The 55206-nt window shown below is 61.4% G+C and carries 54 protein-coding genes and 1 tRNA gene (1 of these 55 only partly in view); 20 read left to right on the forward strand and 35 right to left on the reverse strand.

Features of this window, described 5'->3' with window-relative positions; translation table 11 throughout:
* The first annotated feature begins 194 nt into the window (after positions 1–194).
* Both AC559A_RS04790 and AC559A_RS04795 read left to right on the forward strand, forming a co-directional pair.
* On the forward strand, positions 195–923 hold the full coding sequence (locus AC559A_RS04790) for an HIRAN domain-containing protein (RefSeq protein ID WP_498816539.1): 729 nt from the start codon (positions 195–197) through the stop codon (positions 921–923).
* 191 nt (positions 924–1114) lie between these two features.
* The gene (locus AC559A_RS04795) at positions 1115–1438 is read left to right on the forward strand and encodes a nucleotidyltransferase domain-containing protein (RefSeq protein ID WP_498816541.1); all 324 of its coding nucleotides are present in this window, start codon (positions 1115–1117) and stop codon (positions 1436–1438) included.
* A 108-nt stretch (positions 1439–1546) separates the two neighbouring features.
* Here AC559A_RS04795 and AC559A_RS04800 read toward each other — a convergent pair whose 3' ends face one another.
* The 8 genes from AC559A_RS04800 to AC559A_RS04835 form a co-directional block, all read right to left on the reverse strand.
* Positions 1547–2404: an NAD(P)H-hydrate dehydratase gene (locus AC559A_RS04800; RefSeq protein ID WP_498816542.1), complete on the reverse strand. Its 858-nt coding sequence runs from the start codon at positions 2402–2404 to the stop codon at positions 1547–1549.
* Positions 2392–2940, reverse strand: coding sequence for a putative Se/S carrier protein (locus tag AC559A_RS04805; protein WP_028573465.1), 549 nt, complete (start codon positions 2938–2940; stop codon positions 2392–2394). Before AC559A_RS04805 ends, AC559A_RS04800 begins: the two co-directional genes overlap by 13 nt.
* Entirely contained in the window at positions 2937–3155 is a 219-nt protein-coding gene (locus AC559A_RS04810) for a sulfurtransferase TusA family protein (protein ID WP_028573466.1), read from the reverse strand. The genes AC559A_RS04805 and AC559A_RS04810 overlap by 4 nt, the downstream gene beginning before the upstream one ends.
* 16 nt (positions 3156–3171) lie before the next feature.
* Positions 3172–4266 carry a YedE family putative selenium transporter gene (gene yedE, locus AC559A_RS04815; RefSeq protein ID WP_498816544.1) on the reverse strand — a complete coding sequence of 365 codons (1095 nt, stop codon included), beginning with the start codon at positions 4264–4266 and terminating at the stop codon, positions 3172–3174.
* Between the two features lie 213 nt (positions 4267–4479).
* On the reverse strand, positions 4480–4716 hold the full coding sequence (locus tag AC559A_RS04820) for a hypothetical protein (protein ID WP_028573468.1): 237 nt from the start codon (positions 4714–4716) through the stop codon (positions 4480–4482).
* 209 nt (positions 4717–4925) lie between these two features.
* Positions 4926–5471, reverse strand: coding sequence for a dTDP-4-dehydrorhamnose 3,5-epimerase (gene rfbC, locus AC559A_RS04825; protein WP_028573469.1), 546 nt, complete (start codon positions 5469–5471; stop codon positions 4926–4928).
* The gene (gene rfbA / locus AC559A_RS04830; protein ID WP_498816546.1) at positions 5468–6388 is read right to left on the reverse strand and encodes a glucose-1-phosphate thymidylyltransferase RfbA; all 921 of its coding nucleotides are present in this window, start codon (positions 6386–6388) and stop codon (positions 5468–5470) included. Before rfbA ends, rfbC begins: the two co-directional genes overlap by 4 nt.
* A gap of 127 nt (positions 6389–6515) precedes the next feature.
* Positions 6516–7289, reverse strand: a complete 774-nt coding sequence (locus tag AC559A_RS04835; RefSeq protein WP_028573471.1) for a hypothetical protein — start codon at positions 7287–7289, stop codon at positions 6516–6518.
* Between the two features lie 514 nt (positions 7290–7803).
* Between AC559A_RS04835 and AC559A_RS04840 the strand changes: the two genes are divergently transcribed.
* Both AC559A_RS04840 and AC559A_RS04845 read left to right on the forward strand, forming a co-directional pair.
* Positions 7804–8367: a class I SAM-dependent methyltransferase gene (locus tag AC559A_RS04840; protein WP_051434814.1), complete on the forward strand. Its 564-nt coding sequence runs from the start codon at positions 7804–7806 to the stop codon at positions 8365–8367.
* Between the two features lie 24 nt (positions 8368–8391).
* On the forward strand, positions 8392–9546 hold the full coding sequence (locus tag AC559A_RS04845; RefSeq protein WP_498816547.1) for a hypothetical protein: 1155 nt from the start codon (positions 8392–8394) through the stop codon (positions 9544–9546).
* A gap of 14 nt (positions 9547–9560) precedes the next feature.
* Here the strand turns inward: AC559A_RS04845 and AC559A_RS04850 are convergent, their stop codons facing one another.
* The 13 genes from AC559A_RS04850 to AC559A_RS04910 all read right to left on the reverse strand — a co-directional run bounded on the left by AC559A_RS04850 (position 9561) and on the right by AC559A_RS04910 (position 22888).
* On the reverse strand, positions 9561–10784 hold the full coding sequence (locus tag AC559A_RS04850) for a beta-ketoacyl-[acyl-carrier-protein] synthase family protein (protein ID WP_498816549.1): 1224 nt from the start codon (positions 10782–10784) through the stop codon (positions 9561–9563).
* Positions 10781–11035, reverse strand: a complete 255-nt coding sequence (locus tag AC559A_RS04855; protein WP_028573474.1) for a phosphopantetheine-binding protein — start codon at positions 11033–11035, stop codon at positions 10781–10783. The genes AC559A_RS04850 and AC559A_RS04855 overlap by 4 nt, the downstream gene beginning before the upstream one ends.
* A gap of 39 nt (positions 11036–11074) precedes the next feature.
* Positions 11075–11992: a lysophospholipid acyltransferase family protein gene (locus AC559A_RS04860; RefSeq protein WP_498816551.1), complete on the reverse strand. Its 918-nt coding sequence runs from the start codon at positions 11990–11992 to the stop codon at positions 11075–11077.
* Positions 11993–12175: 183 nt separating this feature from the next.
* A complete protein-coding gene (locus AC559A_RS04865) occupies positions 12176–13390 on the reverse strand; it encodes a DUF2062 domain-containing protein (RefSeq protein WP_498816553.1) in 1215 nt (404 codons plus the stop codon).
* On the reverse strand, positions 13380–14831 hold the full coding sequence (locus AC559A_RS04870) for a B12-binding domain-containing radical SAM protein (protein ID WP_498816555.1): 1452 nt from the start codon (positions 14829–14831) through the stop codon (positions 13380–13382). The genes AC559A_RS04865 and AC559A_RS04870 overlap by 11 nt, the downstream gene beginning before the upstream one ends.
* A 19-nt stretch (positions 14832–14850) precedes the next feature.
* Positions 14851–16383, reverse strand: a complete 1533-nt coding sequence (locus tag AC559A_RS04875) for a lipid biosynthesis B12-binding/radical SAM protein (protein ID WP_498816754.1) — start codon at positions 16381–16383, stop codon at positions 14851–14853.
* Positions 16384–16404: 21 nt separating this feature from the next.
* Entirely contained in the window at positions 16405–17688 is a 1284-nt protein-coding gene (locus AC559A_RS04880; RefSeq protein ID WP_498816557.1) for a B12-binding domain-containing radical SAM protein, read from the reverse strand.
* Positions 17673–18149: an acyl-CoA thioesterase gene (locus AC559A_RS04885; protein WP_498816558.1), complete on the reverse strand. Its 477-nt coding sequence runs from the start codon at positions 18147–18149 to the stop codon at positions 17673–17675. The genes AC559A_RS04880 and AC559A_RS04885 overlap by 16 nt, the downstream gene beginning before the upstream one ends.
* On the reverse strand, positions 18146–18568 hold the full coding sequence (locus AC559A_RS04890) for an ApeI family dehydratase (protein WP_498816560.1): 423 nt from the start codon (positions 18566–18568) through the stop codon (positions 18146–18148). Before AC559A_RS04890 ends, AC559A_RS04885 begins: the two co-directional genes overlap by 4 nt.
* Positions 18565–19239 (reverse strand): DUF3261 domain-containing protein, encoded by a 675-nt coding sequence (locus AC559A_RS04895; protein ID WP_498816562.1) that lies wholly within the window; start codon positions 19237–19239, stop codon positions 18565–18567. Before AC559A_RS04895 ends, AC559A_RS04890 begins: the two co-directional genes overlap by 4 nt.
* Before the next feature lie 4 nt (positions 19240–19243).
* A complete protein-coding gene (locus AC559A_RS04900; RefSeq protein WP_498816563.1) occupies positions 19244–21751 on the reverse strand; it encodes an MMPL family transporter in 2508 nt (835 codons plus the stop codon).
* A 4-nt stretch (positions 21752–21755) separates the two neighbouring features.
* On the reverse strand, positions 21756–22421 hold the full coding sequence (locus tag AC559A_RS04905; RefSeq protein ID WP_028573482.1) for an outer membrane lipoprotein carrier protein LolA: 666 nt from the start codon (positions 22419–22421) through the stop codon (positions 21756–21758).
* Positions 22418–22888 (reverse strand): hotdog family protein, encoded by a 471-nt coding sequence (locus tag AC559A_RS04910; RefSeq protein ID WP_498816565.1) that lies wholly within the window; start codon positions 22886–22888, stop codon positions 22418–22420. The genes AC559A_RS04905 and AC559A_RS04910 overlap by 4 nt, the downstream gene beginning before the upstream one ends.
* 102 nt (positions 22889–22990) lie before the next feature.
* Between AC559A_RS04910 and AC559A_RS04915 the strand changes: the two genes are divergently transcribed.
* Both AC559A_RS04915 and AC559A_RS04920 read left to right on the forward strand, forming a co-directional pair.
* Positions 22991–23233, forward strand: coding sequence for a DUF6364 family protein (locus tag AC559A_RS04915; protein WP_028573483.1), 243 nt, complete (start codon positions 22991–22993; stop codon positions 23231–23233).
* Entirely contained in the window at positions 23230–23646 is a 417-nt protein-coding gene (locus AC559A_RS04920; protein WP_498816568.1) for a PIN domain-containing protein, read from the forward strand. Before AC559A_RS04915 ends, AC559A_RS04920 begins: the two co-directional genes overlap by 4 nt.
* On the opposite strand, the gene AC559A_RS04925 is transcribed toward AC559A_RS04920, so the two are convergent.
* Positions 23641–24684: a radical SAM protein gene (locus AC559A_RS04925; protein ID WP_498816570.1), complete on the reverse strand. Its 1044-nt coding sequence runs from the start codon at positions 24682–24684 to the stop codon at positions 23641–23643. The two genes, AC559A_RS04920 and AC559A_RS04925, sit on opposite strands and share 6 nt — an antisense overlap.
* A gap of 38 nt (positions 24685–24722) precedes the next feature.
* Between AC559A_RS04925 and AC559A_RS04930 the strand changes: the two genes are divergently transcribed.
* Positions 24723–25967, forward strand: coding sequence for an AMP-binding enzyme (locus AC559A_RS04930; RefSeq protein WP_498816572.1), 1245 nt, complete (start codon positions 24723–24725; stop codon positions 25965–25967).
* Between the two features lie 45 nt (positions 25968–26012).
* Here AC559A_RS04930 and AC559A_RS04935 read toward each other — a convergent pair whose 3' ends face one another.
* From AC559A_RS04935 to AC559A_RS04965, 7 genes are all read right to left on the reverse strand, one after another.
* Positions 26013–26804 carry a lysophospholipid acyltransferase family protein gene (locus AC559A_RS04935; protein ID WP_498816574.1) on the reverse strand — a complete coding sequence of 264 codons (792 nt, stop codon included), beginning with the start codon at positions 26802–26804 and terminating at the stop codon, positions 26013–26015.
* Positions 26801–27064 (reverse strand): acyl carrier protein, encoded by a 264-nt coding sequence (locus AC559A_RS04940; protein WP_028573487.1) that lies wholly within the window; start codon positions 27062–27064, stop codon positions 26801–26803. The genes AC559A_RS04935 and AC559A_RS04940 overlap by 4 nt, the downstream gene beginning before the upstream one ends.
* Positions 27033–28295 carry a beta-ketoacyl-[acyl-carrier-protein] synthase family protein gene (locus tag AC559A_RS04945; RefSeq protein WP_498816575.1) on the reverse strand — a complete coding sequence of 421 codons (1263 nt, stop codon included), beginning with the start codon at positions 28293–28295 and terminating at the stop codon, positions 27033–27035. Before AC559A_RS04945 ends, AC559A_RS04940 begins: the two co-directional genes overlap by 32 nt.
* Positions 28286–29770, reverse strand: coding sequence for a phytoene desaturase family protein (locus tag AC559A_RS04950; protein WP_498816577.1), 1485 nt, complete (start codon positions 29768–29770; stop codon positions 28286–28288). The genes AC559A_RS04945 and AC559A_RS04950 overlap by 10 nt, the downstream gene beginning before the upstream one ends.
* On the reverse strand, positions 29767–30987 hold the full coding sequence (locus AC559A_RS04955; RefSeq protein WP_498816578.1) for a beta-ketoacyl-[acyl-carrier-protein] synthase family protein: 1221 nt from the start codon (positions 30985–30987) through the stop codon (positions 29767–29769). Before AC559A_RS04955 ends, AC559A_RS04950 begins: the two co-directional genes overlap by 4 nt.
* A gap of 146 nt (positions 30988–31133) precedes the next feature.
* Complete coding sequence (gene fabG / locus AC559A_RS04960) at positions 31134–31865, reverse strand: 3-oxoacyl-ACP reductase FabG (RefSeq protein WP_498816579.1); 732 nt, start codon at positions 31863–31865, stop codon at positions 31134–31136.
* Positions 31866–31891: 26 nt separating this feature from the next.
* Positions 31892–32527, reverse strand: a complete 636-nt coding sequence (locus AC559A_RS04965; RefSeq protein WP_498816581.1) for a hypothetical protein — start codon at positions 32525–32527, stop codon at positions 31892–31894.
* A 225-nt stretch (positions 32528–32752) separates the two neighbouring features.
* Here AC559A_RS04965 and AC559A_RS04970 point away from each other — a divergent pair, with 225 nt between their 5' ends.
* The 9 genes from AC559A_RS04970 to AC559A_RS05010 all read left to right on the forward strand — a co-directional run bounded on the left by AC559A_RS04970 (position 32753) and on the right by AC559A_RS05010 (position 44583).
* Positions 32753–33940, forward strand: a complete 1188-nt coding sequence (locus AC559A_RS04970; protein WP_498816582.1) for a beta-ketoacyl synthase N-terminal-like domain-containing protein — start codon at positions 32753–32755, stop codon at positions 33938–33940.
* A complete protein-coding gene (locus AC559A_RS04975; RefSeq protein WP_498816583.1) occupies positions 33912–34556 on the forward strand; it encodes an acyloxyacyl hydrolase in 645 nt (214 codons plus the stop codon). Before AC559A_RS04970 ends, AC559A_RS04975 begins: the two co-directional genes overlap by 29 nt.
* 253 nt (positions 34557–34809) lie before the next feature.
* On the forward strand, positions 34810–35772 hold the full coding sequence (locus AC559A_RS04980) for a PstS family phosphate ABC transporter substrate-binding protein (RefSeq protein WP_084032161.1): 963 nt from the start codon (positions 34810–34812) through the stop codon (positions 35770–35772).
* Between the two features lie 124 nt (positions 35773–35896).
* The gene (locus tag AC559A_RS04985; protein WP_498816585.1) at positions 35897–38200 is read left to right on the forward strand and encodes an ABC transporter permease subunit; all 2304 of its coding nucleotides are present in this window, start codon (positions 35897–35899) and stop codon (positions 38198–38200) included.
* Positions 38201–38374: 174 nt separating this feature from the next.
* Positions 38375–40045, forward strand: a complete 1671-nt coding sequence (gene pstA, locus AC559A_RS04990; protein ID WP_498816587.1) for a phosphate ABC transporter permease PstA — start codon at positions 38375–38377, stop codon at positions 40043–40045.
* Between the two features lie 303 nt (positions 40046–40348).
* Entirely contained in the window at positions 40349–41119 is a 771-nt protein-coding gene (gene pstB / locus AC559A_RS04995) for a phosphate ABC transporter ATP-binding protein PstB (protein ID WP_245590115.1), read from the forward strand.
* Positions 41120–41303: 184 nt separating this feature from the next.
* Positions 41304–42608, forward strand: a complete 1305-nt coding sequence (locus AC559A_RS05000; RefSeq protein ID WP_498816588.1) for a nucleotide sugar dehydrogenase — start codon at positions 41304–41306, stop codon at positions 42606–42608.
* 535 nt (positions 42609–43143) lie between these two features.
* The gene (locus tag AC559A_RS05005) at positions 43144–43605 is read left to right on the forward strand and encodes an NfeD family protein (protein ID WP_498816590.1); all 462 of its coding nucleotides are present in this window, start codon (positions 43144–43146) and stop codon (positions 43603–43605) included.
* A gap of 12 nt (positions 43606–43617) precedes the next feature.
* Positions 43618–44583, forward strand: a complete 966-nt coding sequence (locus AC559A_RS05010) for an SPFH domain-containing protein (RefSeq protein ID WP_498816592.1) — start codon at positions 43618–43620, stop codon at positions 44581–44583.
* 164 nt (positions 44584–44747) lie between these two features.
* On the opposite strand, the gene AC559A_RS05015 is transcribed toward AC559A_RS05010, so the two are convergent.
* The 4 genes from AC559A_RS05015 to thiM all read right to left on the reverse strand — a co-directional run bounded on the left by AC559A_RS05015 (position 44748) and on the right by thiM (position 49155).
* A tRNA-Phe gene (locus AC559A_RS05015) sits at positions 44748–44823 on the reverse strand.
* A 91-nt stretch (positions 44824–44914) separates the two neighbouring features.
* Positions 44915–45991 carry an A/G-specific adenine glycosylase gene (gene mutY / locus AC559A_RS05020; protein WP_498816594.1) on the reverse strand — a complete coding sequence of 359 codons (1077 nt, stop codon included), beginning with the start codon at positions 45989–45991 and terminating at the stop codon, positions 44915–44917.
* Complete coding sequence (gene rnr / locus AC559A_RS05025; protein ID WP_498816596.1) at positions 45984–48314, reverse strand: ribonuclease R; 2331 nt, start codon at positions 48312–48314, stop codon at positions 45984–45986. Before rnr ends, mutY begins: the two co-directional genes overlap by 8 nt.
* Before the next feature lie 25 nt (positions 48315–48339).
* Positions 48340–49155 carry a hydroxyethylthiazole kinase gene (gene thiM / locus AC559A_RS05030; RefSeq protein WP_498816598.1) on the reverse strand — a complete coding sequence of 272 codons (816 nt, stop codon included), beginning with the start codon at positions 49153–49155 and terminating at the stop codon, positions 48340–48342.
* Positions 49156–49307: 152 nt separating this feature from the next.
* On the opposite strand from thiM, the gene AC559A_RS05035 reads away from it, so the two are divergent.
* From AC559A_RS05035 to AC559A_RS05045, 3 genes are all read left to right on the forward strand, one after another.
* Positions 49308–49898 (forward strand): DUF2318 domain-containing protein, encoded by a 591-nt coding sequence (locus tag AC559A_RS05035; RefSeq protein ID WP_051434822.1) that lies wholly within the window; start codon positions 49308–49310, stop codon positions 49896–49898.
* The gene (locus AC559A_RS05040) at positions 49895–51085 is read left to right on the forward strand and encodes an ABC transporter permease (protein WP_498816600.1); all 1191 of its coding nucleotides are present in this window, start codon (positions 49895–49897) and stop codon (positions 51083–51085) included. Before AC559A_RS05035 ends, AC559A_RS05040 begins: the two co-directional genes overlap by 4 nt.
* A gap of 186 nt (positions 51086–51271) precedes the next feature.
* The gene (locus AC559A_RS05045) at positions 51272–51949 is read left to right on the forward strand and encodes an ABC transporter ATP-binding protein (RefSeq protein WP_498816602.1); all 678 of its coding nucleotides are present in this window, start codon (positions 51272–51274) and stop codon (positions 51947–51949) included.
* A 10-nt stretch (positions 51950–51959) separates the two neighbouring features.
* On the opposite strand, the gene metW is transcribed toward AC559A_RS05045, so the two are convergent.
* Both metW and metX read right to left on the reverse strand, forming a co-directional pair.
* Positions 51960–52619, reverse strand: coding sequence for a methionine biosynthesis protein MetW (metW, locus tag AC559A_RS05050; protein ID WP_498816604.1), 660 nt, complete (start codon positions 52617–52619; stop codon positions 51960–51962).
* Positions 52616–53809, reverse strand: a complete 1194-nt coding sequence (metX, locus tag AC559A_RS05055; RefSeq protein ID WP_498816605.1) for a homoserine O-acetyltransferase MetX — start codon at positions 53807–53809, stop codon at positions 52616–52618. The genes metW and metX overlap by 4 nt, the downstream gene beginning before the upstream one ends.
* Before the next feature lie 617 nt (positions 53810–54426).
* Here metX and AC559A_RS05060 point away from each other — a divergent pair.
* Positions 54427–55206: the 5' portion of a pseudouridine synthase gene (locus AC559A_RS05060; RefSeq protein ID WP_498816607.1), read on the forward strand. 300 nt of this gene lie beyond the right edge of the window; the window shows 780 of its 1080 coding nt (coding positions 1–780); its start codon is at positions 54427–54429; its stop codon lies beyond the right edge, outside the window.

A 55206-nucleotide genomic window follows, 5' to 3' on the forward strand; every position in this document is an offset into this window, starting at 1 on the left:
AGCCTTTCAAGTCGTTACATGGCAAAAACTCCTATTAATCCATTAATTTCAAACAAATACATGTCTTGGCAATGACAATGTTGGGACACTAGTGGGAATGTGAGGCAAGTTAGTAGGGGGTAAAGGCTGAAATTTGAGGGTCAGAGTTTAGCGAATTCCGAATATGACTCCTGTTAAACACGGGGAGGGGAACCATGGCCAAGAGTAAGTATCATTTGCAGGTTCAAGAGATCCCGGAGGGATTTCAGATCTTTGAAGATCGACTTGAGGTTGCAGGTGTTTCATTTCGGAAGAGCGATGCAGCAGCTTTTGCAGCATCAAAGAATGGTTGGTTGAAGTTGGAGCGGGAGGCCGACAACAAGCACGATAAGAACGCGATAAAAGTCATTGGTTGCAGCAAAGGCTTTTTCGGTACGAAACGTCGTTTCATCGGCTACGTTCCAAAGGACGCATCAAAGAAGGTTATGGAGCGTGGCTTTTGGGGAAAAGTAAAACCACGTTTATTGAAGACATATGTCGGAGATAGTGGCTTCGTCGAAATTCTTTTTCAGATACTAGGCCCGAAGGGTCAGAAATATCAATTTGATCCACCAAAGTCTCATGAAGGCGGACACTACACCGAATACGTTGAACGTGTGAAACAACTGAAGGCCGAGAATAGACTTGATGAGGCGATTGAGCTTCTTTTGAAGCTCGTCGACCAAACAGAGAAAGAGGCCAGAGGACACGGCAAGGCTATGGGAGTGGCACCTTGGTACTATGAGCAACTAGCAATCATCTATCGGAAGGACAAGAGATACAGCGACGAAGTCCAAATCCTTGAGAGATACGAAAACCAACCTAAGGCTCCAGGTGCTGGTCCCGAGAAATTGGCGGAGCGTCTAGTTAAAGCAAGGAAAGTCAAAGATAATCAGCGTGCCTAACAACAGCTTCAACGCGGACCGGCTTTTCCGCTGGCGCTCCAAAGCCAGCCGGTTAAGCTGAGCGTTCCCGCGACTCACAAGCCGGGTCGTGAATCAAGCCTGGGTTCCCGGCCCTACAAGCAGCATTTCGCCCGCAAAGCCACCCGTGACTTCACCCAGGCCAAGGCGGAACAAATAATGGAGATGCGCCAATGGCTCAGGCAATAGTTGCCGCAAGCATAGAAAACGTGATCCGGGAATACATGAGGATGCTGCGGGAAAACAACATTCCGGTTTTCGGCCTGTACCTCTTCGGCTCCCATGCCAAGGGCGCGGCCCACGGGCAAAGTGACATCGATCTGGCCGTGTTCTGGGACAAGGACGAGATCGACGGATATGACGAGGATGTGCGTTTGATGCAGCTCACCCGGTCCATGGACGCATGTATTGAGCCGCATTCCTTTTCCCGCAAGGACTTTGAAGATCCCGACCCGTTTGTTCAGGAAATTATTTCTACTGGTGCGCGGTTGGCATAGGAGTTGTTCGCGTTTTTCGTCAGACAGCCTCCGGTACATAAAACGCCCCCTTCCCGCAAGAATCGCGGGAAGGGGGCGTTGCTGTTTTCAGGATTGACGATCCGTAGTCTATGCCAGCGCCCGTTCCAACGCCCGCCGCACAAACGGCAACAAATCCGCCACGCCGAAGGCCGGGGTGGGGTTGGCGAGGTGGCCGAGGTGGCGGTTGGCCAGGGCCGCGACGCGGCAGGCCTGGGTTATTTCCATGCCCGAGGCCAGCAGGGCCGTGACCAGGCCGGTCAGGCTGTCTCCGGTGCCGCCGATGGGTTCCATGGCCGGGACGTCCGGGGCGGTGATTTCGGCCACTGTCGTGCCTTTGGCGACCACGTAGTCCGTCTTGCCTTTGACCAGCAGGTGCCGGGCCGCGTTTTCCTCGGCGTAGGCCCGCTCAATCAGCTTGGGGACGCGATCCTCTTCCTGGAGCAGAAAGCCCCGGGTGTAGAACGGGTGCGGGGCGACCTCGTCGGCCAGGAAGGCGATTTCCCCGGCGTCCGGGGTGAAGAGGTCGTAGTGGGCGGCGTAGCCGCTCATTTTGGCCGCGTACATGAACCCGGCGTCCGCGACCAGGAGCGGGGCCGGGTTTCGGGCTTCCAGGGTCCAGAGCACCTGATTGTGCCAGGCGATATCCGGCAGCAGGTAGTGAAAGGTCAGGCCGGCATGATCGATGTGGGCGATGTTTTCCACCAGATGGGCGTAGACCGCCCGGCTGCCCTCCCCGGTGCCGATGTCTCCGGCCACCAGGGCCTGGGGCGCGGGGACGGCCAGCACCTCGGCGGCCGCGGCGGCCACGGCCATCAGGGCCGGGGTGCCGCGGGCCACGCGGATGCGTTGTCCGTCCAGAAAAAGCGTGTCGTCCTGGAGCCGGTAGTCGCCTTGAGCCAGGGGGAAGTCCGCCCTGGGCACGCTGCCCACGATTAGCCAGGACATCGGCGGCGTAACTCCTCGAACGCCAGTTGCAGGGAATAGCCGCACAGGGTTCGGCCCAGGGAGCGCGGTTCCGGCGCGTCGTCCAGGACCTTGCCGACAAGCGTTTCGGCTAGAAAGGGCACGTCCGGACAGCCTCCGCCGGAGACGTTGACGATCCGGCGATCCCGTTTGTCCATGGTGATCTTCATGTTCGCGGCCCGGACCATCAGGTAGTCCCCGAAGTCCTTGACGTGGTACAGGGACACGGGTTCCAGGAGGTGATCCTGGGCCGCGGCCACACGCATGGGGGCGAGGCCCGCCTGCTCCAGCAGGCCCCGAATGCGCATCTCCTCCAGCAGCGGAAACTCGATCACCATGTCGCAGCCCTGGCGCAGATCCGGTGGCGGCCCTTTCACCGCCACCTCCACCCCGGCTTCCTTGAGCAGGGTCTCGGCCCGGATGACCTCGCCGGTGCTGTGGTAGAGCAGCAGGCCCTTTTCGGAGACGCCGCGCTTGGCGTCATCCTTGCGGAACAGGTTGCGGAGGAAGTCGATCATTTCGTCAGCACCAGGCGGAAATCTTGGCCCGCTTCCTCAGTGGCCGCCACGGTCCATCCCTTGCTCTGGGCGGCCCGCCCGACATTTTCCCGGCTGGCTTCGTTGTCAATGAGGATTTCCAGTTCGCCGCCGCCCGCCGCGTCCATGGCCCGGGTGGCCAGGAGCACGGGTTGGGGGCAGGATAAGCCGCGCGCGTCGATGTGTTGTCGTGCCATGATCGTGTCTCCGTGTTCAGGATTTTTTGCAGTTGACCACGCCGATGAACAGCAGCACCGCAAGGCCGATGATCACCGCGGCCATGCCGTTGGGGCCGATGCCCGCCGGCGAGCTGGCCAGGCCGAAGTTGTGCGCCAGGGCCGCTCCGGCCAGCAGGCCCAGGGCGAAGATGCCGGCGTCCGTGTTGCCTTCGCCGGACATGAAGAGTTGGCGGCCCGGGCACCCGCCGGCCAGGGCAAAGGCCAGGCCGGCCACCACCATGCCCATGAAATTCCAAAGTCCCATGGTATGGGCCACGGGTTGGCCTTCAAATCCGGGATTGAACTGGCCCAGAACCAGGTTGGTGATGAACGCCGCGACCAGCAGGGCGATGAAGCCGTACATCAGGTACATCTGCCGGAACAGGATCACGTCCCGGATCGCGCCCATGGTGCAGAACCGGCTGCGTTGGGCCAGAAAGCCGATGCCCAGGCCCGCGGCCAGGGCAAAGCCCAACGGAGCGTAGGCCGCGCCCGGTCCGCTCACGGAGTACCAGAGCACGCCGCTTTGGGCTTCGCCGGGCAGGGGAGGAAAGAGCAACCGCAAGGCCAGCAGACCGAGCATGAGCAGGGGGATCATCAGCCCCGCGCTCCAGCTTTGGACCTGGCCGCGGCCGAGGTTGAAGCCGTTTTTGAAAAACAGCGTACCGATCCAAACTCCGGCCGCCAACCCGGCCAGCCCGAACAGGGCGTTGCCGTCCCCACCGGCCAGGCGCAGGATCACCCGCCAGGGGCAACCCAGAAAGACCAGAGCCCCGATCATGGCGATCATTCCCAGCACGAACCGGGTCACCGGCGCGGAGCCGCCGATGGGTTTGAACTCCTTGAAGGCCAGGGCCGCGGCAAAGGAGCCCAGGACAAAGCCCAGAATCTCCGGTCGGAGATACTGGACCACGGCGGCGCGGTGAATGCCGATGGCCCCGGCGATGTCCCGGCCGAAACAGGCCACGCAGATGCCCATATTCGCCGGGTTGCCGGATTGTTGCAGGAAACCGGCCACCACGCCGATGATCGAGCCCACGGCAATGATGCCCAGGGTGGTGGCAAAGATGTTTTTGACGGCCCGAGACATGGATGTTGTCCTCCTTGTTGGGGGTGGGGGAAGTCGGGAGTTATGCCAATTTCAATTCGATAATGTGGTATTTGTTTGAAAAAATGCAGTTGTCGGCGTCGGGGTCGCTATCGACATCGGTATCGATATTGATTGTTCGCCGTAAATTTTGATTCGATCCCGATCCCGATCCCGATACCGACACCGAAAGAGATGCTTTGAATCGGAAATGGTTCAGGCGGTTAGAGTGTTGGGCGCTCGATTGGTTTTCGGGGCCTGAAGTGGGCATGCCAGTTCGTCCGGGGCATAGACGTGAAGTTCGCTGCAAAGCGGACAGAGAACGCGGACCCCGCCGCGCAGGTGCTTGCGCCCGTCCGGGTCGGTGACGGCCTTCAGGTCCGGATCCACGGTCCATTGCGCGGATCGGAATTCCTTGCCTTGCTTTGGACAGGTGAAGTGAAGCTCGAGCATGACGCCTCCAGGGAAGAGGGGCTGTAGTAGGCCCTTTTCATGATCTGGCGCTGCATACACGGTTTTTGGAGTTTTCGTCCAATCGGATTCACGAATGACGTTTGGAATGTTTGATTTGTTTTTTCGATGGATCGACGAAAGGGGAGTGGAAAAGGAAACGGCCGGGATGCGCTGTGCATTCCGGCCGTGGAGAGCAGGGGGGGACGGGATCAGAAGAGGTCAGCGGGAGGGACGTCTTTCAGGCGCGGGGCCTGGGCGTCCTTGGCCGAAAGGCTGGGGGCTTCCAGAGGCCAGGAGATGGCGATGTCCGGGTCGTTCCAGATGATGGAGCGTTCCAGGTCCGGGGCGTAGGTTTCGGTGCATTTATAGAGAAAGTCGGCCTGCTCCGAGAGGACGCAGAACCCGTGGGCGAAGCCCGGCGGAACGTAAAGTTGATGGTGGTTGTCGTCGTTGAGTTCGGCTCCGAACCACTGGCCGAAGGTCGGCGAGTTCCGGCGGATGTCCACGGCCACGTCGAACACCGCGCCCTTGGTGACCATGACCAGTTTTCCCTGGGGCCGCTCAATCTGGTAGTGCAGCCCGCGCAGTACGCCCCGGGCGGACCGAGAGTGGTTGTCCTGGACAAAGGGATCGGGGATTCCGGCTTCGGCGTAGCGTCGGGCCCGGAAGGTTTCCAGGAAAAAGCCGCGGGCGTCGCCGAAGACCTTGGGAGCGATCAGCAGGACGCCGTCGAGGGGCGTGACCTGGACATTCATGGCCGGCCTCCCTGGTCGGGGAAAAGCGGGTCGCGCCGGACCAGGGCTTCCAGATAGCGTCCGTACCCGCTTTTGCGCAGCGGTTTGGCCAGCTCCAGGACGTCCTCGGCCCTGATCCAGCCATTGGTGTAGGCGATCTCTTCCGGGCAGGCGATCTTCAAGCCCTGGCGCTCTTCCATGGTCTGCACGAAATTGCCGGCCTGGAGCAGAGAGGCGTGGGTGCCCGTGTCCAGCCAGGCAAAGCCGCGGCCCAGGCATTCTACGTGCAACTGCTTGCGCTGGAGGTAGACCATGTTCACGTCGGTGATTTCCAGTTCACCGCGCGGGGAAGGTTGCAGCTCGGAGGCGATCTCCGTGACCTGCCGGTCGTAGACATACAGGCCGGTGACGGCCCAGTTGGATTTGGGAACCTCGGGCTTTTCCTCAATGCTTCGCGCCGTTCCCCGGTCGTCGAAGTCCACCACGCCGTAACGTTCCGGGTCGCTGACCCAGTAGCCGAACACCGTGGCCCCGCTGTGGGTGGTCATGGCCCGGCGCAGTTTTTCGGTCAATCCGTGACCGTAAAAAATATTGTCTCCGAGGATCAGGGCGCAGCCCCGGTCGGCCAGGAAGTCCCGGCCGATCAGAAAGGCCTGGGCAATGCCGCCGGGTTTGGGTTGGGCCGCGTATTCCAACTGGACACCCCACTGGCTTCCGTCACCGAGCAGGTTCCGGAAGGCCGGGCCGTCCTCGGGGGTGGTGATGACCAGGATTTCCCGGATACCGGCCAGCATCAACACGCTGAGCGGGTAGTAGATCATCGGCTTGTCGTACACGGCCATCAGCTGCTTGCTCGTGGCCCTGGTCAGAGGATACAGCCGGGTGCCCGAGCCTCCGGCCAGAATGATTCCCTTGCGTTTGTTCTCGACGGACGTCACGATTCCTCCCAGGGGAATGGGTTGAATGGGTTGAATGGGTTGAATGGGTTGAATGGGTTGAATGGGTTGAATGGGTTGAATGGGTTGAATGGGTTGAATGGGTTGAATGGGTGATGGTGGTTGTCCGCTAAGCGCCTGTGTTTTTCAGGTCCCGCAACAATTCGCGAACGTCCGACTCGCGACGGGCGCAGGTTGTCTTGGCGAATTGCCGGATGGTTTTTTGCACGGTGTCCGGGGGCGGGTACTCCGGAAAAACGGGCAGGCACAGCGAGGCGAAATCAATGCACGTGAACAGCATGCCCCGGTCCCTGCCGATCTCACACGACGCCCCGGCGGCCTTTTCCATGGAGCAGGACCGGGCATCCAGCCTTTTCACGAACTGCAGTACCTCTCCAGCTGATTGTTCCGTGTTCAGCTTGGTGATGGTGTGGTTCAATTTTTCCGCCCACTCCACCATCTTCAGGTATCCGCTGAAGGCGATCTTGCGTTTGGGGTTCGTGGGGTCGTCCCGGTATCCGCCGTGCAGATAGACGTCCACTTCGGCATGGGTGCGGGAGTACGCGGAAAAGAGCAATTTAGAATATCTGCCGTGCAGCGTCCAGGCGGTGGGCTTGGAAAGACGGCGCGCGATTTCCTCCCGAGGAGCCGGGGAGGGGTGTTCCGGAGCGGGGTGGCCGAGGACGGCGTAAAAGGCCTGAATGGTTTCCGCGTCCAGCAAGACACCGTGGAGGACGTTTTGCTCGTCCATGACCCGTTTGCCCAGTTCCAGCACCTGCCGGGACCGGGCCGTGAACCGATCCATTTCTTCTTCAAGGGCCTTGCGCTGCCCGAAAAACGTCTGCGCGGCTTCGGAAATGACTTCGGTCGCCAGTTCGTCGGCCATTTGCTCGAGATGGCTCATCAGTTTGCTCCTGACTGTTTTCGTGTCGATCGGAATGGATTTCAGGCGCCGCATGGGCGCAAAATGGATCTCGCTCTTCACCTGCGATCTGAATCGGTATCGAAATCGAAATCGTGATCGAAATCGAACGTCATGTCCAAGAAGATCGTAATCACAGGGTGGTGCACAGTATTTTCAAATTTCGATTTCGATTTCGATTTCGATCTCGACTTGGATTATGATGCGAACAGATTTGCTCTGGACGCCGGATATGCGCGCATTGACATTTGAAAAAAACAGCATGTATGGCATACAGGCCGAACATGTGTGATGCCGTCTTCGGCGAGCGGAACCATGCTTTTTTCCGCCACGAAATCGATGGTGAAATCCGGTTTTGGGTCGGCTGAAGGCCAAGCCCTTGGAAAGAAAGCATCCTTTGCCCCGGTTGTCAAAATGCCCAAGCGATGCGTGCTTGCCATTTTGGTCCTGGGAGCCCACAATAATTCAAACAACCCAACACGGAAGCAGCAGCGTCATGAGCACAGTCAATTATGTGAAATGTTTTTTGCGGGACAAAAACGTCGCCTCCATCACCCCGACATCCCCCTTTGGGGTGAAGCGGGTGTGCAAGAAGATCGATTTTTCCCAGGCCAACGTGATCGTCGAATACGGCCCCGGGGCCGGGGTGTTCACGGAGTATCTGCTCAAAAAGATGCGACCCGGCGCCCATCTCGTCCTGATCGAGCGCAACAAGGACATGTTCAAATGTCTGACCAAGGCGTTTCGCAGCGAGCGGGTGCACATCTTCAACGACAGCGTGGAAAACGTCGGCGCCCTGGTCAACGGGCAGTTGCCGGGCAAGCCGGACTATATCATTTCCGGCATTCCCTTTTCCTATCTCGACCAGCAAACCCGGCAGGAAATCATCCATCAAACCCACCAGATACTGGCCGAGAACGGCAAGTTCCTGGCCTACCAGACGTTCTACCAGAAGGACGACCACCTGTTCGTGCATCTGGAGCATTTTTTCCGGAACGTCAAATCCGAGTTCGAGCTGCTGAACATTCCCCCGATGCGGATTTATGAAGCCGTGAAATAACCCTGTCGAGCAAGGAGGGGCGTCGTGCGCAAGGTCCTGATGGTTGCAATCGGCGCGGTGGTCCTGGCCGCGGCGCTCTTGATCCTCTTCTGGCGTCCCGGAGATGAGCAAGCGCTCGTGGATGTTCCCCCCGCGCGGACGGCTTCTCCCGAGCCGCAAGCTCCCGTGGGCTCGCGGTACGTCGCGCCTCTTGTCGCTCCCGACTCTCCACCTGGTCCCGCAATACATCCGTCCGACGAGGCAACGGATGCTCCCGGCTTGCCGAAAACCCAGCCGGACGCCCAGTCAGAAGCCCAGCCAGACTCCCTGGAAGACTCCCTGGACGCCGGCCCTGACGAGCCCGAGCCGTCCGGCGTGTCGAACATCAGCGGCACTTTTTTCGATGACTTGGCCGGGCAGATCGTGGCTGGATACCATCCGCCCCGGTCCGAGTTCAATTCCGGGTCCCGGGGGCGGTTGCAATTCCATTTTTCGTCCCTGAACCGGCGCTACGGCATGGACTTGGTCGGCCTGGAGCACCAAAGTTCGTCGCTGATCCAGGGCAGGGAGGAGATTTTCCGGAACCTGCTTCAGCCCGAGGCTTTGGAAACCATATGGGCGCTGTTCATGCCGGTCTTCGAGCAGGCCTTGGATGAAGCGCTTCAGACGGGCCGGTGGTCCTTTCCGGCGGCGGGATCGTCGCCCGATGAGCGCGGCCTGACCATCCAGGAGCAGCAGGAGTTCTACCGCTTGTTGTCCGGTTCCGCCGCGGCCCTGGCCCAGGCTGTGCAAAGCTACGCGGACCATGAAGACGCTCCGGCCCTGACGGAGCGGTGGCTCCAAACCCAGACCAAGGCCGATGCCGCCCACTCCCGGTACCAGCAGGCCGATGCCGAACTCTTGGTCGCCCAGGAGGAAACCCCCGACGATGAGGTGCGGATTCTGGCCGAACGACTGGAACGGGACGCCGCGGCCCAGGGAATCATGCAGGCCATCGCCGCCAGGGAACAGGCCCGGCAAGACCTGCTGACCATTTACGTCACCGGGGCCTCCCGCCCCGAACTGAGTGAATCCGAACTGGTCTACCTCGCCGAATGGCTCTTCCGCCGCGTTCAAGCCCACCCCGAGCGCATCCAGGCCATCCGCTTCATGGCCGATAAATTCCGCGAACTTTCCCTGCGTCTGAGTCCGGGTTCCTGATTTCCGTCTTCCTCTCACCGGGAAAGGGCCAGGACGCTGTTGGTCCCGCCGAAGGCCAGGGATTGGGTCAGGGCGTGGGGTTGGTCGCGGTTGGTCGTTATGGTGAGGGGAGACAGGGCGATGTCCTCGCCCGGTTCGGAGAATCCGGGACTCGCGGGAACCTTGCCCAGGCGCAGAAACGCCAGGCTGAGCACGGCTTCGATGGCCCCGGCGGCGCCGAGGGTATGCCCCGTGGCGCCTTTGGTGGACAGGAGCGGGACGGCGGGCAAGGCCTCGGCCAAGACTTTGCTTTCCACGGCGTCGTTGTCCTTGGTTCCCGTGCCGTGGGCATTGACGAAGGCGATGTCGTCCGCGCAAAGACCGGAGAGGCGCAGTGCCTCGGCCAGGGCGGTTTTCAGCCCCACCCCTTCGGGGTGCGGCGCGGTCAGGTGATGGGCGTCGCAGGCCGTCCCGTATCCGAGAATTCTCCCAAGTATTTCCCTCAGCACTCCCTTCCCCGCCTCTTTCCCCGACGGCTGGGCCTCCAGAATCATGATCCCCGCGCCCTCGCCCAGATTCAGCCCTCGGCGAGCCCGGTCAAAGGGGCGGCACGGCTCCGGGTCCATGATCTTCAGGGAAGCGAAGCCGTTGTAGGTTACCCGGCACAGCTCATCCGCGCCTCCGGCCACCACCACGTCACACAACCCCGCCCGGATCCACCCGGCCCCGATCCCGATGGCGTCCGTACCCGAGGAACAGGCGTTGGTCACGGTCTGACACGGCCCCCGGAATCCGAATTCCCGAGCGATGGCCGACGCGGGGTTGCCGCGCAGATAGCGCCGCACGGGCTCCATGTCCGGATGCAGGGACTGGAGATATTCGCGGTAAAATTCCTCACTGTTCAGCGTCCCGCCCACGGTGGTGCCGATGCAGACCCCGATGCGCAAATCTTGGCGACGATCCGTCGAGAGACCAGCCTGCTCAAGGGCCTCGCGGGCCGCGTGCAGGGCGAAGCGCACGGTCAGGGTCCGGCGGGTGTTCTGATCCTTCGCGAAGAACGCCTCGGGGACCTCAAAGACGGGGTAGGCCGTGGGATGGCTGCTCTGAAACCGTCGGGCCGGGGCCGGAGCGCGGCGGCCCGAAAAGATGGTTTCCAGGCTCTGCTCCAGGTTCAAACCGGCCGCGCAGATGCATCCCATTCCGGTTACGGCTACCGGCGCGGGGCTGTTCGCGGCATGGTTCGGACAAGATCCGCTCACTGGGGATTGCGCTCCTGGATGAAGTCGCACAGCGCGTTGACGGATTGAAAGGCCGTGCGCCCTTGCTCCATGTCCGCGATGACCACGCCGAAATGCTTCTGGATGATCACCACCAACTCCACCGCATCCAGGGAGTCCAGCCCCAGTCCCTCCCCGAAGAGCGGCGCGTCGTCGTCAATATCCTCGGGGGAGACATCCTCCAGATTCAGTTCCTCGACCAGGGTTTGTTTGACTTTATCCTTGAAGGTCATTGTGTCGTCCTTTGTTCGTCTTGAACGGCGTCTTATTCGTTATCGGGGTGTGTTCCACATGTCGTGAAAGTTGTAAAACTGGTAGGGATTGGCTTGAACATAGGTTTCCAGGGATTCCACGAATTCCAGGGCGAACGGTCGCAGGGCCTCCAGCCGACGATCCCGGATTCGGGGGACCCGGATCACCCGGGCCAGGTCCAGGGCATAGGCGTCGGGAGCGGTCTTGCGCGAGAAGAGCACGGCCACCGGGGCTCCGGTGGTGGCGGCGATTTTGTAGGCCCCTACCGGAAAGGCGGCTGGTTCGCCCAGAAACGGCAGCTCCAGATGGTTCTGGTCGTGGCCGAAGATCCGGTCGCCCATGACGCTGACGATTTCCCCGCGCCCCAAGGCCTGGACGATTTCCACGGCCCCGCCCAGAAATCCGTTGGGGTCGATGATCCGGTATGGTGATTCCAGACCCTTATGTTCATGATAGTGCTGGTCCACGTCGCCCTGGTCCCGCTGCATGAGCAGGTGCGTCGGAACCTGAAGTCTGTTCAGGCCGGACATGGCCGCCTGCCAGCAGCCCACGTGGGCGCCCATCAGGATCAGTCCCTTTCCGTGGTCCAGCAGCTCCCGGAGTGTCTGGAACCCGTTGAAACGGACGGCCAGGCTTTCCGGGCCGAGGATGCCCGCCCGGGCCCTGTCCACCAGGGCCTGGGCAAAGCAGAGGCTGAGCCGGAAACTGTCCGTAAAGGCCCGGAAGCCGGTGCGGGTCGGGAATCGGCGGCGGAGATAATGCCGGGTTCTGGCCCGAAGCCGAGGCCGAAAGAGCAGGTAATACGCAACCACCGGGTAGGTCCAGGCATAGGCCAGGCGACGCCCGCCCAGGCGAACGGCCAGATAGAAGAACTGGTGCTGCCATCTGGCGGCGATGCTCCGGCTGGACCAGGATGAGGAGGCGGAACTATTCAGCATAGAGTAATACCGTTGCCGGGGTCGGAGTCGGGATCGGTATCGGGATCGAAAACGCTGGGAAGCGTTCATAATTTTTCCTGTTCCGATTCCGATTCCGATTCCGATAGCGACCCCGACTCCGATTGCCGGAGCAAGGGCGGACACAAAATGTGCTGAGAAGATACGAAGAGCCAGCGGGGCGGGTCATGACGGATCGTGTTCTTTGGCGTTTCGCCGGATGGACGGCAGCAGCAGGTGGGCCGCGACAAAGGTTGCCGCGGCCACGACGGCGGCCAGGACCGGGGCCAGGACCAGGGAGCCGAGCACCCATTCCCAGAGCCGGGCCGGGGCCTGATGGCCCAGGGTCTGGACGGTGAATTCCGTCAGCCATGAGCCGTGGCGCAGATAATGGCCGACCTCGATGCACAGCGCCGGTACCAGCGGCGGCATGCACAACTGGCTGGCGGTCAGGGCCACCACCCGGTTCTGGCCCAGATACCCGGCCGTGAGCAGGATGACCATGGTATGGATGCCCACCAGGGGCAAGGTGCCCAAGAACACGCCCAGGAAAGCGGCCCTGGCCAGACCGCCCGGCGTGACCGTGTCGCGCAGCAGTATCTTCAGGGACTGGATTGGCCGGATGACGCTTATGGCCGCACTGTCGACCGCACTCCCTTGTGTCCGCTGGATGATCCGGCGATGGGGCCAGGGCAGCATGGAGCGCAGGGTCAGCCGGGTGTTCAGCCAGGATATCCGGACATTGTCCATGATCGCCCGAAAGTGGGAAACCCGCTGCGCGGCCGGGGGATAGTGGACCCTTATAGGCACGTCCAGCAGGTCCAGCCCGGCCCAGGCCGAGCGGACCAGCACCTCCACCTCGAAGGCGTAGCGGGTTTCGGTGAACTTCAGATGTTCGAACAGGGCCACGGGGTAGGCCCGGAAACCGCTTTGCGTGTCCAGGAGTTTGCGGCCGGTCTGGACGCGCAGCCAGAAATTGGAGAACCAGCGCCCGAACCTGGACGCCCGGGGTACGTTGGCCGTGGCGAAATCCCGCGCTCCCACGATCACGGCCAGGGGGTGGTTTCGCACGGCGTCGAAAAAGCGGGGCAAATCGCCGGGATCGTGCTGGCCGTCCGCGTCGATGGTCACGATGTGCGTCGCGCCGAACGCGGCCGCTGCCTCGGCCGCCGTGCGAATGGCCGCGCCCTTGCCCTGGTTCGTTTGGTGCGTCCGGACCTGCACGGGCAGGTCGGCGATCTGCTCCAGCCCTGAATCCGTGCTGCCGTCGTCCACCACCAGCACCTCCGGATGCACCGCCAAAACGCCTTCCACCACCTGCCTGAGGGTGGCGCCGTGGTTGTAAACGGGCACGACCACGAGGATGCGGGGTTCCTGATTACGCTCCGTGTCACGCACCATCGAACCGGTCCCGTCCCCGCGCAAAGCGGATGAATGATCCGAGATTGAGGAGGAACCGACGCCAACTGTCCGGGGAACGCCAGAGCATGGCCGCGTAGTCCAGGAGAACCCGCGGGCGCTGGTAATGCTGGCGGTAGAAGGAAACATGCAGATCTTCCAGACGTTGGCGGGTAAAGCCGCGGGGCACGAACAGGAAGTGCATGCAGTCCATGCGGCTCCAATCCTCGTCGAACTCTCCGTGGTCGCGGATGGTCGCGTAGGCCGGAGCGCCGGGGAAGGGGGTGAACTTGGTCAGGTTGAAGTCGTTCACGGGCAGGGAGAAGAGGAATCGGCGGGTTTTTTCCACGCTTTCCTCGGTCTCTCCGGGCAGGCCGATCATCAACAGCCCCTTGACGCGAATGCCGGCTTTCTTGATCAGCCGGACCCGCCCGGCCAGTTGTTCCAGGTCCACCTTGCGGTTCATGGCGTGCAGCAGGTCCTGGTCCCCGGTTTCGATGCCCAGGCTGACCATCCAGCACCCGGCGGCCTTGAGGCGGCCAAGCAGGGGCTCGGTGACGTGTTCGGCGCGCACCGCGCAGTTGAAGGTCATGTCCAGGGGCGCATCCGCGAGCAGGTCCGTGAGTTCTTCGATGCGCTGGAGATGAAACGTGAACTGGTCGTCGTAGAAATTGACGTGCCGGATGCCGAAGCGCTCCTTGAGGTAGCGCATGTGGTCGTACAGATAGGCGGCGGAGTTGAAGCGGTAGCTGCGCTCGAACACGGACCGGTCGCAATAGGCGCAGGCGTATGGACATCCGCGACTGGACAAGGCGCTGGCGTTGGGCGTCGTGGGGTAGTTGAACACGGGCAGCGTGTAGCGGCCGGGGTAGCCCGGCAGGCGCTCATAAGCCGGATACGGCAGGTCGTCCAGATTCGGGATTCGGGGCCGGGGGCCTGCAAAGACGATTTCCTCCGCGTCGGCGCCTCGGGAGATAATTCCAAGGACGTCAGGGCTCCGACCTTCGGTTTGGATCAGCTCCGCCAGGCTCTCTTCGCCCTCGCCGACGACGATGTGGTCGATCACCGGATGGTCGCGCAGCATTTTCTCCCGCAAGGCCGAGACATGTACTCCGCCGAAGACCACGCGCACGTCGGGGAGCACCGCCTTGGCCAGTTTCGCCAGCCGGACCCCGTCCAGGAAGGCGGAGGTGGTGCAGGAGAAACCGATGAACCCAGGCCTCTTTTCCAGCAGCAGGTCGCGCATCCGTCGTTCCGAGTCCGGCCAGGCGTAAAAATCCACGATGTCCGACTCGATGCCCAGCTTTTTCAGGTACGCGGCCATTGTGGCCAATCCCAGGGGCGGCATGATGTTGGCCACGCGGGAAATGTCCCCTCCGGCCCGGCCGACGGCGTACCCCAGGGGATGGACCAGAAGAACGCGATTGTGGTCAAGAGTGGGCATGGTTGCGTGCAGTCGGGCGTCAGGCTTCGGAAGTTGAAATACTCGCGGGGTATTGCGTGGCGAGATCGGTCGCGGGCGGGAAGGGGATGGACCGGCCGCCTTCTGGGGAGCGATGTGCCGGTGCAGAGGGAAAAGCTTCTTTTGACGAGCCGCCGTTCGCCTTCCCGTTCGTCCGGCCGTTCGCCCGGCCGTTCCCATTTTTCCCCCGACGCTGCTTCTCCGCGCTGATCAACTGGTCCCAGACCAGGCCGCGGTACCCGAAGCGGCGCATCACGTTCATGCGGTCCTGGGCGTTTCGCGGCGGGAAAAAACGGTCGCGACGACCGCGCAGGGCCCGGCTCACGGTTGCGTGCATGGTTTCGCGGTCCAGCAGCGGACTGTGGTAATAGGCGGGATGAAGTAGGGAGGTTTGCCGGTCGATCAGGCCTTCGGCCACGGCGCGGCGGTGCAGCCTGGTTCGCGGAAGGATGCGCAAACCGGAATACAGGAAGGCCACGCAGTGTTCCATCTTCTCCAGGTTGGCCAGGGTTTCCTTGATGGTCGCCTCGGTTTCCTCCGGTCCGCCGATGATCAGGTAATGGGCCAGGGGAATGTTTCGGGCCGCGCAGGCGGCATTGAACCGCAATACGTCCGAGCAGCAAAAGCCTTTGCCGAGTCCGGCCAGGGTCGATTCGGCCAGGGCGTCCGAACCGACCTCCATGCCCAGGAGGCCGGAGCGGAGCAACAGGTCCAGCTCCTCCTCCCGAATGCGTCCGGGACGAAAAAACGCGCTCCAGCGCACGGGCAGGTTACGCCTGAGCAATGCCTCGGCCACGGCCAGATAGTGGCCTTGATCGTCGTTGAACACGGAGTCGGTGAAAAAAACGTGGTCCACTCCGTGATTCCGGGCCAGTTCGGCCATGTCGTCCGCCACGTGTTCCGGGTCCCGCGGACGGATGGTGCGGCCCTCGATGGCCGGATAGCTGCAATACACGCAGTCGTGCGGACATCCTCGCTTGGTGTGCACGCCGGGCAGGCCGCTTTCCCGCTGATAATACTCCAGGATCACGGGGTCCATCCGGGGCGAATGCATCCCCGTCGCGTCCAGCGGACAGCTTTTAACGATGAGCGGCCCGGTCTCTCCCCGCTCGATGCGGGAGAGCAGGTCCAGGATGGCACGCTCACCTTCCCCGGCCACGCCGAAATCCGCGCCCAGGTACTCCAGGATGGCCTCGGGCATGATGGAAAACGCCGGACCCCCGACAATGATCGGGACGTCGTGGGCCGCGCGGAGCAGTTCCACGATCCGCCTGCTCCGATCCAGAAACCACTGCTCCGGACCGCCGCAGGAGTCCACGTCGTCGATGTTGCGCAGCGACAGGCCGACAACCCGGGGCTGAAACTCCAGCAAGGCCGTGCGCAGCGCATCGTCGGACTCGCCCATGGCCAGATAGTCGACTTGGCGGACTTCATGGCCCGCGGCGCACAGTGCCTGGGCGACCACGGCCATGCCCAGGGGATAGACCGGATAGGGCTCGCGGTCCGTGTTCGTGGCAAGCAGGAGTATTTTCATCGGCACGAGGAAGGTACAAGATCAATCATGGCGGGAATGCTCCGTGTCAGGATTTTTTTTGGGAAAGGCCCGTTTGCGTTTCAGGTCGTAGCGGCGATAGGTGCCGTCGTCCATTTCCCTGCTGATCACTTTGCGAAACAAATTGCCCATTCGCAGTTGCGGGCCGCCTTCGGCGTAAAAGGTGTCCCAGGCATAGTGAAAGAGTTCCTGCAGGGTGTCCGGAGGCATTTGCTTGGGCTGAAAAACCACTTTGTCGCAGGTGTAGTCCAGCCAGTTGTTGTTGAAGATGCGGTGCTGTTTTTCGAGCATCTCCCGGATGGGGGTGTGCGGGAACGGGGTCAGGATCGTGAACTCGGCCATGTCCAATTCCACCTCCAGAAGGAAGTCCACCATCCGCTTGATGTAGGATTCGTCGTGTTCGTCCAGACCCAGGAGGATGGTGCCTTCGATGCCGATGTCGTGGTCCTTGAGCATTCTGATCCGTTCCCGAATGGTTTTCGAATCGTCGATCACCGCCTGGTACACGTACCAGCAGCCGGCCTGGGCCGCGAGGTCCAGGATTTCCGGGTCGTACATGATCGGGTGGGAAATCCACTTGCGCTTCAAGGGAATCATGGCCGTGAACAGCTCCTTCAGCCACTCCCGGTCCTGGGCCAGGGAATTGTCCACGAAGAACAGCCGGTTGTTGGCGATGGATTCCATCTCCGCGATGACCTTGTGAATGGGACGCGGCCGGAAGGACTTGCCGCCCAGATAGGCCACGCAGCAGGGCATGCAGTTGAATTTGCAGCCCCGGGAGGCGTGGAGCAGATCCACCATCTGGACGCCGCGATAGTTGTACAGGTCGCGCTTCAGAATGCCGCGCCGCGCCGTTCCCGCCAGGGAGATGTCCGGTGGAGCGCCAAGATAGTCATAGACGGGGCGCAGGCGGTTTTCCTTCAGATCCTGGATCACCGCGGCGAAGCGGCCTTCCACTTCGCCCAGAAAGAGCGAGTCCGCGTGTCGGGCCGCTTCCTCGGCGTGAAGCATGGTCCCGATGCCGCCCATGATCACCGGCACGCCCAGTTCCCGGTAATGGTCCGCGATGGCCAGTGCCCTGGGCAGTTGGCAGGTGAGCATCACCGACAGGGCCGCCAGATCCGTGGAGGCGTCGAAGTTCAGGGGCTCCAGGTTCTCGTCCGTGAACGTGATCTCCACGTCCTCGGGGACTTCCGCCGCGAACACCACCGGCCCGTGAGGCGGCAGGTGGAATTCGGTCTGGCGTTCGAGCTTGGGCCATTTGGGGTAGATCAGGTGCATGCGCATGGTTTGTCTCGTTTCCATCGGTCGCAGAAGGCTTCGAAAAAAGGAGGCAGGGCGATGAGCACGTTCATCTTCAGGTCCAGGAGCATTTGCACGGTATAGCCGGTGGTGGCGATTGCCCCCGCGACGTTGCGGACCACGTATTCGGTGTTGATCCGCGCGGACTCGGAAAAATGCTGGATCCCCTCCACGGTGAACTCTTCGTCGAAGCGCAGGGGCTGGTGGTAGTCCACGTGCATCATTTTAATGGGCGTGACCACGCCGTGCTCGTAGAAGGCCATGTAGCCGATGCCGTATTTGTCGCCCAGGGCCATGCGCGCGTCCTCGAAAAAGCTTGGGTATCGGCCATGCCAGACAATGCCCAGCGGGTCCACCTCCTCGAAGCGCACCCGTCGCGCACAGACGGCTCGCAAGGGCTCGGGGTGGCCATCCTGTTTTGGGAAATACGGTTTGCGCATGTTCATCCGTCAGCGGGGGCGCCTGGTTCAGAGGTGGAGGCCAAGGTGAATGTAAGGGTGTACGCCGCGGCCTGTTGCTGGTCCACGGTCAGCACAACGTTGCAAGCCCCGCCGCCGGGGCCGCATCGGGCGCAACGGGAGCATCGGGCCGTAATGGTTTCTCCGGGCTTCAGTTTCCGCAAGAATTTGGCCCGGGTTACGGTTTCCAGCCGCTGGTGACCGGTTTTCTCCGCAAGGAGGGCCTGGGACAAAACAACGCCGAGCCCGATCTGGACCACGGCCGGCAGAATCGCTTCTTCCGGAAAGTGTCCGGCGAATCCGACGAACTCGGGCGGGAAGGAGAAGTCCTGGCGGATGGTTTGACCGTCCTCCCGGATGGCCGGACCCAACCGGGCGGCCAGGATGCCGTCGCTGATCGTGTTCATGGCTCAAAGACCTCATGCAGGACAATGGTCAATGCGTATCCGGCCCGGTGGTCCTGGTAGACGATTCGTCCGGGACCCGTAAAGCCGTTCATGGGTTGGTAGGCGTCGAAGTCAACGCTCCAGCGCCGCTTTGGATCGTAGACACGGCGAACCTGCCCCTTGCGCGGGTCGCAGGTCTGAACCACCGGCGACCCTTGAGACCGGTCGATCAGCAGCAGATCTTCCGGCCCGAGATGGGCCTCGGCGTCGGCCATGTCCCGGTGGGACAAAAAAATCCGGCGCGTACTCAACGCGATCTGGTCGGCCAGCCGCTCTCCGTTGGCTCCCAGGGTGGGGGCCAGAGCAAGGATATCGTGACCTTCCGAGGTGACCTTCAGATCGAACAGCTTCATTCCCAGTTCGGAAAGGCCGACAATTCGCACCTCAGCCCGATCCACGTCAAGAATCATGAACCCCTGGAGCACATGGGTTTGTCCTTGGGTCTCCAAAAATACGGTTTGACGCAGATGGTACGGAGTTTCGCCCGCGGGCCACGGTGTCAGGCAGGAGTCGGTGGGAGGGATCACGTGTGGCAGGTAGCCGTCCGGTGGAAGGTACGGGCGGGAACAACCCGTCAGGAGGATGGCGAGAAAGATGCCCTGAATGATGCCGTGAATGATGCGTTGTGACATGGGCTTACCGATGGGATTTTTTGCGCGGCTCCAGGCACGGCACCACGAACAAGGCCGCCGGGATTGCGGCGGCGATGCCGATGAGGACGGTCAGACCGATGGAGTGCAGGGCTGGATGGTCGGCCAGGATCAGGGCTCCGAAGCCGAGCAGGGTGGTCAGGCCGGAGACCAGCACGGCCTTTTCGGTGTCCAGGGCAGTGCCCAACCCTGAGGCCAAGCTGTTTCGCTCCCGGTCGAGGCGCATGGTCATGAAGATGCCGTAGTCCACGCCCAGCCCCAGTATCAGAAACGTGGCCGCGATGGAGTAGAGATTAAAGGGAATGTTCAGAAGTGTCACGACAACGATCAGGGCGGACAACCCGGCCAGGGCCGGAGTCAGGGCCTGGAGCATACGTCGCGGGTTGCGGAACAACACGGCGGTCATCAGGGTCACGAAGACTGCAGCGGCCAGGAGAAAACGGGTCATGTCCCGGTGCAGGGCCGTGGCGATGTTCTGGCCCAGGAGGGTCTGGGAAATCAGTCGGGCGTCCGGGAACGCGGCCTGGACAGCCTGGTCGGTCTTGGCTCCGGAGGGAAAGAGGGCGTGCAAACCCGGTTCGTCCGGGACCAGGGTGAGGATGGTGACGCCCGCGTTGTCCGGAACAACGAGCATGTCGATCAGCTCTCCCATTCCGAGACGACGGAGATGGTCAATGCGGACATGTTCAGGCTCGGCCTGGAGGAAGTCAGAAAACGGGATAAATGCCTGGGGCGCGAAGCCCAGACGCGCGCCTTCCCCGGCCATGATATCCCGAAGCCCGGCTCTTCGTTGCGTCCAGAAATCCGTCCATCGGCGGATGGATTCCTCTTGAACCGACGCGGGGGGCAACAGCGGGGCCAGGCTGACGATGGGCGTGTCCGGGGCTGCCTTTTTCAGGAAGGCGTTCTGGGCATGCGCCGTTAGCAATGCATTTTCCAAGGTATCGCCCTGGGCAACGAGCATGGCCAGGCTGCGCACCCCGCCCCAGGACTGCGCGACGACCCGCTCGGCCTGAGCCAGTTCTTCGGGGACCATGCTCAGGGCCTGAAGGCGTCCGTCGAAATGAATCGAGGGCCAGCAGAGCACGGCGGTCGCCAGCAGGGCGACGAACGCCGAGATCGCCGGCCTGCGGCGAGTCGGCCATGAGGCCAAATGCGCCAATGGTCGCTCTGGCGGATGAACTGGCGTGGACGGACGCCGCTTGTTTCGGCGCAGCAGCAAAACCGGCAGGACCGTCAGGGACAGAAGCATGGCCGCGCTCAGGCCGGAAACCGTGAACAGGGCCAATTGCCGCTGTCCCGGCAGGCTGGAGAACAGGAGCAGGCTGAACACCCCGGCGGAGGTCAGCCAGCAGAACAGGATCGGCTTGGCCAGCAGGGCCAGAGTCTGTGCCGGATCAGCGCCGCGTCGCAGCCCGTACCAGACATGCAGCCCGTAATCCACGGCCAGCCCCATGAGTACGGCCCCGAAGCCCAGCGTGATGCCGGAGAGAGGACTGCCGGTGGCGGCTACGGCCGCGACGCTGGCCAGTATGGCGACCAGGGGCGCGGCGTAGGCGAATGCAGCCCGCCAGGAACGCAGAAACAGAACGAACAGGGCCAGAATGCCCAGGGCCGAGACGGGAAGCACCAGGGCCAGATCCCGCTGGATGGCCTGGGCGTTGGCCGCGGTATAGGCGTGGCCGCTGATCACGAAGGCCCGTATCGGGCTCGAAAGATCATTCGAAAGGTCATCCGAAGACGCATCCGCCAGCGCCGCGGCCAGAATGTCATCCAGGGCCGCCAGCATGTCCCGGGAGCCCCGGGCGTCGGTCATGGCCACGGGAGTGTCCAGGACGAGCAGGGCTCCGGGATGATCCGGGTTCAGGAAAATGCCTTCACCGGGATTCGACATGGCGAGGCCGTCACCGATAATGTCAAGGGAAGACAGCTTACCCCAGATCAGATTCCGCAATCCCAGCGGGTCCGAGCTGATCAGTCCCTTCATCCCGATACCCTGCAATCCCAGGAGCGTCTCGCGGGCACCTTCCAGGGCGCGACGGACGGATTCCGGATGGAGCAGCGTCTCGATGCGCTCCAGGTCGGATGGCGTGGAAAGCGCCGGAAGCAGGGAAAGAAACTGATCCGCCATATCCTGAGCTTCCGGCTGGTCGGGGGTTGTGCTTGGTTCGGCGAACCAGGGCGGGCCGGCCGCTTCTCGAATATCTTGAGCCGCTTGCCTCAGAACTTCCAGATCGACAAGCCCGGACTGCCCAGGCACCGGTTCCAGGATCACGAGCACCTTGGACAGGAACGGGGCATGGCCCAGCAGACGGACATCCCCGGCCAGGCCGGAACCGTCGTCGGGGAGCATGGCCTCGATGTCCTCCGCCAGGGTTGCCTGGCGCAGAAAAAGAAGTCCCATGGCCAGGCAGCCCGCGAGAAGCAGGAGAACTGTGGCTTTATGGGACAATAAAACGGTGAAAAGGCGCACCGTGGATGGAGTTCGGGCCATGATTCTAGAACAGTCCCGGTGAAACGTCCTCATTGACGCGGACGTTGAAGAAGCGGATGCGGGTGGTGTCGCCGTCGGGTTCGAAGAGCACGATCTCCTGAAGGTGGGTTTCGTCCCGGTCAAAGGAGACCTGGACGCGCTGGAGGACCGCCGCGAGTTGACGGGTTCTGGGCAGGAGTTCCAGGGTAAGCGGGGCTGTTTCCGGGGTCGATTCTGGGGTCGTCTTTGGCACGGCAAGGGTGAAAGAGGCTTCCAGTTTTTCGGCGTCCATGGTGGACCAGGCCAGCATCTGGTCCACGATCACCGAGAGGATTGGATCCCGGGCCAGCGGGGAGGGGGCGGACATCCCGGAATGTTCATTCCAGCGCCGGACCTGTTCCCCGTCCGAGGCGAATCCAAAAGCGGAGGGCTCCTGATAGGCCCAGTGAATTTTGCCGGGTTGCTTCACGGCGAAGACGCCCATGGAAACAAAGGTTCGGTCGAACATGCTCAGGCGCTTTTCCTGCTCAAAATCCCCTTGGACCGATCGGGTGCCTTGGTGAATGACCGCCAGGCGTTCCCGTAAGGCCGGCGTCAATTCCTTGAATTCGTCAGTCACGGCGGTTGGGGGAAGTCCGAGAGACAGGAAGAGGAGGAGAAAACAGGACAAGGCCAGGCGGTGAATCGTCATGCCGGGCCTCCTTGCTCATCGCCGTCCGAAGCGATCCAGATTTTCAGTTCTCCCTGGGCCAAAAGATCGTCGTGACGGCGGACCTCCGCGTCGATGATCACGAATCCTGCGAACTCTCCGGTGGGCCGGACTCCGACGGTCAGCCGGTCGCCGACCGAGACGCTCGGCTGGTTGGCTTCCGGTGTGGGAAACGAGACTTTTTTCACCCCCACCAGATACCCCGTCCGCCCCGGACGCCCGGCCTGGAGATCACTATAGCCGCTGACCGCGGCAAAGGCCTGGGCCATAAGTTCCACCATGGCCTCGGGGAGCAACGCGTCGTCCCGGTCCAGAAAAATATTGTCCGCCCGGATAACGGTCTCCGCCGTGCCCGAACCGTCCGGCTCCACGGACAGGACCGTGTCGATCAAACGCATGGGGCGCTGGTGGGGCATCAGGTCGGCGGCGGAGTGGGGGAGTTGGATCATGGGTGCGTTCCTTTCAGATTTGCCGTGAATATATCCGGATTTGACATGCTCTCAAGCGCGACGTACTTCTTTGGGAAGAGTGTACGTCAAAGAGGAGGAAGCATGAACACGAAACTGACCTTGCGCCTGGATGACGAGCTGATCGATTCGGCCAAGCAACACGCCGCCCGGACGGGCAAATCCGTTTCACGCATTGTCGCGGATCTGTTTGAAATGATCCGAAATGAAAAGCAAGGCAGGGAGCTTCCACTGCCTCCGGTCGTGAAAAGCCTCAAAGGGGCCCTGAAAGGCAGACCGGTGGAGGAAAACGAGTACCGGAAACATCTGGAAGAAAAGTACCTGTGAACGTTCTTTTCGATACCAACGTGATCCTGGACGTCCTGCTGGACAGAGAGCCTTTTGCCGACGATGCCGCCCTGCTCCTGGCAATGGTGGAACGCTCCGAAATTACGGGCTCCATTTGCGCCACGACGGTGACCACCATCCATTACCTCGCGGCCAAGGTGCTCGGCACCCAGGCTGCCATGGGCCATGTCCGTTCCCTGCTCTCCCTGTTTGTCGTTGCTCCCGTGAATCGCGTGGTGCTGGAGAGCGCTCTGGCTTCTGGTTTCGCCGACTTCGAAGACGCGGTCGTGCATGCGTCCGCCCGTCATGTCGGCGCGGAGTACATCGTGACCAGGAACGTTCCAGACTTCAAGAATGCCGCGCTCCCCGTGCTGACACCATCGGAATTGATCATGCATATGGCTTGTTTATGAGTTGATCCCCTCCGGATTTCTCCAGCAAAGAGGGTCCGCGGCCAGGTAGTCGCCGGTGTGCTGGTAGGCCATGCCTCGGCAGCCGTAGCAGGAATGGTGGAACTCGCAGGTTTTGCAGGCCCCTTTGATGGTTTCGCGGATGTTGCGCAGGTCGCGGATGACCGGGCTTTGGTGGAGGATCTCAGCGAGCCTGGCCGTGCGGATGTTGCCCACGGCGATGTCCACGCCCGGACAGGGGACGACGTCGCCGTGCACGGTTATCGTGCAGGTGTAGAAATGGCGGTTGCAGGTCAGGCCGGCCACCGGGGGGCGTGGGTCCCAGTCCAGACCGAAGCGGGTCTTGTCCAGGTCGGCCAGGGTTTGAAACAAGGACCGGATTTCCTCGGGGCTGACGAGCAGTTCCGGGTAGTGGCGGGCTCGGCCCTGAAGGGTGATGGTCTCGAAGTACGGGACCATGCCCTGGTCGCGAATCCAGGCCCACATGGTCGGCAGTTCCGAGAGATTTTGGCGGCAGATCACGGTCTGCACGCCCAGCGGAAGCTCTGGCGCGGGGTATCCCGCGTCGCGCAGATGGTGCAGCCCCTGGCGGATTTTCGCGAAGGTCCCGGGCTTGTCCGCCAGCACGTCCTGCACCTCCTCGCGCATGCTGTTCATCTTGATCACCGGACTGACTCCCAGGGCCATGAATTCCTTGGCCAGCTCGGCGGTGATCCGCGTCCCGTTGGTGAACAGATCAATGGCCGCTCCGCGCCGGTGAATATGTCGCAGGATGGCCAGGATGTCTGGATAAACCAACGGCTCCCCGCCGCCCAGGACGATGATCCGCCTGGCCCCCAGTTCCACGGCCTGGTCCACGGCATCCAGAATCTCCGACAGGGACAACTCCGCGTCCAGGGCCGTCCCGGAATCCGCATAGCAGTAAATGCACCGCAGATTGCACGCCCTGGACAATTCCAGTTCCATGGACAATAAGCGTCCCGTTTGCTTGGCGTCTTCGATGTCTTCCGGCGAAAATTTGCAAGAAAGGTTGTTTTTCATGACAAAATTTGTTCCACGCATCCATTGCGAGGCTCAGCGTGCGGCGGATTGCGCTTGATCGTTCCGATTATTTCATTTTGACCCGGGCTGTCGCGTTTGCCAAGCTCAAGGCGGTTCGCAACATTTCCGACGTGTTCGGTGATGAACTGCTCATCAGTCCGGACAGCGATTTTCAGGTGGAGCCGCTGAAGGCAACGCCGGATGAACTGGCCCAGGCCTCCGAACAGGTGGCCGGGTATTTCGGCCTGTCGGCGGAAAAGGCCGCGGTTTTGGCCGGGTTGCCGACTCTGGGGCAATGGGCCGGATATCTTATGGAACGGGTCGGTCCGCGACCGGACCGCATCGCCTTTTCCACTTCCGGCAGCACCGGCGAACCGAAAACCGTTGTTCGCGACGTCTTTTTCCTGGAACAGGACGCCGTGCATCTGGCCGACTTGTTTCCCCACGTCAACCGTTTTTTGGCCCTGGTCCCGCCGCACCACATTTACGGGTTCATCCACGCGGTCCTGATTCCCAAGTTGCTGGACGTCCCCTGCCAGGACCGGCGCTTCATAAATCCTTCCGCCCTGATCAACGAGCTGCGTCCGGGCGACGCGGTTCTTGGCTTTCCGCATGCCTGGCGGCTCTGCGTTGAAACCGGTGAAACGTTTCCCCCTGGAGTGCTTGGGGTCACCTCCACGGGGCCCTGTCCGACGGAAACCATCCGGGATCTCAAGCGCCGGGGATTGGAAACACTGCTTGAAATATACGGCTCATCGGAAAACGGAGCCATCGGTTATCGGACCGGACTGAACGATCCCTTGACCCTGCTGCCCACCTGGAAGCGGGTCGGCGAGGATCAATTGGCGCGTGTCTTGGAGCAGGGCGGATCGTCCGAGCCGTTCACCATCCAGGATATGTTGGACTGGGTGGATCACACCCGTTTTTTCGTCAAAAAGCGCCTGGACCATGCCGTCCAGGTCGCCGGGATCAATGTCTATCCTTCCCGGGTCCGCAATGTGTTGCTGGCCCATGAAGCCGTGGTCGACTGCGCCGTGCGGCTGATGCGCCCGGAAGAGGGCCATCGCCTGAAGGCCTTCGTGGTGCTCCAACCGGACCGGGAGGCCGATCCCGGCATCCGGGACGCCCTGCGCGTCCATTTGGCCCGCCACCTGTCCCACCTCGAACAACCCGCCTCCATCACCTTCGGTCCGGAACTGCCCAAAAACGAGTTGGGCAAAGCGGCGGATTGGACTATTCATTCCGGCCCGGCCCTTTTTCTGGGGCAAGCGACGCGGGGATAGCGACAAACCTCCGTCGCCTCGATCCGGGCTCAGCGACCCGTTTTCTCACCGCTGTTTTTCAAGTGCCTCGGCCATGGCCGCCTTGACCGTCTTGCGCAGGGCCACGTGTCCGGATTCGTCGGCGAAGGCGGACGGATCAACTGCCGGTAGTGCCTGGAGGCGGATGGTAGTCGGGGCCATGAGCAGGGCGCCCGGCGGCAGGAGGTGGTCCGTGCCGGAAATGCAGACGGGCACGATGGGCGTGTTGGTCTCCACGGCCAGTTTGAACGCCCCGGAATAGAACCTGCCGAGTTGGCCGTCCCGGCTCCGGTGGCCTTCCGGGAAAAACATCAACGAAATACCTTCCGCCAGGAGTTCACGGCAGCGGAGCAAGCCTTCCTCCCGGCCCAGGGATTCCATGTCCACGTAACGGGCTAGGCGCATGAACGGGGCGTACCAGAACATCCGGAACGGCCAGGACCGCAGGGCGAACCCGCCGTTGCTGAAGGGCAGGGCCCCCATGCAGAAAATATCGAAAAGAGAGCGGTGGTTCAGGACGATGATACAGGGTTGGGGAAAGCGGTCCAGGGCCAAGTCGATTTTTTCAAAGCGCGTGAAAGGGGCGATGAGGACTATCCAGACCTGGCCGTAGAACCGGATGAAATACCGTACGATCCGGTCCAAGGGACGGCCGGTGGCGAGGCGGGCCAGGGGGAGGACTATCGGGGCCAGGAGAACGAAGGCCAGGGTTTGCAGGATCAGCAGAGGATAAACCACCGCGCTCATCACCAGCGCTGACGGCCCCAGGCGCCGTGAAGCCGCGGGCGGCGCGGCCTCCGGCGGGGGAACCTCGGTCATTCCAGTTCCTTGCGCTTGGTCTCAATGAAGGCGTACAGGTCGCCCAGGGTGCGGATTTCCCGGATGGCCTGCTCGTCCCGGAGCTTGCAGCCAAAGGCCTTCTCCAGGACGATGACCATGTCCACGGCATCCAGGCTGTCCAGCCCCAGTTCGTTGAACAGGTGCGCCTCGGGCTTCATGGCCTCCGCGTCCAGTTCGAATTCCTCGGCCAGGGCGGTGTTTACGGTATCAATAATGTCTTTCTGGATGTCTTGCTGCATGTTCGGCGAATTTCCTTACGATCAATGAGGCATTGACTCCGCCCAGGGCGAAGTTGTTTTTGACGGCGATATCCATAATGCGGGGTTCCGGTTCCCGGACATGGCGGACCATGGCGCATTCAGGGTCGGGTTGGTCCAGGTTCAAGGTCGGTAGGCACAGACCGTCCTGGAGCATGCGCACCACGGCGATCAATTCCAGGGCTCCGCTGGCGGCCAAGGTGTGCCCCAGGTGGCCCTTGAAACCGCTGACGGGCACGGCGTCGCCGAAGAGCCGGGCAATGGCCCGGCATTCCGCCGGGTCGCCCAGTTCCGTGGCCGTGGCGTGGGCGTTGACGTAGTCGACCTGACCGGGTTCCAGCCCGGCGTCGGCCAGGGCCAGGCGCATGCATTGCTCGATCCGACCGGGGTCCGGGGTGGAGATGTTCGTGGTGTCGGAGTTGGAGGCGAACCCGATGATTTCGGCCAGGATCGGGACACCTCGCTCCAGCGCGGAATCCAGGGATTCCAGAACGAGAACCCCGCCGCCCTCGGAACAAACCGTGCCGTCTCGCCGGGCGTCGAATGGTCGGGGCGATCTGCCCGGATCGGTATTGTATCCGGTGGAGGCCGCGTTGATAATATCGAAAATGCCCACGGTCAACGGATGCAGTTCCTCGGCACCGCCGCAGAGCATGATCCCTTGTCGGCCCAGGGCGATGGCTTCGTAGCCCAGGCCGATGGCCTGCACTCCGGTGGCGCAGGCGGCGGAGGGGGCCATGACCCGGCCGCCGATGCCCAGGGCCTGGGCCACGTTGGCCGCGCAGGTGTGGCCCATGATCTTGAAGAACAGGGACGACTTGACCTGCTCGATGGAAAATTCCCGCAAATACTCCGCGAAGAAATCCTGCAGGGTCTGAGGGCTGCCCACGGTGGTCCCGATGATCACGCCGGTCTGTTCGGAGCGGCGCAACGACTCGTCGATCCGGGCCGATTTCAGGGCCTCCATGGCGGCCAGCATGGCGAAGACGGACATCCGGGACATGGTGCGGCGGTGTTTTCTGGGAATCTCCCTGGCATCCAGCTCCGGAACGAGCCCGGCGATGTGACAGCGCAAGCCCTTGATCGCTTTGAGGTCCGGATGCTCGGTTATCGCGCTTTGGCCGCGGGCCATGGCCGCGTACAGCGTCTCCACGCCCACGCCGTAGGGCGAGACCGCGCCCAGGCCCGTGATGACCACCCGGTTCAACGACATTGCTGGACCTCCTTGCGCAGTGTTTCCGGCCCCAGGATGAATCCGCAGGTCAGAAAGGCGGAAATCGTCGCGCCCAGAACCCCTGGGCCGGTCAGGGCTTGGCCGGTCAGCAACAGGCCCTTGATCTTGGTCAGGGGAGACGGAGCGATCTGGCCGTGCTTCTGTTTGATCCCGTAGAGGCTGCCCGAGGGAATGTTGACCCAATCCCTGAACGTCAGGGGGGTGGCGCAGTCCAGCATGGTCATGGAGCCGATTTCCGGGACCATCCTCAATACATGGGCCTGAACCCGGTTCATCAGTTCCTGTTTCATCGTCCGGTAGGATTCCGGACGATCTCGTGGGCCGGAGTTCAGCCAGGGCCGCATTTCCTCCATGGACGCCGGACAGAGCAGGATCATTCCTCGTGCGGAGGAGCCGTCGGCCGCTCCGGCGGCGGCCAGAAAAAACGGACGCTTCTCAATAGGCCGGTCGGGCTGGCAATATCCGTCCAGACCCAGATCCGGGCAGAGAAACAGATTCTTGCGATCCAGGATATTGGGAAATGTATCCACCGCGGCGGAAAACATGAAGCCCGACGAAGTTTCCTCGTAGGCCTGAAAGCGACGTCTGGTGGCGGGGCGAAAGGCCGCTTCATCAACCATGGACAGCAGGGAGCACGGGTGGATGGCGGCGATGCAGGCATCCGCCCGGACAACCTCGCCGTCTTCCAACGCCACGCCACGACAATGCCCGGAAGCAACTTCAATTCGCTTGACGTTGCGTCCGGTCAGCAGAACCACGCCCAACTCTTCCAGACGGCGGGTCAAGGCCGCGACCAGGCTTTTGCCGCCACCCTTGATCCCATGCACGGACTGATACAGGGAGCCGCAGACTTGGGCGTGCAGGGCCATGGAGGCCTGGCCCGGCTCCACGCCGTACAGCAGAAAGTGCAGGGACAGCAGGGCCCGCAGCCGTTCGTCCCGGAACAGCCCACCCAGACAACTCGCGACGCTTTGCTCGTGCAGGGGATTGAACGCGCCGACGGCGTCAAAGGGCAGGTCCAGGTTCAGGTGCGGGGAACGGTCAAATTCCTCGGCCACGATCCGCAGATAGGCGTCAATTCCGGCCTTTTCCCCAGGATAATCCGCGTGCAGCCGCTGACGGAGCCGGTCATACCCCTGGGGAAAACCGAAGGAAAAATCGTCCAGAGGAAAGCGCGCCGCGTCAAAGCAGTCGGTGTCGTAGGGGACCTTGGTCAGCCCGTCCTCGATCCCCAGGCAGCGAAAATAGACGTCCAGAACCTCGCCCCGGCCATACGCGCCGGTGTAATGAAACCCGGTATCGAAATGCAGGCCCTTGCGCTCAAACCCCTTGAGCAGCGGGGCGGCCTGACCGGTCTTCTCCACCACGACCACCCGGCGCCCCCTCTGAGCCAGGATGACGGCGCAGGCCAGCCCGGAAATACCCGAGCCGATAACGATATGGTCGAACTTCATTCCGGAAAACCCAAAGCCAGACAGGCATTGGTCCCGCCGAAGCCGGCGGAGTTGCAAAGTACGTGGCGCAGCCGGGCGGGGCGGGTTTCGGTGACGATGTCCAGTTTGGCCGAGGCGGGGTCCGGGCGTTCGAAGTTGATGTTCGGGGCGATGAAGCCTTCCCGGGCCATGAGTACGCAGTAGACGGCCTGGGCCGCGCCGGACATCCAGAGTTCATGGCCGGTCATGGATTTCAGCGAGGAGACGGGAGGGGTGGGTGTTCCGAAAAGCCGGGCGATGCTTTCGGCTTCCACGGAGTCCCCGGCGGGCGTGGACGTGGCGTGAGCGCAGATATAGTCGACTTCCGGCGGGTTCCAGCCCGCCTCGCTCAGGGCCATGCGCATGGCCCGTTCCAGGCCGTCGCCGCTGGGCACGGAGATATGCTCCCCGTCCGAGGAAAAGCCGTATCCGCGGACCAGACCGAGCACCTGAGCGCCGCGTTTGCGGGCCATATCCAGCCGTTCCAGCAGCAGGGTCGCCGCGCCGCCCCCGGGTACCAGACCGTCCCGGTCCGCGTCGAATGGGCGGCTGGCAGTTTGGGGTCGGTCCATGCGGGTGGAGAAGGCTCCCAGGCCGTCGAAGCTGCACACCGATTGCCAGTTGATTTCCTGAGCTCCGCCGCAGAGCACCCGGTCCTGACGGCCCGAGGCAATCAGGTCCGCGGCCTGGCCCACGGCGTGCCCGCCGCTGGAGCAGGCCGAGCTGATGGTCCAGCAGGCGCCCCGAGTGCCCAGCAGGGTGTTCAGGTTCATGGTGATGGTGGAGGTCATGGAGCGAAAGATATGCCCGCTGCCGATGGACCGCGTGTCCAGGCGTTCACGGAGCATGTCCACTTGTTCCACGCCGGCCAGGCAACTGGAGTCGCATCCGAACACCAATCCGGTGCGGTCGTTGCGCAGATCATCCGGGTCCAGCCCGGCCATGGCCAGGGCTTCCATGGTCGCGGCATGGGCCTGGACCGCGAACTCGGGCATGGTCTTGCGCTGTTTGCGACTGAGGTGTCTGGCGGGGTCGAACCCGCGAATCAGGCCGGTCAAGGCGCTTCTGAAGCCCAACTTTATCCGTTCCAGATCTACGCTGATTCCGGACCTGCCCTCATACAGGGCCCGGGCCGCGGAATCCGCGTCGTTGCCCAAGGAAGAGACGATCCCTACGCCGGTGATGGCCGCTTGATGCATGCTTAGATTCAAGAGGAAATACAGGTTGAAGGCTGAAGGTTCAAGGTTGAAAGGGAAGTCAGGTGTTGCCTCATGCCGCGCTTTCCAAACCTTCAACCTTGTCCTTTTTCAACCAAAAAAAATCATGGATTTTGGCCGAATGGCGTTTACATGTATATCCCGCCATTGACCGCGATGGTCTGGCCGGTGATGTATGTGGCCTTGGCGGAACAGAGAAAGGAGACGACTTCGGCGACTTCCTCGGGCCGGCCGACTCGGCCCAGGGGAATCTTCGGCAGGATGGCGTCCCAGGGCAGGTCGGTGGTCATGTCGGTCTGGATGAAGCCCGGGGCCACGGCATTGACCAAAATGTTCCGTTTGCCCATCTCCTGGGCCAGGGCCTTGGTCGCGCCGATGAGTCCGGCCTTGGCCGCGGAATAGTTGACCTGGCCGGCCATACCGGCCTGGCCGGACGTGGAGACGATGTTCACAACCCGGCCCCGGCGCTTGCGCAGCATTTTGGCCAGGAGCAGTTTGGTGACCAGGAAAAAACCGTCCAGGTGCACGTTCAGCACCCGTTTCCACTCCCGCTCGAAGTCCATGGTCAGCATCAGGGTGTCCGCCGTGAATCCGGCGTTGTTAATCACGGCAAAAGGCGTGGCCTCGTCCAAAAGCGGTTCCAGGGCGGCGGTCGTCGCGTTTGCATCGGCCACGTCAAAGGGCAACAGCCGACAGTTCCGGCCCAGGGCGACGACGGCCTCGCGCACCGTCGCCGCCGCGTGATGGTCTCCGCGATAATTCAGCCAGATGTCGAACCCGTCACGGGCCAGGACCAGGGCCGTGGCCGCGCCGATGCCCTTGCTCGCGCCGGTGATCAGGGCGATGGGAGTGATGTCCATAATATGAAGAGCCGAACGGATATCGACTAATCGGTTATGGAGACGACCCGTCCGTTGCCGTCAAACACCACGCCCATGGTCATGAAGCGGTTGCGCCAATAGATCCAGGTATTGCTTTCCAGAGAGGGCGTTCTGTGTTTGGCCGGATAGCCGAGGGCAGTGAGAACTCCCTCTTTGGTCATGCCGGTGTATACTTTACCGGTCTTGATTCCTTTCCTGTCCTGCTCCGAAAAGCGGTCCAGGGAGACGGGTGAACCGGACGTGATCAGTTCGATGTACTCGTGTTCGCCCATGCCCATCCGGCCTCGGTGAAATTCGAAAAACACCTTTTGTCCGGTGTCGGCCACGGTGAACCAGAAACCGTTCCTCCACCGCTGCCCCTTGCCGGGAAACATCACTTTCGACCCCGCGGGGATAACAAAATGTCCGTCCCCGGAGTCGACATAGCCGGCATAACTGGCTTTGATGTCCCGTCGGCTCTGTTGAGCGTGAATATTGTACTTGGTGTACCGGATTTCCGAAGTGGCGCTTGTCATCTGCCCTGATGAGCCGGTGGAGCGACAGGAGGAGAGCAAAACAAGGACGAAGCACAGTAAGAGCATCGCAGCGAGCCAACGGCCTTGAATGATGCGGTTAGCGGGTGCACGGTCCTGCATGGTCATGGGATGGTCCTCCTGTTGATTTTAGGGGTGAGATGAAGCGGTCATTTTTCGAGGCGGGGCGAAGCCTTGAAGGTCCGTATCACCGTCGCCGCCACGATCTCCTCGGCCTTGTCGAGTGCCACAACCAGATCACCGGCGTCAATCCTGCCATGTCGAAACATGCAAAAGGCCCGAATCGCAATCTCTTGCCCAGAATCCCGTCATTGCATAAACTTCGCGGCTATCATGCGTGAAACGTCATTACACACGAATTTTCTTGCTTTCCCGCCGCCCCTTGCCGTTTCGGGCATCGGGGTTGTCGGCGGATTCGGGGTCGGGTTGGGTGAGTTGCGGCTGACCGTGGAGGGGAAACGGTCACCGGTGGTCGGTGGGCCCGAATTCCAGGGGAGGCAGGGGATGGAAAGCGTCCCGGCATTTCAGGCCGATCTGACGGCCCTTGACGAGTTCGTTCCCAAGCGGTCCCTGCGCCGCGTGGACCGCCTCTCCCGTCTGGCTCTGCTGGGTGCGAGCCTGGCCTTGCGGGACGCGGGGCTTTCCGGGCCCGGATCATTGGATAGCCAAAATGAAAGGACCGGCGTCATCGTGGCCACGGGCTACGGCGCGGCGGCCACCACCTTCGCCTTCCTCGACTCCGTGATTCACGACGGTGACGCCTGCGCGTCGCCGACCCATTTTTCCAACTCCGTGCACAACGCCGCGGCGGCCCATATCTCCATTCTGCTGAAGATCACCGGTCCCTGCCTGACAGTCAGCCAGTTCGAGCTGTCCACGGTATCGGCTCTGCTCACGGCCGGGCAATGGCTGGCGGAAGGCCGGGTGGACAGGGTGCTTTTCGGGGCCGTGGATGAGCACTGCCCGGTGCGCGGATATTGCTGGTCGCGTTTTTTCGGGCCGCAAGCTGCCGGTCAGCCTGTCATGCCCCTGGAGCTTGACCGGCAAACCGCCGTCCTGGGCGAGGGGGCGGCCTTTTTCGTGCTTGAGCGATCAGAGCCTGGCCGTTCGGGCGCGTACGGTCATGTTGTGAATGTCGGCATGGGCCGTGAGGACCATCAAAACTTTGATGGTTTTTTCGATGGATCGCCAAGCAAGCCGGACTCTCCGGGGACACTCCTGCTTTTGGGGGCTGACGGACACAAGGCCACCGGGTTCCGGTACCGGCATGTTCTGGAAGCGGCAGGGCGAAACCCTTTGGCAATCGCGGCTTGCGCCCCGGCCTACGGCAGTCTGCCCATTGGCCAGGCTTTTGATCTCGCCGTCGCCGGCATGGCCATCCGGGAGGGATGCCCGTCCTTCGCGGACCACATGCGGCACGATAATGGGTATTCCGGAGCGCTTCGGGAAGTTTCCCGGGTCGCCTGCCTCAAGTATGGATCAGGAGGGGAATATGGGACGATTGTCCTGGCTGGTTCGTGATCCAAGGCCGCGGTCTTGGATCATGACGGCGTTGGCCGTCGTTGCGATTGCCATCCTGTTTTTGGGGGCCTCCGCGCTCACGGCTCGGGCCGAATCGTCCACCCTCGGAGGGGGTGAGCACTCTTTGCGCCTGCCTCCCCGCATGGGCTTGGGCCTGGGATACGGCTTGGCCTACGACCCCGGAGACGCCAGGAATTTCGCCCTTGTCACGGGATTCATGCTTTTCGATTACGAGGACATCTGGCCGCATGCGGCGCCTGAGCCGTTGCGCTTCAAGATCGAGGCGAGCCTGGGCGGTACGACGGAAGGCTCTTCGCAAGGGCTGGCCTCGGTGAGCGGGGTGGCCCTCTATTACCTGGACGGTTTGGGCGGTTCCCTATTCCGTCCTTACGGAGAGGCCGGTGTCGGGGTGATGTACTCGGAGCACAAAGTCGCCGGGCAAGGCTCGCGGCTGAATTTCAACCCCCAAATCGGGATCGGCGTCGAATTCCCCGGCCATAACCAATCCCGAATCTGGGCGTCCCTGCGCCTGCACCACCTGTCCAACGCCGGACTGCATAAGGACAATCGAGGCGTGAATTCCCTGGTCTTGATGATGGGGTATTACTTCGATTGAATCTTTGATCCGCCATCGGCTCCCGAGATGCGGATTCTCCCTTTTCCTCCTCCTTTATTCTTCCCTTCGTTTTTTTCGTTCCCAGGTCGGACCGGGAACTTCGAGTCGTCGCGTTTCTTCGGACAAATGTCATCTTCCCGTCATATTGTTGTAACAATTCCCTCCTATGTTCACGGTCATGGAAAATGGCCTTGGACGGTTCGCCATGTCGGCGGGTCGAAATCGCCACAAATGAACAGGAGGAATCTCTTTTATGCGGAAGATTTTAGCAACTATCATGCTTTTTGGGATGCTGACCGCGGGCAATGTGTCGGCTCAAACCGGAGTTGACCCGGCCCTGCCCGAGTACACCCCGGTTTCCGGTATTTCCGGCAATCTGTCCAGCATGGGCTCGGACACTCTGAACAACCTGATGACCCTCTGGGCTGAAGCTTTCCAGGGCTACTACCCCAATGTGAACATCCAGATCCAGGGTGCCGGTTCGTCCACCGCCCCGCCGGCCCTGATCGAAGCCACGGCCAATTTCGGCCCCATGAGCCGGGAAATGCGGGCCACGGAAATCGAGCAGTTCGAACAGCGCTACGGTTACCAGCCCGTCAAGGTGACCACGGCCGTGGACACCATCGCCGTGTATCTGAACAAAGACAACCCCCTGGACTGCCTGTCCATCCCCGAGATTGACGCCATCTTCTCCGCCACCCGTCGCTGCGGTCACGGCGAAGACGTCACCCGTTGGGGGCAGGTCGGCCTGACCGGCGCCTGGGCCAATCGCGACTTCACCATCTACAGCCGTAACGCCGTGTCCGGCACCTACGGCTTCTTCAAGGACGTGGCCTTGTGCGGCGGCGACTACAAGCCGACCATCAACGAGCAACCCGGCTCCGCCTCCGTGGTCCAGGGCGTGACCGAGTCCATCAACGGTATCGGCTATTCCGGTATCGGCTACATCACCTCCGGGGTGAAGGCCGCGTCCATCAACATGGGCGGAACCTGTTACGAACCCAACGCGGAAAACGCCGCCTCCGGCAATTACCCGCTGGCTCGCGGTTTGTTTCTGTATGTGAACAAGAATCCCACCGAGCCGCTGGCTCCGGTGGAGCGGGAGTTCCTGCGCCTGGTACTCTCCAAGCAGGGCCAGGAAGTCGTGGTCCGCGACGGGTACATCCCGCTGCCCGAAACCGTCGCCGCCCAGGTCCGCGCCCAAATCGGACTGTAGGCCTTCCCGAACCATCCGCTTGACGCCGCTCCATGCTCCGGCATGGGGCGGCTTTTTCTCTCTCGACGAATCGTCATCGGAACCTCCATTCGGCTTTCGCATCGTGTACAGGAAGCGACGCATCATGAAAAACGGCTCATCTTCTTCAACTCCCACGCATGACCTGGACAAGCTGTTCGGGGCCATGCCCGACGCCACGGCCCGCGCCTCGTTGCGGAAATACCGGACGACCAAGGACGTTTCCGCCAAATATTTCATCAGTGCCGGTGGAATGGGCGTGGTTTTGGCCCTGGCCCTGATCTTCATCTTCTTGTTCATCGAACTGGTCCCGATTTTCGCTCCGGCCAAGATCGAGACGAATACCGCGTATGTCGTCCCCGGAGGGCCGGAGGAACGCACGTTGTTGCTGGATATGGATCGGTACCAGGAAGTCGGTGTCCGGTATCGCGGCAACGGCGAGGTGCTTTTTTTCGAGCTGGCCACCGGTATGCCCATGGAGAAGGTCGTTGTTCCGGTACCGGAAGGCGTTGAGATCCGTTCCTTCGGTGAGGGGGAACCGCGTTCCAATCTCGTTGTTTTGGGGCTTTCGGACGGCACGGCCATCCTGGTCCGCCATGAGTTCGAGCTGGACTGGACCGGCAATGTCCGGACCATTGTTCCCAAATTGACCTTTCCATTCGGCAGCGAACCCGTCCCGGTGGATCCCTCGAATCGTCCACTGCGCCGCATTGCCGTGCAGCGGGCTGCCGCCGGAACGGCCGTGGCAACGGTGACGGACGACGACCGGGTGCTCCTGGTTCAGCTCGCCACCCGGACGTCCTTCCTGACCGGAGAGACCGTGGTCACCACCACCAAGCACGATCTCGGGCCGGCACCGGGCGAGGTCGTGGACGTGCTGATCTCCTCGAACATGATCAATTTGTTCCTGGCCGATACGCACGGCAAGCTGCACTATTACGATCTGCGTCAACCGTCTCAGGCCGGACCGGCACACAGTCTGGAGGTGGTTCCGGACGCATCCGTGTCCATCACCGCCGTGGACTTCCTGCTTGGTACGGTTTCCCTCATCGTCGGCCGGTCCGACGGAACCTTGAGCCAATATTTTTTGGTCCGGAATGAACAGAACGAATACTTCATCACGCACGTTCGGGATTTTGACCGCCATGCTGCTCCGATCACCATCCTGGCCACGGAGTACACTCGCAAGGGGTTTGCCGCGGCGGACGCCACCGGGGTCGTGGGACTGCACTATCCCACCTCCCAGCGGACCCTGCTGCTGAAACCCGTGGCGGACTCGCCCATCCGGACTTTGGCCTTTTCCCCGACCAACGCGGCTCTGTTGGCCCTGGACGAGACTCAGAATCTGCACCTGCTGGATGTGGACAATCCGCACCCCGAGTACTCGTTCAGCGCCTTGTGGCAAAAAGTCTGGTACGAAGGCCGGGCCGCACCGGACTATGTCTGGCAGTCCTCGTCGGCTTCGGACGAGTTCGAGTCCAAGTTCAGCCAGATGCCCCTGACCCTGGGCACGCTCAAGGCCTCGTTCTACGCCATGCTCATCGCCATGCCCCTATCCGTGCTCGGGGCGATCTACGCGGCATATTTCATGAGCCCCAAGCTGCGGGCCGTTGTCAAACCGTCCATCGAAGTCATGGAGGCCCTGCCCACGGTCATTCTCGGTTTTTTGGCCGGGTTGTGGCTGGCGCCGTTCGTGGAGAGCAACCTGCCTGCCGTCTTTTCCATCGTGGTCTTCATGCCTCTGATGATGCTGCTGACCGCCTTTTCCTGGAGCAGGTTGCCCCTTCGCATCCGCCTGCTGGTTCCGGACGGCTGGGAAGCGGCCATGCTCGTACCCATAATTCTGGTCTTCGGGTGGGTCTGCGTCACGCTCAGCCCGCACATTGAAATCTGGTTCTTCGACGGCAGCGCCAGGCAATGGCTGACGGATGTGGGCATCACCTACGACCAACGCAACGCCCTGGTGGTTGGGCTGGCCATGGGTTTCGCGGTCATTCCGACCATTTTCTCCATAGCCGAGGACGCCATCTTCAATGTGCCCAAACATCTGACCCAGGGTTCCCTGGCCCTGGGGGCCACTCCCTGGCAGACCGTGACCCGTGTGGTCCTGCTCACCGCCAGTCCGGGAATATTTTCGGCGATCATGATCGGTTTCGGCCGGGCCGTGGGCGAGACCATGATCGTGCTCATGGCCACGGGCAACAGTCCAGTGATGAACTTCAATATCTTCGAAGGTATGCGCACCCTGTCCGCGAACATCGCCGTGGAACTGCCGGAAACAGCCGTGGGCAGCACGCACTACCGGATTCTGTTCCTGGCGGCCCTGGTGCTTTTTGTGCTCACGTTCATCGTGAACACGGCCGCGGAGATTGTCCGCCAGCGGCTGCGCAAGAAGTATAGTTCGCTGTAGATCCAAGTGCCGGTTGCCAATCGATTACAGCATCAACCGAAATCGAAATCGCAATCGAAATCGATTCGGTATCGCAAAAAGTTTTCGCCACGTCTGGAGTCAAGTTTGTTCGGAGTCGATTACGATCACGATTTCGATTCATTCGAGATACAATGTGAAGCGTAGGATAACGGGATGAATACACGTCAATGGTTCAAAAGCGGTTCCCCCTGGATCTGGCTGACCGGGGGGATGATCAGTCTGAGCATGATCATGGTCTTCGGCCTGTTGGCCTTGATCGCGGTGCGCGGGCTGGGTCACTTCTGGCCGGCCCCGGTGGTGGAGTTCGAATATCATCCCGACCCGGAGACCACGATTCGCGTGCTGGGCAACCCGATGCGTTCCCAGAATGTTACCGGATTGGTCCTGCGGGAGTCCGGGCATCTGATTCCGGAAGACGTGGACCTGACCCAGCGTTTTCTGATCAAGCAAGGCAACCGGGATCTGACCGGCCGGGATTTTTACTGGTACCCGGAGCCGCTGGTTTCCGAGTGGACCACTCCTCGGGAGGCCATGGTCGTCGAGCGTCGGGAATGGGGTGATTTCATCGGGTTTCTCCACCAGGTCAAGCAGGACGGAGTGGTGATCGCCGAAGGCTACGCCGGCAAGGATAAGCTTTTACCTCTCGTTGACCGCGCCAACGAACTGGCCGGGGAAATCAACCAGATCGAACGCTACGAGATCGGCGGGTTGAATAGGCAGCTTGAGCGGATTCGATTGGCTGAACGCGGCTTGGAGCGGAACGTGGATATGGAGTCCGCGGAAATCCAGCGACGACTGGCCGAATTGCAGGCAGAGCGGGACGAACTGGATCGCCAGTACGCGGGGATCAACGCCCGTCGGCTGGATCTGCTGGAACAGATGCGCCGGGACATTCTGGTGGCTGAGTCCATGGATGGTCGCCAGGTGGAAATTCCCCTGGCCAACGTTGTCCACGTGCACTGGCCCAACGACATGTCCCTGGTTCAGAAAATGGGCCATTACGTGACCATGGTCTGGGGATTTCTGAGCGGCTTTCCTCGGGAAGCGAACACCGAGGGCGGGATTTTTCCGGCCATTTTCGGCACCGTGCTGATGGTCATCCTGATGTCCATCGTGGTCACGCCCATGGGCGTGCTGGCGGCGATCTATCTGCGGGAGTACGCCAAGCAGGGGCCCATAGTCCGTCTGGTGCGCATTTCGGTGAACAATCTGGCCGGGGTGCCGTCCATTGTCTTCGGGGTGTTCGGCCTGGCCTTTTTCGTCTACTTCGTGGGCGGCAACCTGGACCGGATGTTCTACCAGGACTCCCTGCCCGCACCGACCTTCGGCACGCCGGGGCTGGTCTGGGCCTCCCTGACCCTGGCCCTGCTCACCCTGCCCGTGGTCATCGTATCCACGGAAGAAGGGCTGGCCCGGATACCCAGCACCATCCGCCACGGCTCCCTGGCCCTGGGCGCGACCAAGGCCGAAACGCTCTGGCGCACGGTCCTGCCCCTGGCCACCCCGGCGATGATGACCGGGTTGATCCTGGCCGTGGCCCGGGCCGCCGGGGAGGTGGCCCCGCTGATGCTGGTGGGCGTGGTCAAACTGGCCCCGAACTTGCCGGTGGACGGGTATTTCCCGTACCTGCACCTGGAGCGCAAGTTCATGCACCTGGGTTTCCACATTTACGACGTGGGTTTCCAGAGCCCCAACGTGGAGGCCTCCCGGCCCCTGGTCTACGCCACGGCCCTGGTCCTGGTGCTGATCATCATCACCCTGAACCTGACGGCCATCACCATCCGCAATTATCTGCGAGAGAAGTACCGCAGCGAAAGCGATTAGCAGTCCGTTGAAAAACTCCCAATTGCTGCGTCGCTGCAAAAAGTTCAAACTCTCACGTATCAATAAATACGCTTCGATCTTGAACTTTTCTTGCTTCTTGCACTTGAGGTTTTTGAACGGACTGCGGATAATTCTTCATTACAACGGCAAGTCGTGATCAACGCCCGGTCGTCGAACCGACATTGAACCGCACCCCCACCGTAACCACGCAGCTTATGGAAAGGTGATATGAGTACCACGAACAACACCCCGGCGCCCCATGGTGTCATGGCCAATTTTTTCGCCGACAATCCGCGAGAAAAAATGGATTTCAGAAAGGAAACGTTTTCCCTGGAAGTGGAGAACCTTCAGCTTTACTACGGCAAGGACCAAGCCCTGAAGGACATCTCCATGAAGATCCCCACCCGGCGGGTCACGGCCTTCATCGGTCCCAGCGGCTGCGGCAAGTCCACCTTGCTGCGCTGCTTCAACCGGATGAACGACCTGATCGATATCTGTCGTATCGAGGGCAGCATCAAGCTGGACGGCGAGAATATCTACGATCGGACCGTGGACGTGGCTGAACTGCGTCGGCGGGTGGGCATGGTCTTTCAGAAGCCCAACCCCTTTCCCAAGTCCATCTACGAGAACGTGGCCTACGGTCTGCGGCTGCAAGGGGTCAACGACAGGAAGAAACTGGACCAGGTGGTGGAATACGCCCTGCGCGGCGCGGCCCTGTGGGACGAGGTCAAGGACCGGCTGCACGAAAACGCCTTCGGCCTGTCCGGCGGGCAGCAGCAGCGCCTGGTCATCGCCCGGGCCGTGGCTATTGAGCCGGAAGTGATTCTCCTGGACGAGCCCTGTTCGGCTCTGGATCCCATTTCCACGGCCAAGGTCGAGGACCTGATCTTCAAGCTTAAGGAAAAATACACGATTATCATCGTCACTCACAACATGCAGCAGGCCGCCCGGGTTTCGGACTATACGGCCTACATGTACCTGGGCAACCTGGTGGAATACATGGACACCATCACCCTCTTCACCCAGCCCAAGCAACGGGCCACCGAGGATTATATCACCGGTCGGTTTGGATAATGTCGGAGGGGAGAGTGGGATGCGGTTGCGGTGTTATCGGCATTTGAGTAACTGGCGTTCTCACAGGCAAAAGTCGCGTTATCGCTTTGTCTGGAGCTACTCATGACCAACTCCCCGCATTCCACGCCGCACCGCGGCAACACCAAGGCCCTGATGCGTATGAATCAGGCACCCAGGCTTTCCCATGATCAAAACCACCCTGCTGCAAAAACTGACCGCCCGCCAAGCCACCATCGGGATCATCGGCCTGGGCTATGTGGGCCTGCCCCTGGCCTTGCGATATCTGGAAGCTGGATATCGCGTCCTGGGTTTGGACATCGACCAAGCCAAAGTCGACCAGCTTTTGGCCGGCCGGAGCTACATCAAGCACATTCCCTCGGCCCCGATTCAGGATGCCGTCCATGCCAAAGCCTTCGATGCGTCCACGGATTTCTCCCGGGCTCGGGAGGCTGACGCCCTGATCTTGTGCGTGCCCACCCCCCTGAACGCACACCGAGAGCCGGATCTTTCCTACGTGCTGGCCTCCCTGGAGGAGATTCTGCCGCACCTGCGATCCGGGCAGGCCGTGTCCCTGGAGTCCACCACCTATCCCGGAACCACGGAGGAGGAACTGCGGCCGCGCATTGAACAGGTCGGGCAGGTCGTGGGCCGGGACGTGTTCCTGGTTTACTCCCCGGAGCGCGAAGACCCGGGCAACCCGAACTTTCAGACCCGGACCATCCCCAAGATTTGCGGCGGCAGCACCCCGGCCTGTCTTGAGGTGGGCTTGGCCCTGTACGGACAGGTCATCGACCATGTCGTGCCGGTGTCCTCCACGCGCACGGCAGAGGCCGTTAAGCTGATGGAGAACATCTTTCGCAGCGTGAACATCGCCCTGGTCAACGAACTGAAGACGGCCTTCATGAAAATGGGCATTGACATTTTCGAGGTCGTCCGGGCCGCCTCCACCAAGCCTTTCGGCTACATGCCCTTCTACCCCGGTCCCGGTCTCGGCGGGCATTGCATTCCCATCGATCCGTTCTACCTGACTTGGAAGGCTCGTGAGTACGACGTGGCCACCCGATTCATCGAATTGGCCGGGGAGATCAACACCTCCATGCCCTCCTTCGTGGTCCAACGGGCCGCGGACGTGCTCAACGACCGAGCCAAACCGCTTAAAAACTCTAAAATTCTTCTCCTGGGTCTGGCCTACAAGGCCGATGTGGACGACGACCGCGAGTCCCCCACCTATCGGATCATGGCCTTGCTGGAGCAAAAGGGCGCCTTGGTTCTCTATAACGACCCCCATGTACCGGTCATTCGTCCCAGCCGGGAATACGCCCAATACGCCGGACGCACGTCCAGTCCCGTGGACGGCGAGTACGATCTGATCATCCTGTGCACCGCCCACGCGGAGTATAAGACCCTCGTCCCGGCCGAACTGAAAGCGCCGGTCCTGGACACCAGGGGCTTTTTTCCGGATCTACCGGGAACGGTGTACCGGGGGTGATGTGTTGTCCTGAAGATGTCCATGGCAAGCCAAGGTTCTTTCTTTTGGATCATTGATTTTTTTGTATCGGAACGTTTCATTCGTTCTTGTCTCAATTCACCACACTGGTGCTTGCGGTGCAGCGAGGGCGAGTATCTAAACCGACGGCTGGTCCCTGATTGAAACAGGGAGGGGCCGGAGGGGGAAGCAGAGCGCGCCCTCAAAGCGGGAAAGAGGCGGGACAATCGATAAGGCAAGAAAGAGGGTTTACAACAATTGTTGTAAACCCTTTGATTTTCCTGGTGCCGAGGGAACAGAATTGAACTGCCGACACAGGGGTTTCGAGTTGAACGGCCCTGTTCGCGAGGACTGGGCGAATACGATAAGCTGCCCCCTGGCAGGCATCACTGTCACCTGAAGAAAGGTCGACCTTTATGTGACCGTTTGGGAAGACGCTTTTGCAGCTTGCCATGAACCACATGCATGGTTCAAGGTAGACTTAGTTTCACCGATAAACCATCCCATCCGTCTTATCATTTTTTAACAAGGCTACTATATGCTCCCAGATGCATGGATTTCCTCGTGGTTGCCGTGGTTTCTCGCCGCAATTGCATTTGCAACCCTCGAATTGTTTATGCCAATTTTCATTTTTCTCTTTTTTGGCATCGGCTGCCTTGGAGTTGCCCTTGCACTCCTTGTGTTTGATATCCCTCTTCCACAACAACTTGTTATCTTTCTCATTGTGACCATCTCTTCGCTTGTGATGCTGCGAAAATGGATGATGGGCATATTTCGGGGTGTAACGGCTGATCGTACCGACAAGGACTTTGACGATTTTCCTTATGGTGAACGGGTTCAGGTTTTGAGAGACATCAATCCGCCACAACCAGGTCGGGTTCAGCACCGTGGAACTGCTTGGGACGCCGTGGCTGACGAAATTGTCGAGGCAGGAGCAACAGTCGAGATTATCGGTTATGCCGGGAATTCACGCCAAACCTTTCAAGTTCGCAAAATCTAAAAGGAGTTCCTGATGAGCGCAACCCTTATTGCCCTTTTGGTTCTGACCGGTTTTATTGTTCTTGTTCTCCTGAAAACAGCCGTTATTGTCCCTCAAAAAAGTGAATATATCGTGGAACGGCTCGGTAAATACAACAACACCTTTGGAGCAGGTTTTCACATTCTCGTCCCGTTTCTCGACCGTGTCGCCTACAGGTTCACCTTGAAGGAAGAAGTTTTCGACATTCCCAGCCAAACATGCATCACCAAGGATAATGTGACCGTTGAGGTTGATGGCCTTATCTATCTACAGATTGTGGACAGCAAGCAATCGGCCTACGGAATCAACGACTACCGCATGGCCGCATCCCAACTGGCGCAAACGACCTTGCGGTCCTGCATTGGCCGCATTGACCTGGACAAGACGTTCGAGGAGCGAGAGACCATCAACAGCCAGGTGGTCGAATCCATTGACCAGGCTGCGCAGGCATGGGGCGTGAAGGTCTTGCGCTATGAAGTCAAGGACATTCTGCCGCCGGAGTCCGTGAAAAAGGCCATGGAGGCCCAAATGACGGCAGAGCGGGAAAAGCGGGCCGCCATCGCAAGATCCGAAGGTGAGCGTCAGGCCACGATCAACAGGGCGGAAGGTGACAGGCAGGATGCTATCCTGCGCTCCGAGGGCGAAAAGCAGAAGCGCATCAATGAAGCTGAAGGGCGAGCCAAGGAGATACTCATCGTCGCCCAGGCCACCGCTGACGGATTGAGCACGATTGCCAAGCAACTGGAAATGCCGGGTGGGCAGAACGCCGCAAACCTGAGGGTGGCCGAGCAGTATGTCGGAGAATTCGGAAAACTGGCCAAGTCTTCAAACACGATGATCATTCCAGGAAATATCGCGGACTTGGCAGGCATGGTTACTTCTGCCATGGCCGCATTTCAGAATGTAAAGAAAGGCAATGATGCTGGAAACAAGGAAGGTTATCAGTTCTCAGCCATGTGAATCTTCCTGGCGGCTCAATTATTCTGGCATACATAACTCCATTTACAGGTGAAAATGGAGTTGTCAATCACACTGCCAGGAGAAAATATGATTACGATTGGCGCTGGGCTTGACCGCAATAAAAAAGGGTTTAAGCCGTTTGGCCTAAACCCTTTGATTTTTCCTGGTGCCGAGGGACAGAATTGAACTGCCGACACGGGGATTTTCAGTCCCCTGCTCTACCGACTGAGCTACCTCGGCGGCGAAAGATTGAGGTTCTATCCAAAACTACAGGCCTTGGCAAGTGTTTTGGAGGTGTTTTTTATCCCGTCTCCAAGATGGCCGGGGAATGTCATGAGAAGGTTTGGTCAATGAGTTTGCGATGGCCGGCGGGGAAGGCGTATTGGTTGAGTTCGTCCGGGCGGACCCAGCGGTATTCCTGGGCCGCGGTGAGGATGGGCGGGGGCTTGGGGTGGTCGTCGTTCAGGCGGCAGTGGTAGCAGTGCAGGGCCACGCGGTATTTGGTGTAGCCGTGGCGGATCACGGCGAGTTTGCGCAGATCGTTCACCTCGAAGCCGGTTTCTTCCATGTATTCGCGAATAAGTGTTTGTTCCGGGGTTTCCGCGCCTTCGATGGTCCCGCCGGGGAATTCCCACAGGCCGGCCCAGACCCCGGTTTCGAGTCGCTTCTGGATGTAGATCAGTCCCTGGGCCATGAGCACGCCCGTGGCCACGTCGATGGGGATGGTGGTCACGGCCTTGGACGGGACCGGGCGTTCCAGGACGATGTCCAGGCGGCGGGCCTCGCAGACGTCATGCAGGGGGCAGAAGGAGCAACGCGGTCGGCGGGGCAGGCAGATCAGGGCGCCCAGTTCCATCAAGGCTTGGCTGAAGTTCCGGGCTTGTCCCGGCGGGGTCAGGGTCAGGGCCTGTTCGGCGATGAACCTGGCCGTGGGCCGTTGCCGGACTGGGGTGTCCAGGTCGAACACACGGGCCAGAACCCGGCCCACGTTGGCGTCCACCACGGCATGGGGCTGGTTGTGGGCGATGGCGCAGACCGCGGCCGCGGTGTACGGGCCCACTCCGGGCAAGGCCAGCCAGTCGGCATGGTCCCGGGGCAGGATTCCGGAAAGATTTTCCGCCACGTGCCGGGCCGCCCGGAGCAGGTTGCGCGCCCGGGTATAGTAGCCGAGCCCCTCCCAAGCCGCCATGACCTTGTCCTCCGGAGCCGCGGCCAGGGCGCGGACGTCCGGAAACCCGGCGGTCCAGCGCTGAAAATAGCCCACCACCCGATCCATCTGGGTCTGCTGGAGCATGACCTCGGAAATCCAGACCTGGTAGGGATCGTAGGTCCTTCTCCAGGGCAGATCCCGGGCATGGCCCGCGAACCAGTCCAGCAGCGGGCGGGAGAACGATTGCTGATCAACCACGGCGGGATGGATCGGGTTTTCGGGCGGTTTTCCGGCCGCTTTTCGGAGAATCTTTCGGGACGCTTGCCCGAGCTTTCTTTGGGGCTTTCTTTGGGGCTTTTGGGGGAGCTTTTTTCTGGTCTTCTTTTTGGGCGCCTTTTCGACTGGAGCCTTTGGCGGCCCGTTTGGACGCGGTTTCCTCCGGCGACTTCTCCGGCTTAAGGGTCAGGTTGATCTCCAGGCGGGAGAGACTGACGTCCTCCAGGATTACGGAAACCTTCTGTCCCATCCGGAAGGTCCGTCCGGTGCGTCGGCCCACCAGTTCATGGCGCTCCGGGAAAAAGGCGTAATAGTCGTCGGTCAGTGAGGACAGCCGGACCATGCCGTCGGCCAGGAGGTCGGACAGCTCCACGAAAAAGCCGAAGTCGGTCAGGGAGGAGATCACTCCGGAGAGTTCCTCGCCCACCCGGTCCAGCAGAAACATCACCGTGACCCGCTTGAGGATCTCCCGCTCCGCGGCCATGGCCCGGCGCTCCCGGATGCTCAGTTGATCGCCAAGTGTCTTGAGCTGTTTTAAGGAGATTTTCGGGCCAAGCCCGGAGAGGACGGCTTTCAGGGCCCGGTGCAGCTCCAGGTCGGCGTAGCGCCGGATGGGGGAGGTGAAGTGGGCGTAGCAGGTGGAGGCCAGGCCGAAGTGGCCGAGGTTTTCCGGGCTGTACTTGGCCTGCATCTGGCTGCGCAGGAGCAGCCGGTTGACCAGGAATTCCATGTCCGTGTCCTGGGCCGCGGCCAGAATGGCCTGCAAGGTTTTGGGGTCGGCCGGTTCGCCTTTCTTGGGCAAGCTCACGTCCAACTCGGTCCGTTCCAGGACCTTGGACAGAGCGCGCAGCTTGTCCGGGTCCGGCTGGTCGTGCACCCGGTAGAGCATGGGCCGCTTGCGCTTGGTCAGGAATTCGGCCACGGCCTCATTGGCCGCGATCATGAACTCCTCGATGATCTGGTGAGAAAAATGCCTGGGCCGGGACTGGATGTCCGCGGCTTCGCCCTGGACATCCAGGAGCACGGTCGGGTCCGGCAGATCGAAATCCAGGCTGCCCCGGCCATGTCGGCGCTGCTTCAAGGCCCGGGCCAGGGTCGCGGCCTGCTCCAGCATGGGCAGCAGCGAACCCATAACCCGGCGCACGGAATGGTCGTCTTCCTCCAGGGCTCCGTGGACCTGTTCGTAGGTCAGGCGGGCGTGACTCTGGATCACCGCCTCGTAAAAGTCGGACCGCAGGATCTTGCCGTCCGGAGAAAAATCCATCTCCGCGACCATGGCCAGGCGGGGTTCGTCGGGGTTCAGGCTGCACAGGCCGTTGGACAAACGTTCCGGAAACATGGGTTCCACGGATTTGGGGAAGTAATAGGAATTGCCCCGCTCCCGGGCCTCATCGTCCAGAGGGGTGGAGGGCGCGACGTAATGGGCCACGTCCGCGATGGCCACCCAGAGGGTGAAACCTTGAGCGATTTTCTTGACGCAGACCGCGTCGTCGAAATCCTTGGCCGTCTCACCGTCAATGGTCACCAGGGGCAGTTCGCGCAGATCCTTGCGGTTTTTGAAGTCCTCCTGCGCCGGTTTTTCGGGTAGGGCCTCGGCCTGCTCCAGGGCGGCCTCCGGAAATTCGGCGGGCACGTGATGGTTGAACTTGACCAGTTGCTCCTGGACGTCCAGACTGATCTCCGAACCCAGCACGGACTTGATGGAGCCGGACCAGAGATGCTCCTCCAACCGCTCGCCGATCCGGGCCAGGACGATGTCGTTTTTGCGCGGTTGCAGGTCCGGGTCGGAAGAGGTCAGGAGCAGGTGAAAGCCCAGTTTGGGGTCCGTGGCCTGGGCCAGCCACTGGCCCCGGCCTCTGGCGTCCAGGATGCGCACGGCGTAGATCTCGGTCCGCCGTTCCAGCACCCGGACTACCCGGCCCTCGGGATTGCGGCCGCGGCGTTTGGGCATCAGGGCCACGGCCACCTTGTCGCCGTGGCGGGCGTCGCCCAGGTCCCGGCTGCTCACGAAGACGTCCTTTCCGCGGCTGTCCTCCGGGAGCACGAACCCTACCCCGGAGCGCTGGACTTCCAACTCTCCGGTGATGATCCGCATGGTCTCGGCCAGGCCGTAGGCGTCGCGCATCCGGATGATCCGACCTTCCCGGATCAGTTGGTTCAACATTTCGTCCAGATCGTCGCGATGCCGCTTTTCCACTCCCAGGAGTTGGGACAATTCGGCGTAGGCCAGGGGTGTGCGGGCCTTGCGAAAGGTCTGCAACACGCTTTCCGGGGTCAAGGCGTCTGATCGATTTTTTCGGGCCATGGCGGTCACGTCCTTTTGCAAGTAGTTAAGCGGAGCATGCCTCCGCCCGCAACATCTGATCATCCCCGACCAGGGCCAGAATGTCCAGAAAGGCCGGTTCAAAGCTGCCGGGGCCGGTGGATTTCTGGGCCGCCAGCTCTCCGGCCACATTGTAGAGAGCCATGGCGCCCACGGTCCCGGCCAGGGCCTCGCTCCCCGCGCCGACAAACGCGGCCACGGTGGAACTCAGGGCGCAACCCATGCCAGTGATCTTGGTCATCAGGGGGGAGCCTCCGGACAGACGGACGATGCATCGGCCGTCCGTGACCAGGTCGCGTTGCCCGGAAACCGCCACCACGCAGTTCAGTTTGGCTGCCAACTCCCGGGCCGTATCGGTGATTTCCTCCACGCCATGCACCGCGTCCACCCCCCGCGCGCCGCCCTGGCCCCCGGAAACGGCCAGGATTTCGGACGGATTGCCGCGCAGCACGGAAATACTCACGGCGTCCAGAATCCGGTTCACGGTTTCGGTCCGATACCGTGTCGCCCCGGCCCCAACCGGGTCCAGGACCACCGGCTTGTTCAGCTCATTGGCCTTTTTTCCGGCCAGGATCATGGCCTCCACCCAGGGGCCGCTCAAGGTGCCGATGTTCAGGGCCAGGGCGCTGGCCAGCCCGGTCATTTCTTCCACTTCCTCCGGCGCATGCGCCATCACCGGATACGCCCCCTGGGCCAGCAGGACGTTTGCGGTCACACCCATGACCACGAAGTTGGTGATGTTGTGCACCAGCGGCCCGGTCCGGCGCATGGTCCGGAGCTGGTTTGCCGCGATTTCCGGCCATTGTTTCTCGGTGTCGTGCATAGTTTTTTCCTCGTCATCCTGTTTCAGCCTGTTGCATCACATTGTCGCAACACTTGTTTGCCAAATTCGACTTGCCAATGCAAAGCGCAATCCTTACCTTCTTTGTCCGAAATAAGGTCAAACCTCATCCATGTGCGTCCCTGGAGGTCCCAATGACGTCAGACACCCCCAAGCAACCCTCGTCAAAGAACAATCTCACCGCCAAAAGGGCCGCTGTGCTGGGCTCGTCGCCAACCGGCGCACCGCCTTCGGCGTCGCGAAAAATCATCCTCGCCGCCTGCGCCCTGATCTTGATGATAATTGTCTTCCTGCTTTTCACCCATTCCGGACCAGGGGACAAGAGCGTTGAAGCGACCATCGTCACGCCGGTCAACGGCGAGTTGGTCCACTCGGCCGCCCTGTTTGCCGACGGCCAGGCCCGGCATTTTGTGCTGCGCACGGAGGACGGGGTGGGCATCAGGTATTTTGCCCTGCGAACGCCGGACGGCGTGCTCCGCACGGCCTTCGACGCCTGCGACGTCTGCTGGCAGGCCGATATGGGCTATGTCCAGGACGGGGACGCGATGATCTGCCGTAATTGCAATATGCGCTTTCCGTCCCGGATTATCGGCGAGGTCCGCGGGGGCTGCAACCCCACGCCCCTGGCCAGTCGACTGCGTGAAGGCGATCTGGTGATCCGGGCCGGGGACGTGCTGGAAGGACGGCGGTATTTCGACTTCGGACCAGGGAGCGGACGCGGATGAACCTCAACTCCATCGCCATCGCCAACATCAAGCGCAGGAAGGCCAAGGCCGCCTTCGTGCTCACCGGCCTGCTCATCGCCGTGGCCACGGTGGTCGCCCTGCTCGGCCTGCGGCAAGCCGTCTCATCGAACATGCTGCTGCAAATGGAGCAGTACGGGGCGAACATCGTCATCCTGCCGCAAAGCGACAGTCTGGCCCTGAGCTACGGAGGGATCTCCCTGGGCGGCGTGTCCTTCGACGTGCGCAAGATACACGAGGAGGAACTGCAAAAAGTCTATACCATTCCCTACAGCCAGAATATCGCCGCCCTGGGGCCGGTGGTCCTGGGCGTGGTACAGGCCCAAGGGCACAACGTGCTGCTGGCCGGGCTGGATTTCAACGCCGCGACGGTGCTCAAACCGTGGTGGCGTGTCGTGGGAACGGTTCCCGACCTGGAAAACCACATTCTCCTCGGCGCGGAAGCGGCGCGCCTCCTGTCCCTCGGTCCCGGCGACGTCCTGCGGGTAGAGGCGGGTGAAGTCGCGAACGAATTGACGGTCTCCGGAGTCCTGGAACCTTCCGGATCCCAGGACGATCACCTGCTGTTCACCCCGCTGCGCACGGCCCAGCGCATCCTGGACAAGGAAGGCCTGGTGTCCATGGCCGAAGTGGCGGCCCTGTGTCACGGTTGTCCCATTGAGGACATGGTGGAGTACATCGCCATGGCCCTGCCGAACACCCAGGTCATGGCCATCCAGCAGGTGGTGGAAAGCCGGATGCAGGCCATGGATCACTTCGAGAAGTTCGCCTACGGCGTCTGCGGCGTGGTCATCGTGGTTTCCGGCTTGATGGTCCTGGTCTCCATGATGGGCAACGTCCGCGAACGGGCGTCGGAAATCGGCGTGTTCCGGGCCATCGGCTACCGTCGCGGGCACGTAATGCGGATCATTTTTTTGGAGGCCGGGATACTCTCCCTGGTGGGCGGGGCTCTGGGCTACCTCCTGGGGCAGGCAGCGGTGCGCCTGGCCTTGCCGTTGTTCACCATCGGCGAAATGGACCAATCCCTGTCGCACCACGCCATCCACGGCGATCCGCTGCTGCCCGTGCTGGCCATCGGACTGGCCGTGCTGGTGGGCCTGACGGCCAGCGTCTACCCGGCCCTGATGGCTTCGCGGATGGATCCCAACGAGGCGTTGCGGGCGATGTAGCAAGCTGTTGAAAAATCCCCGCCGGCTGCGTTGCCGCAAAGCGATCAAGCCCTCACGTATGAAGCAATACGCTTCGGTCCTGATCGCTTTTTGCGCCTTGCCATCGTGGTTTTTGAACAGCTTGCGAATATGCTCTGTTGAAAATGAACGATTTCAAGCGATTGTAAAATGCATGAGGAAAATTTCGTGAGCGACATCATCGCCATTGATTTAAGCAAACAATACGGCCAGGGCGAGGCCGCCGTGATCGCCCTGGACAAGGTCAGTCTGCGCATCACCAGCGGAGAATTCGTGGCCGTCATGGGCCAGTCCGGCTCGGGCAAGTCCACGCTGTTGTCCATTCTGGGCGCGCTGAACACCCCCACGTCCGGGACCCTCACCGTGGACGACCTGAACATCTACGATCTGAACCAGGACCAGCGGGCGGACTTTCGCCGGGAGTACCTGGGCTTCGTGTTCCAGAGCTTCCACCTGCTGCCCTATCTGAACGTCCTGGAAAACGTGATGATTCCCCTGGCCGTGATCTCCGAGCCCCGCAAGCGCAAGGAGGAGCGGGCCCTGGCGGCCCTGGCTGAAATGGGGTTGGACAAGAAAGCCCGGCGGTTGCCCAGCGAGATATCCGGCGGCGAACAGGAGCGGGTGGCCATTGCCCGGGCCGTGGTCAACGACCCGCCGATCCTCCTGGCCGACGAACCCACGGGCAACCTGGACAGCAAGACCGGGGCCGAAGTCATGGGCCTGCTCGGCCGCCTCAACGCCAAGGGCCGGACCATTGTCATGGTCACCCACAGCAAAGACAATGCCCGACATGCCGGGCGCATTTTGCGTTTGGCCGACGGGCGGTTGCTAGGCGGGGCAGGGTGACTTCAGAAGATCAGCCCTGCCCCCGCTCCAGCGCGAAAAGTGCCAGCGAGGCCCGCATGTTCGGCCAGAAGCGGACAGGTCGGGGGAGGTCTTGGCGGTCCAGGTTGACGAACAGCTCTGTATTCACCTTCCAGCGCTTTTCCTGACACAGGGCACGGAAGTCCTTGACCGTGGCCAGGCGGATGTTCGGGGTGTCGTACCACTGGTAGGGTAGGGTCGGGTTCACGGGCAGGCGGCCTTTGAACACGATCTGGGAGCGGATCCGCCAGTAGGTGAAGTTGGGGAAGCTGACCAGGACCCGCCGTCCCACCCGCAGGGCTTCGGTCAATAGGTGCAGCGGTCTGGCCGTGGCCAGGAGCACCTGGTTGAGCACCACCACGTCGAAGGCCCCTTCCCGCAAATCAGTCAAACTTTCCTCCAGATCGGCCTGGATCACGGACAGGCCACGGCTCAGGCACTCGGCCACGGCCCCCGGCTCCAGCTCCACTCCGCGTTCTTCCACCTTCCGATCCGCTTTCAGACGCAACAACAGGTCCCCGTTGCCGCAACCCAGGTCCAGCACCCTGGCCCTCTGGGGCACCAGGCTGACGATGAACGTGTCCAGAGCCCGGTCCCGAGGACGGCTGCGGCTCCAGTCCACCTGCTGAGCGGTGACGCAATGGGCGTTCATGGCGCGGCCATCCTGGTCAGACGATCCAGAAAACCGGCCACCACGTCGCCCATGCGATGGCCGGGCAGCAGGAAGGCGTCATGGCCCTGGTTGCTTTCGATGTTGCAGTAGGAGACGTCCAGGCCGACCCGGCGCAGGGCCTGGACCAGTTCCCGTGACTGCTCCGGAGGGAAGAGCCAGTCGCTGGTGAAAGAAACGACCAAGAACGGACAACGGCAGCCGGAAAAGGCCGTGGACAGGCGTCCGTAGGCCGCTTCCAGGTCGAAATAGTCCATGGCCCTGGTGATGTAGAGATAGGTGTTGGCGTCGAAGCGGCGCACGAAGCTTGATCCCTGATGATGCAGGTAGCTTTCCACCTGAAAGTCTTTGGTCAGGCAGAAGGAACGGCCCTGGCCGTTGATGTAGCGGCGGGAGAACTTGTGGAGCATGGCCTGCTCTGAAAGATAGGTGATGTGTCCGATCATTCGGGCCAGTCCCAGCCCCCGTTCCGGCTGGGCGTCCAAGGAGTAGTCGCCCTCGTTCCAGTCCGGATCGCTCATGATCGCCTGCCGGGCCACCTCGTTGAAGGCGATGGCCTGGGGCGAAAGCCGGGCCGTGGTGGCGATGGGAATGGCCCCGCGGACCATTTCCGGGAAGCTGATGGCCCACTGCAAGACCTGCATCCCACCCAGGGACCCGCCGATCACGGCCAGCAGCCGGGGCACGCCCAGGTGCTTGAGCAGCCGACGCTGGACCTGGACCATGTCCTTGACCGTATAAAAGGGGAAGTCCAGCCCATACGGCTTGCCCGTGACCGGATCGATGCTGGAGGGTCCGGTTGAGCCCTTGCATCCGCCAAGGAAATTGCTTGAAATCACGAAGTACTTATCCGTGTCCAACGGCTTGCCCGGCCCGATCAGGACGTCCCACCACCCCGGCTTTTCATCCTTTTCCAGACCGTAGTATCCAGCGGCATGAGCGTCACCGGACAAGGCGTGGCAGACCAGCACGGCGTTGTCCCGTCCTTCATTCAAGCGACCATAGGTTTCATAGGCTACAGTGACGGGGTGCAAGGTCTGCCCGGACTCCAGGTGCAGGGTTTCTCCGGGCCCTTCAAAGGTGACCGTTTGCGTCCGGACCGGTTCCAGGCGTCGGGCTTCCGAGGGCCGAACTTTTGGCAGGGTTTCCGGACGTTTGACAATCTGCGTCATGATGACTCCAATATCAGGCTCGTGGACGAGGTCACGGTCACAGTTTGGGTCGCACAGGATAAACTCGGATCAAGACCCGGTTCCAGCGCTCCGACACCTCGGCTCGCGGTCCATGTCGTCTCTTTTGTGAACGAAGTCGCTCGGATTGGGGAAGGGGCCGAGCGAAGCGGAATCAACACCAGAAGGATGGGCCTGAACGCGACGAGCGCCTTCAGGCCCCGGCCATGCACCATAATAATGCTGGTGCATCCGTCAGGGCATCCCGTTGCGGCGGGTGGGCGAGGTGTGAAAAAAGGATGATCTGCATGGCTGCGACTCCCTGATAAACATGGGATGAGAGGAGAAATTAGCGCTTTTCGGATGCAAGTCAAGAATCGGCTGTGTCTGACCGTCGTACTTGACGCGTTTGTTTGCCCCTGGCTATGACTTTACGAAAATCGCAACAATCCTGTAGTCCGGCGGTCCATTGCGCGTAAACAAGCGTTCGTGGAAAGGGCAAAGCCCCCCCCCCTCGATAAATGATTTTTATCAGTAACATAGAGGAGAGTGCCCACGCGGAGGACAGAATCTTAACAAAAAAACGTCATCTCGACGATATTGCTCAAATTGATTCGGAAATGACCCGTCTCGGCTCTGATACGCCCAACATCGAACCGTTCTCACCGGAGCTTGTGCTTCCGGACGACTGCCATGGCTTGCGTCTGGATCAGGCCCTGGCACGGTTGGTGCCGGGGTTGGGAAGGCGGGGGGCGAGGCGGATTCTTGAGAATCATCTGGTTTATGTGGATGGGCGGGCTCGGGCGGCGGGGTTTCGGGTGTCCGGGGGGCAGCGGGTTCGGATAACGGATCACGTGGGCGGTCAAGAGTGCGACCTGACGCGACAAGGAGACGTTTGGACGCCTTTGGAGGCCGAGGCCCCGGTAATTCATGTGGCGGGTCGGAATGCCGATTTCGCGGCTCTGGTCAAGCCTGCCGGGATGCACTGTGAACGGCTTCCCGAAAGACTTCCCGAGGGGCCTTGCTTGGATTTGATCGGCAGGCCCCGGAACCGGGGCGTGGACGGGGTAAGGCTGACTCTGGAGGAGACCTTGTCTGATCTGTTCCCCGGGGCTTCAGCGATCCTCCTGAATCGTCTGGATCAGCCGGTTTCCGGGCTGGTCCTGGCGGCCTTGCATCAGCGGGCGGCCCGGGATTATGCCGTATGGCAGGATCAGGGTCGGGTGCGCAAGGAGTATCTGGCCGTGGTGCATGGACGGCTGAACCGGTCCCTGGTGATCCGGTCGGCCCTGGACACGGCCAAGCGGCGCAAGGTGCGGGCTTTAGGCGTGGATGAGCCGGATGCGTTGCGCTGGACACGGGTGACGCCTCTGGTCGCGACCAAGGCAGAGTGCCTGGAA

The sequence above is a fragment of the Desulfonatronum zhilinae genome (assembly GCF_900182865.1).
Lineage (GTDB): Bacteria > Desulfobacterota > Desulfovibrionia > Desulfovibrionales > Desulfonatronaceae > Desulfonatronum > Desulfonatronum lacustre.

What these genes read in the sequence shown, in the direction of transcription:
- AC559A_RS04790 (WP_498816539.1), top strand. Translation starts at nt 195, where the DNA reads ATGGCCAAGAGTAAGTATCATTTGCAGGTTCAAGAGATCCCGGAGGGA.
- AC559A_RS04795 (WP_498816541.1), top strand. Translation starts at nt 1,115, where the DNA reads ATGGCTCAGGCAATAGTTGCCGCAAGCATAGAAAACGTGATCCGGGAA.
- AC559A_RS04800 (WP_498816542.1), bottom strand. Translation starts at nt 2,404, where the DNA reads ATGTCCTGGCTAATCGTGGGCAGCGTGCCCAGGGCGGACTTCCCCCTG.
- AC559A_RS04805 (WP_028573465.1), bottom strand. Translation starts at nt 2,940, where the DNA reads ATGATCGACTTCCTCCGCAACCTGTTCCGCAAGGATGACGCCAAGCGC.
- AC559A_RS04810 (WP_028573466.1), bottom strand. Translation starts at nt 3,155, where the DNA reads ATGGCACGACAACACATCGACGCGCGCGGCTTATCCTGCCCCCAACCC.
- yedE (WP_498816544.1), bottom strand. Translation starts at nt 4,266, where the DNA reads ATGTCTCGGGCCGTCAAAAACATCTTTGCCACCACCCTGGGCATCATT.
- AC559A_RS04820 (WP_028573468.1), bottom strand. Translation starts at nt 4,716, where the DNA reads ATGCTCGAGCTTCACTTCACCTGTCCAAAGCAAGGCAAGGAATTCCGA.
- rfbC (WP_028573469.1), bottom strand. Translation starts at nt 5,471, where the DNA reads ATGAATGTCCAGGTCACGCCCCTCGACGGCGTCCTGCTGATCGCTCCC.
- AC559A_RS04835 (WP_028573471.1), bottom strand. Translation starts at nt 7,289, where the DNA reads ATGAGCCATCTCGAGCAAATGGCCGACGAACTGGCGACCGAAGTCATT.
- AC559A_RS04840 (WP_051434814.1), top strand. Translation starts at nt 7,804, where the DNA reads ATGAGCACAGTCAATTATGTGAAATGTTTTTTGCGGGACAAAAACGTC.
- AC559A_RS04855 (WP_028573474.1), bottom strand. Translation starts at nt 11,035, where the DNA reads ATGACCTTCAAGGATAAAGTCAAACAAACCCTGGTCGAGGAACTGAAT.
- AC559A_RS04860 (WP_498816551.1), bottom strand. Translation starts at nt 11,992, where the DNA reads ATGCTGAATAGTTCCGCCTCCTCATCCTGGTCCAGCCGGAGCATCGCC.
- AC559A_RS04865 (WP_498816553.1), bottom strand. Translation starts at nt 13,390, where the DNA reads ATGGTGCGTGACACGGAGCGTAATCAGGAACCCCGCATCCTCGTGGTC.
- AC559A_RS04870 (WP_498816555.1), bottom strand. Translation starts at nt 14,831, where the DNA reads ATGCCCACTCTTGACCACAATCGCGTTCTTCTGGTCCATCCCCTGGGG.
- AC559A_RS04875 (WP_498816754.1), bottom strand. Translation starts at nt 16,383, where the DNA reads ATGAAAATACTCCTGCTTGCCACGAACACGGACCGCGAGCCCTATCCG.
- AC559A_RS04880 (WP_498816557.1), bottom strand. Translation starts at nt 17,688, where the DNA reads ATGCGCATGCACCTGATCTACCCCAAATGGCCCAAGCTCGAACGCCAG.
- AC559A_RS04885 (WP_498816558.1), bottom strand. Translation starts at nt 18,149, where the DNA reads ATGAACATGCGCAAACCGTATTTCCCAAAACAGGATGGCCACCCCGAG.
- AC559A_RS04890 (WP_498816560.1), bottom strand. Translation starts at nt 18,568, where the DNA reads ATGAACACGATCAGCGACGGCATCCTGGCCGCCCGGTTGGGTCCGGCC.
- AC559A_RS04895 (WP_498816562.1), bottom strand. Translation starts at nt 19,239, where the DNA reads ATGTCACAACGCATCATTCACGGCATCATTCAGGGCATCTTTCTCGCC.
- AC559A_RS04900 (WP_498816563.1), bottom strand. Translation starts at nt 21,751, where the DNA reads ATGGCCCGAACTCCATCCACGGTGCGCCTTTTCACCGTTTTATTGTCC.
- AC559A_RS04905 (WP_028573482.1), bottom strand. Translation starts at nt 22,421, where the DNA reads ATGACGATTCACCGCCTGGCCTTGTCCTGTTTTCTCCTCCTCTTCCTG.
- AC559A_RS04910 (WP_498816565.1), bottom strand. Translation starts at nt 22,888, where the DNA reads ATGATCCAACTCCCCCACTCCGCCGCCGACCTGATGCCCCACCAGCGC.
- AC559A_RS04915 (WP_028573483.1), top strand. Translation starts at nt 22,991, where the DNA reads ATGAACACGAAACTGACCTTGCGCCTGGATGACGAGCTGATCGATTCG.
- AC559A_RS04925 (WP_498816570.1), bottom strand. Translation starts at nt 24,684, where the DNA reads ATGAAAAACAACCTTTCTTGCAAATTTTCGCCGGAAGACATCGAAGAC.
- AC559A_RS04935 (WP_498816574.1), bottom strand. Translation starts at nt 26,804, where the DNA reads ATGACCGAGGTTCCCCCGCCGGAGGCCGCGCCGCCCGCGGCTTCACGG.
- AC559A_RS04940 (WP_028573487.1), bottom strand. Translation starts at nt 27,064, where the DNA reads ATGCAGCAAGACATCCAGAAAGACATTATTGATACCGTAAACACCGCC.
- AC559A_RS04945 (WP_498816575.1), bottom strand. Translation starts at nt 28,295, where the DNA reads ATGTCGTTGAACCGGGTGGTCATCACGGGCCTGGGCGCGGTCTCGCCC.
- AC559A_RS04950 (WP_498816577.1), bottom strand. Translation starts at nt 29,770, where the DNA reads ATGAAGTTCGACCATATCGTTATCGGCTCGGGTATTTCCGGGCTGGCC.
- AC559A_RS04955 (WP_498816578.1), bottom strand. Translation starts at nt 30,987, where the DNA reads ATGCATCAAGCGGCCATCACCGGCGTAGGGATCGTCTCTTCCTTGGGC.
- fabG (WP_498816579.1), bottom strand. Translation starts at nt 31,865, where the DNA reads ATGGACATCACTCCCATCGCCCTGATCACCGGCGCGAGCAAGGGCATC.
- AC559A_RS04965 (WP_498816581.1), bottom strand. Translation starts at nt 32,527, where the DNA reads ATGACCATGCAGGACCGTGCACCCGCTAACCGCATCATTCAAGGCCGT.
- AC559A_RS04970 (WP_498816582.1), top strand. Translation starts at nt 32,753, where the DNA reads ATGCGTGAAACGTCATTACACACGAATTTTCTTGCTTTCCCGCCGCCC.
- AC559A_RS04975 (WP_498816583.1), top strand. Translation starts at nt 33,912, where the DNA reads ATGGGACGATTGTCCTGGCTGGTTCGTGATCCAAGGCCGCGGTCTTGG.
- AC559A_RS04980 (WP_084032161.1), top strand. Translation starts at nt 34,810, where the DNA reads ATGCGGAAGATTTTAGCAACTATCATGCTTTTTGGGATGCTGACCGCG.
- AC559A_RS04985 (WP_498816585.1), top strand. Translation starts at nt 35,897, where the DNA reads ATGAAAAACGGCTCATCTTCTTCAACTCCCACGCATGACCTGGACAAG.
- pstA (WP_498816587.1), top strand. Translation starts at nt 38,375, where the DNA reads ATGAATACACGTCAATGGTTCAAAAGCGGTTCCCCCTGGATCTGGCTG.
- pstB (WP_245590115.1), top strand. Translation starts at nt 40,349, where the DNA reads ATGGATTTCAGAAAGGAAACGTTTTCCCTGGAAGTGGAGAACCTTCAG.
- AC559A_RS05000 (WP_498816588.1), top strand. Translation starts at nt 41,304, where the DNA reads ATGATCAAAACCACCCTGCTGCAAAAACTGACCGCCCGCCAAGCCACC.
- AC559A_RS05005 (WP_498816590.1), top strand. Translation starts at nt 43,144, where the DNA reads ATGCTCCCAGATGCATGGATTTCCTCGTGGTTGCCGTGGTTTCTCGCC.
- AC559A_RS05010 (WP_498816592.1), top strand. Translation starts at nt 43,618, where the DNA reads ATGAGCGCAACCCTTATTGCCCTTTTGGTTCTGACCGGTTTTATTGTT.
- rnr (WP_498816596.1), bottom strand. Translation starts at nt 48,314, where the DNA reads ATGGCCCGAAAAAATCGATCAGACGCCTTGACCCCGGAAAGCGTGTTG.
- thiM (WP_498816598.1), bottom strand. Translation starts at nt 49,155, where the DNA reads ATGCACGACACCGAGAAACAATGGCCGGAAATCGCGGCAAACCAGCTC.
- AC559A_RS05035 (WP_051434822.1), top strand. Translation starts at nt 49,308, where the DNA reads ATGACGTCAGACACCCCCAAGCAACCCTCGTCAAAGAACAATCTCACC.
- AC559A_RS05040 (WP_498816600.1), top strand. Translation starts at nt 49,895, where the DNA reads ATGAACCTCAACTCCATCGCCATCGCCAACATCAAGCGCAGGAAGGCC.
- metW (WP_498816604.1), bottom strand. Translation starts at nt 52,619, where the DNA reads ATGAACGCCCATTGCGTCACCGCTCAGCAGGTGGACTGGAGCCGCAGC.
- metX (WP_498816605.1), bottom strand. Translation starts at nt 53,809, where the DNA reads ATGACGCAGATTGTCAAACGTCCGGAAACCCTGCCAAAAGTTCGGCCC.